This window comes from Streptomyces sp. NPDC102437 (assembly GCF_044765565.1).
Lineage (GTDB): Bacteria > Actinomycetota > Actinomycetes > Streptomycetales > Streptomycetaceae > Streptomyces.
This window is the reverse complement of the sequence record NZ_JBIWKI010000023.1, coordinates 57,107-113,903: the sequence shown is the minus strand read 5'-3', so window position 1 is coordinate 113,903 and position 56,797 is coordinate 57,107. Positions and strand designations below refer to the sequence as shown.

Below are 56,797 nucleotides of genomic sequence, written 5' to 3'. Positions count from 1 at the left end.
TGGTCCGCAGCAGGGAACGCGAGGAGCCGCGCACCGCGCGCCGTTCCAGCAGACGGGCGGCGATCCGGTCCCGCTCGCGCGGCGGGAAGAACGCGAAGGCCTGGCGCAGCGCGGGCAGTCCGGACAGGAACTCGTCGTCGGACAACGCACCGACCAGGCCGTCCAGCACATCGATCAGCGACTCGGCCCCACCGCCGGGTCCGTCGTCGTCGCCCACCACGCCCGTCACCTCGTCGCGGGCGAGTGCGAACAGTCCGGCCAGCCAGTCGCCGAGCGCATCCGCACCGGTCCTCGCCACCGCACGCACCGCCTCGGCCGGATCCCCGGACACGCCCGGGGCCCCCGGGGCCCGCCCGAGGGACCGGGCCAGCCCGAACGAGGCCCCGCGCAGATCGATCGGCGCCTGCGGATCCTCGGAGATCCGCCGCGCGACCCCGGTCGCGACCTCCCGGGAGACGGAGAGCAACTCCGGTGCGTGCAGCACGGCGTCACGCACCGCGACCACGGCCCGGAGGCGGGGGAAGTCCACCCCCGACGAGCCGCGCGCACCCTCCAGCAGCCACAGCAGCCGCTCCGTCGCCCCGTCGATCACTGCCGCGAGCAGCGGACCGCGCGCCATGCCGAACACCCGGTCGTGCCGCCACAGACCGAGAGCCGTGGCGAGTATCTCCCCGAGCGGGCCACTGACCTGCAACTCGCGTACACAGGAGGAAAGTTCGCCGAGCAGCTGCTCCGAGAAACCGCCCATCCCGCACAGCACGGCGTCGAACAGCGCCCCCGCCAGCCCGTCGGCCTCCGCCGCATCGCCCCGCGTCCGCCCGGTGAGGGCGACGGCCGCCGCCTCGGCCAGAGTCGCCCCGTACGCCCCGGCTTCCACCAGCGCGGCCTCGCGCCCCAGGACGGGCCGCGCCTCCCAGCGTTCGGTGAACACCGGGTCGACACCGTGCGTGGGACCGGCGGTCCGCTCCAGACCGGGGATCCCCAGCACCCGCAGCCGGTGCAGCACCCGGCTCCGTTCCAGATCGGCGGCGTCCGTCAGATCGAGGCGGTACGTCGCCTCCGGGCCGCCGTCCAGCGCAAGCGCGGCCAGCTGCTCCGCCACGTCGTGCACCAGGGGCGGCGCCGGGGTATCGGGGTGGAGCCGCCCGATGCGGTCGCCGCCGCAGGCCGCGACCATCTCGACGACCGCGGGATGCGCCCCCGCCGTCAGCGTGCCCCGGCCCGTCCATGGCAGCGGCTGGTCCAGGTCGTCCGTGATCAGGGCGCCCGCCAGACCGTCCAGCACATCGATCCGGGCGGGGCTCGGATGGCCGCGCAGGGCCGTGAGCCCTTCGGACAGGCTCCGGGCGGCGATCAGATCGGCGGTGGACACCGGGTACTTCCGTGCCCGCAGCCGCTCGACGACCACCCGGAACAGGCCGTCCGCCGCGGCCTCGGGGCCCGCCTCCCACACCTGCTGGTAGTAGCCGGGCGACGGCATTCCCGACTGGTACCCGGCGAACGCGTCCAGTTTCCGGAAGGAGTACGGCACCAGGAAGCTCCCGGCCATGGCGTCGTCCGGCGGGGCGGGCACCACCGGCCACCCGTCCGCGCCGCGCTCCCAGCCGTCGCCGTCCGCCACGTCCCGCGCACCGGACCCGGTCAGCGCACGGAGTGCCGGCTGGTGGAAGCCGCCGGTGACCACCAGGACCGGCCGGTCACCGGCCGCCTCCACCGCCGCCCGCACCCACGCGGCCATGTATGTCTCCCGCGCCCGGTCGCCCGCGTCGGCCTCCGCGTCACCGCGCACCAGCGCGAAGTACGCGTCGAGCCGTTCGGTCAGACCGCCGTCCGGCTCGACCTCGAACAGGCGGTCCCACAGGGCGTCCGAGGAATCCACCGCGAACTGCCGGCACAGCCGCTCCGTCGCCTCCGCGTAACGGGCCTCCGCGTCGGCGTAGCGGTTGGTGCGCTCGGCGAACGCCGGATGCCAGGCCGGCAGATCGACGAACCGGACCTGCGCCCCGGCCGCCCGCCCCGCCCGCAGCGCGACCCACTCCGGCGAGTAGTCGCAGAGCGGGGCCCAGGACGTCGCGGCCCGGTGCCCGTCGCGGTAGTGGCTGAACACCGCGACCGGGAGCTCGTGCCCGAGCAGCAGCTCGTCCAGCCGGCCGTTCATCTCCGCGGGCCCCTCGATCAGCACCTGGGCGGGCCGGAGCTCCGCGACGGTCCGCTCGACGAGCCGTGCGCAGGCGGGGGAGTGGTGGCGCACCCCCAGGAACACCGCGGACATCAGTCGGCCAGCAGATGGCGTGCGTCGTGCAGGGCCTTCCACTGCGGTCCGCGACGGCGCGGCACCTGCTGCTCCAGATAGCGGCGCAGCCGGGCCAGGTCCTCCGGGCTGTCCTTCGCCGCGGTACCCGCCAGGCACGCCACAACATCGGCGGCACTGCCCGGCTCGCCGCGCAGGAACCAGCCACGCACCCCCACGGCGTGGGCGACGGACACGGCCTCCGCCGTGCTCATCACCGCCGACGGGCGGTCCGAACCGGCACCGCCCTTCTCACCGGCCCCCGCACGCAGCTCCCGGAACGTCCCGACCAGGACCTCCAGCACATCCCGGTCCGGCGGCGGCTCCACTCCCGAGCGCCGCAGCAGGGTCGTCACCTCCGCCTCGACCAGGGCCAGTTCGGTGTCCAGGTCGGGGATCGGGAAGACCGTCTCGAAGTTGAACCGCCGCTTGAGCGCCGCACTCATCTCGTTGACGCCCCGGTCCCGGGTGTTGGCGGTGGCGATCACATTGAAGCCCTGCCGGGCGAAGACCATGCCGTCCGGCCCGGTCAGCTCGGGGATGGCCACCACCCGCTCGGAGAGCAGCGACAGCAGCGAGTCCTGCACCTCCAGCGGACAGCGGGTGATCTCCTCGAACCGGACGAGCCTGCCCTCCGCCATGCCGCGCAGCATCGGGGCCGGAACGAGCGACCGGGGAGAAGGACCCTCGGCGACCAGCAGTGCGTAGTTCCAGCCGTACTTGATCTGGTCCTCGGTGGTGGCCGCGCCGCCCTGCACCGTCAGCGTCGAGTCGCCGCTGACCGCGGCCGCGATCAGTTCGGAGAGCAGCGACTTGGCGGTGCCCGGCTCGCCGACCAGCATCAGCCCACGACTCGTCGCCAGCGTCACCAGGGCCCGGTCCACCAGCGAGGGGTTGCCGACGAACTTCCGGCCGATACCTGTGTCCGCGTCACCGATGATGAACCGGCGGGCCGCACGCAGGCTCAGCTCCCAGCCCGGCGGACGCGGATCGCGGTCGTCCGCCCGCAGCGCCGCCAGCTCCTCGGCGTACCGCACCTCGGCCGGAGGCCGCTGCACCGGCTCCGCCCGGCCGCCCGGCGCACCGGCAAGGGTTTCTTCCCTCATGGTCACGGCGCGACGCCCTCGGTGAGTTCGGCCAGGTCACTCAGGAACTCGGACACGGCCACCGCGTCCAGCCCGGTGAAGCGGAGCCGGTATTCGCCGCGGTTCCAGTGATCGCCGGGCCGGCTGTCGAGCCAGACGGTCTCCAGGGTCTGGTCAGGGAACATGTCGACCACGCCGACTGCGATGCCCGGGTCCAACGCGATCACGAGATGGCAGTCGTCGCTCAGGCGCTTGGAGATCCAGCGCTCCACCCCGGCGTCCTGCGGCACCCCGCGCTCCCAGCCGCGCCGCTGCAGTCCGAGAACCTTCCCGACCGGCACCTTGAGTCCCTCGAACCTGGTGAGCCGATACCCGTCGGTCTCCTCCCCGGAGAGCGCGAGCACGTTCCGCCCGAGCTGCGGGAACGGCTGCAGGATCTCGTAGTCGGCGAACAGCTCGGACCAGGCGGCCAGTCCGTCGCCGAGGTGCAACGGGTGCGCGAGCCGCACCGTCGCGTCATCGGCCAGGACGAAGACGTCGTCCTCCGCGTCGGCGAACGTACGGTCCTCCGCCACCCGGAACGCGGTGACCGTCCCGTGCTCCGTGTTGCTCAGCCACACCAGTCGGCGCACCAGGTGCCACAGCAGCGGATGACCGACGAACAACTCCTGGAACTCCTGCGCCGTCCAGGAACGCCCGGTCACCATCGCGGCCTCCAGGCGCCGCACCTGCTCGGAGGAGATCGTCCGGACATCCTTCTTGAGCGCCATGAACCGCTTGCGCTCCGCCGGTGCGAGCTCCTCGTCGTCGCGGGCACCCGGCTTCGGGAGGTCCTTGCGGCGCTTGCCGTCACCGTCCAGCACGTACGGCCGCAACTGCTCGTCGAAACCGACCGTGAACGAACGGGTGCCGTAGTCGATGACCGTCGATCCGTCCGCGTCCAGCCCGAGGTCGGGCACGAGACGGTCGGAGAGCTGTTCCCCGGTCAGCCCCAGCCCTGCGGCCACCTCTGCGATCTTCTCCCCGGCCCGTACCTTGAGCCCCTTGAACTTCACCCGCTGAGAGATGCCGTGGAGATGCAGCAGAGCCACGTCGGTGCCGATGGCGGCCAGCACGTCGAGCCCTTCGACGGCCCGGTGGTGCGCCGACTCACCGGGCCAGGACCGGACGACCGGAGTGAGACGGCGGACCGTCTCGTCGTCGCCCAGCAGCCCCAGCGCGTGCAGCGCCCACGACTCCTTCGCGGGCATGTTCGCCAGCCGCCACTGCTCGAAGACGGCCCAGGCGAACTCGGCGAGCGAAGCGGGTTCGGCCGATTCGGTCAGCGACGCGATTCCCGGATACACCTCACCGGGCTTCGACAGGGCCAGCATCATCAGGACGTGGCGCACCGCCGCCGCCGGCAGCGCACCGCCCGACCGGACCATGATCTGCGGCAGCACCGAAGGCTCCGCCCAGCCCGGCAGCACTGGCATCCTGGCGGGCAGCGCCCGCTCCAGCGGATCGGCGGCCAGCAACTCGTCCACCGCTGCCGCGGCCTCGGCACCGTACCCCCGGGCGGCCTCGCGCACCACGTCGTCGCCGTGCGTCGCGGCGATCGACATCAGCGCCTGCTCGGCGGCGCTCCGCGCGGCGCCCGCCTTGCCCACGGCGGCCGGCACCAGGAGCGGGGCGGCCGCCACACCGTGCCGGGCGAACCAGGCACGAGCGGTCGCCGAGGTGGACTTGAGCCGGACCGACCAGTCCGCCATGTGCCGGGCGACATCCGCATCGACGAACGGGAGCAGCAGCGGGGCGAGCGAGCTCGGCTGCCTGGGCACGACGCGCAGCAGCAGCGGCAGCGCGGTCAGACCGAAACGCGCGGCGATCGGCTTGAGGGTGTCCTCGGCGTCCCAGAGATCGGTCGGGTTCCAGTTGGCGAGCAGGGGGGTGACCACTTCCTCGTCGCCGTGGACGAACACCCACGCCGGTCGCAGATCATCCGCGGCCGTGCCGTGACGCAGGACGTCGATGTACTCGTGCATGTCGCCCTGGTTGCGATCGCGGGTGTACCAGGAGGAGGCGGCCGCCCAGGCCGCCTGCTCCTCGGGCAGCCACTTCAGCGTGGGCTCGGACACCGGGACCAGCCCGGTCAGGGGCTTGGCCCTGACCGTGGTGCGGGGCCGGGACCACGGCGGAGCCGTCAGCACGGCCGGCAGCGCGTCCACCGGTGCGTCGGCGACCAGATCCACCGGATCGAGCAACGGTTGGACGATCTCCACGACCTCGGGGCCGAGCTCGCCGAGCGCCAGTGACACCACCTCGCGGTGGGCACCGACATGACCTCGGAGCAGTTGCAGGGAGAGGGAAGCCGCTGCCGAACCGCCGCCGGCCCCGGTGGCCAGCAGCCGCACCGCCCGCACCGGATAGCGGCGCATGGCTTCGAGGAGCGAGGGGCGGACGTGCTTGGAGTCCGCATGCGCCAGCAGGCCGAGGAAGGCCTCGTCCGTGGGCAGCTCCACCAGGGCTTCGGCGGCGAGCTTCAGGCTGTCCGAGTAGTAGTGGTTGGCGTCGAGCGCCTCGGCCAGTGACGGGGCGATGGCCGGGCCGACGCCCTCGGCGACAGTGGCGATGGTCGCCACACCGAGGGTGTGATCCGGGCCGTAGGGCAGCAGCGGCAGCTGGTCGGGCGAGTACAGCGAGCTGAACACCATGGCACGCAGCGTGCGGTCCTGCTCCGCGTGTACCGCCGGGTCGGCGACGAGGTCGTCGACCCAGTCGGTCTCGCTCGGGACCAGATAGGAGACGATGATCCTGCGCAGGGTGTCGGTGCGGCACTTCGCCAGCGCCTCAACCGCCGCCCGGTAGGTGGCTTCGTCGGCCGCGGCGAGCAGCGCGCGGACCCGGTCGATCGGCGATCGGTGGTGAGAGGCCCAGTACGAGTGGCGCGGGCCCGGGAGCGCCATCAGCCGGGGCGCGCCCCGCTTGAGGCCGCTCTGCTGCCAGTTGGCGTCGACCGAGAACACCTCGGTCGCGGCCCGTGCGGCGAACACGAGGCCGTAGCGCTCCGACCAGAAGTCCGCCCACCCCGGAATGTCGGCGATCGCGGTCAGCGCGGCCGCGCCGGCCGGTGTGGGGGCCCCGTCGAGGTGGGCGCGCAGCGCCTCGGCCGTCACCGTGTCCGAATCCGGCGAGTCCGCGAACTCCTCGATCCAGGCCGCGTCCTCGGCGAGCTTGGTCTCGATCGCGGCGATCGCCTCCCGCCGCAGCTTGGACGGCCCGCGGCGCACTCCGCCCCGCCGCGGGTGGAGCACCCGCTTCCAGTTGTCGGGCAGGGTGAAGGTGTCCTCGTCGGGGAGAACGGGCGCGCCCGCGTCCGTGACCACGTCAGCGGAGGCCGCAGCGGCCGGGGCAGCAGGTGCCGAGGCGGATACCTCGACCTCGCGGTACCCCTTCCTCTCCTTCTCCGCGATCGTCTTCACGACCTGGGCGGCGGCGGACTCGGCCGACGCGTACTCCTTGGTCTGCGTGCGCCCTTCGCTTCCGCACCGCCCGTAGCGCACCGTTACCACGGCGCCTTCGGCCTCGGTCTCCCAGAACTTAGACGCAGTGCCCTCGACATACTCCCAGCGGCGCACAGCTCCGCCCCCTTCCCACCCACAGCCCGCTCCGCCGCAGGCTTTTCGATCAGTGGTGCCACAGTAGAACGGAGCACTGACAACGCAGCGTGACCGGGGCGTCCTGACGGTAAATCCGCAGGTCAACAGCTGGGTTGCAGGCTTGCGCAGGCCACGCGGCTCCGGACGGTGACGAGTGGCGCGTCATACCGGGCTGTACCGGAGAGCCCAACCCGTAATCGCGCCCGGCCGTGTCAGGGAGCGGAGACGGCGCGCTCGCCACCGGACGGTGCCCAGGACGGCGCCACACCGGTGACCTGGCACACCATCAGGAAGAGCGGGATGGGCGGGGTGTAGGGCGTGCGGTTGTCGGGCTGGTGGATCAACCGGGGCCGGACCGCAGGGACGTACGCCCCCTGCGCGTAGAAGGCCTGCGCGGGCCAGTCCAGATCCAGGTCGGAGCCCGCGGGCACGATCCACCACCAGCGCTCGGCGTCCGCGAAGACGCAGCCGGTGCGCGGCAGGTGGGACATCAGCCGGAAACCGTACCGGGCCGGCACCCCCACCGCGTCGCAGCCCAGGCTCGCCGACAGCGCGGGCGGCAGCGGCAACGGCACCGTGACCGCCGCACCGGAGACGGGCCGCAGCTCACGGGGGCGGCGCGGGCCGAGCAGGTGGGACATCGCGTTCTTCAACATGAGCGCTCCGAGCCGTGCGGCAGTTCCGCCCAGACGATGCGGCCCGAGCCGTTGCACGCGTCGCGGGAACCCCACGAACTGGACATCGCGTCGACGAGCAACAGGCCGCGTCCGTGCTCGTCGTCACCGGTAGGGCACAGCTGCGGTCCGCCCGGCTGGTGTCCCTGGTCCTGCACGGCTATCCGCAGCCGTCTGTCGAGGCAGCGCAGCTCGCACACGACGCGAGTGCTCATGGTGTGCACGACCGCGTTGGTGACCAGCTCGGAAACGATCAGGATCGCCGATTCGTGGGCGTCCGCGTCGAGCTGCCACAGGTCGAGCCGGGCCCGGGTCAGCCGCCGTGCGCCGGCCACCGATTCGGGGTGCGCGGGCAGGGCGAAGCAGTACCGGAGCGCCTCCGTCCCGGGACTGAGATCCATGAGCCGGGGGATGAGCGCACTGCCAGGTGCCACAACCGATTCCTCACAGTGGGGGCTGCGTCACGCTCCGCGCACTCATCTGAATGAGGGCGGTCGCGACATCGTGAACTGGTTCACTCACCAACTCTCCCCCTGTCGTGAACACTTGGCAAGGGGCACTCTGAAAATTTCAGAGTGGCTGTGTTCTGGTCGGCCCGCGCATGGCACACTGCTCAAAAACAGCGCATGGGGAGGTCTGAAGTGAGCGAACCGCGGTCCGCCCCGACCGTGGGTCAGGTCGTTCTCGGCAAGCGCCTGCAGGATCTGCGGGAGCGCGTCGGCCTGAGCCGTGACCAGGCTGCAAAGGTGCTGCGGGTGGCTCCTGCGACCATACGCAGGATGGAGACCGCCGAGGTCGCTCTCAAGATCCCCTATGTACAGATGCTGCTGAAGGCATATGGGGTCTCCGACGACGAGGCCGAGGCCTTCGTGGAGCTCGCCGAGGAGGCCAACAAGCCCGGCTGGTGGCAGCGGTTCCACGATGTGCTGCCCGACTGGTTCAGCATGTACGTCAGCCTTGAGGGGGCCGCGAGCCTGCTGCGCATGTACGAACCGCATTTCGTCCCCGGACTGCTGCAGACCGAGGACTACGCGCGCTCGGTGATGCGCACCGGAGCCGTGGGCCAGACCAGACCCGAGGACATAGAGCGTCATGTGGCGCTGCGGATGGAGCGTCAGTCCCTGCTGACGCGGCCGGACGCCCCGAAGCTGTGGGTGGTGATGGACGAGACGGTGCTGCGCCGTCCCGTCGGCAGCGTCGACGCCATGCGGGAGCAGATCGACCGGCTGCTCGAAGCGACCGAGATGCCGCATGTGACACTGCAGATCGCGGAATTCTCGACAGGACACCACCCGGGCACCTACGGCCCGTTCGTACTCTTCCGCTTCGGTGTCCCCGAACTCCCCGACATGGTCTACAGCGAGTACCTGACCGGTGCCGTCTATTTCGACACACGCCCGGAGGTGGCCTCCTACCTCGAAGTCATGGACCGCATGGCGGCTCAGGCCGCGACTGCACAACGCACGAAGGAAATCCTCCGGGACTTCCGCAAGGAGCTGTGATGGATCCCATATACAACGGCATGCCGGCCGCCGAACTCGGCTCCGAGGGCTGGCACAAGCCGTGGAGTGGTGGGAACGGGGGCAATTGCGTCGAAGCGATGAAGCTGTCCGACGGCAGGGTCGCCGTACGCCAGTCCGCCGACCCGGACGGCCCGGCCCTGATCTACACTCCGCGCGAGATCGCCGCGTTCATCCAGGGTGCCAAGTCCGGTAAGGCGGACTTTCTGCTCACCTGATCCGCGGCCTTCGGCCCGGCCCCGCACCCGGACCGGCCTTCTTGCCCGAAACACCGGCGCCGGAGCCGTCCCGGCCGCACACTCTTGTTGTTCGCCGACCTCTGGACCCATGGAGCGCGCTATGACCGGGCACGACCCCCGAGCCATCGAGATCGACACGACCAAGCCTCATCCCGCCCGGATGTACGACTGGTTCCTCGGCGGCAAGGACAACTACCCGGTCGACGAGGAGATGGCCCGGCAGCTGCTCGCCCTCGACGCGCGGGGGCGCGACATGGCCCGGGTGAACCGAGCCTTCATGCACCGGGCCACCCGATGGCTCGCCGAGAACGGCATCCGCCAGTTCCTCGACATCGGCACCGGCATACCGACCGAGCCGAACCTCCATCAGATCGCCCAGCGGACCGCCCCGGACGCGCGCGTCGTCTACTGCGACAACGACCCGATCGTCCTCGCCCACGCGGCGGCCCTGCTGCGCTCCACCCCGCAGGGCGCCACCGAGTACATCCAGGCCGACGCCCGCAAGCCGGAAGCCATCCTCGAAGAGGCCGGCAGGGTGCTCGACTTCGACAAGCCGATCGCCCTGTCGCTCCTGGCCCTGCTGCACTTCCTGGCCGACGAGGACGGCGCGGCCGAACTCGTCGACCGTCTCGTCGAGCGGCTCGCCCCCGGCAGCTACCTGGTGCTCTCGCACACCACCGGGGACTTCGACCCCGAGCGCGCGGCACAGGCGTCCGAGATGTACCGGGCCCGGGGGATGACGCTGTGCCTGCGCTCGCACGCCGAGGTCTCCACCTTCTTCGACGGACTCGAACTCGTCGAGCCGGGGGTGTCGCTCTCCGCGGACTGGCACCCGGAGCTCGGCGAAGTGGTCGAGGTCCCCGGCGACGAGCCGATCCCGGGCTATGCGGGCGTCGCCCGCAAGCCCTGACCTCGCTCTCCGGGTCCGGCCCGGTCCGGACCAGGAGGCCCCGGCGGCGCCTGAGCCGGACCCGCCGCAGGTCACAGGGACCGGCCCCTGAGCCGATCACGCCGCAGGTCACAATAGACACATGTCACGACGCACGAAACGACCGGGACGACCCGCCCCCGCCGCAGCACGGCCGCCCGCGGTCACCGCGGACTCGCCGTGCCCGTGCGGCCTGCCCGCCACGTACGCGGACTGCTGCGGCCGACTGCACGCCGGGACCGCCGCCGCGCCGACCTGCGAGTCACTGATGCGCTCCCGGTACGCCGCCTTCGTCGTCCGGGACGAGGCGTACCTGCTGCGCACCTGGCACCCCGATACGCGGCCACCCGCAGTCGACTTCGACCCCGGGATGCGATGGGTGCGCCTGGAGGTTCTGGAGACGACGGACGGCAGCCCGTTCCACACCACGGGTACGGTCACCTTCCGCGCGCACTACACGGACAACGGACGGCCGGACTCGCTCCACGAGAAGAGCCGCTTCGTCCGGCACGACGGTGCCTGGGTGTACGCGACCGCGGTCTTCGTCGACTGACACCCCCGGCGCCGCGGCCCGGCCCCTTCAGGCCGTCCTCCCGGCCAGGACCCGCTCCGGCGACAGCTCCTGCGCCAGGTCCTCCGCCAGCAGCCGCTTGGCGATCACGTCCACCGCGGCCCTCAGCTGCCGGTCGTCCGGCCGTGCCCCGTGCTCGTCCAGGCGCTCGTTGAGCCACCGCGCCCACGCGTCGGTGATCGCGGCGGCCTCCCGTCTTCCGGCGGCGGTGTGCGTGAACACACGGCCGTCGCCGGTGAGATAGCCCTCCTCGATCATCCGGTCGAAGACCGGCACCAGTACCTCGGGCGGCAGCCGGTGCCGGGTCGCGACCAGCCGCAGACCCGCGTGGCCCACCATGCGGGTGAACAGCTCGACCTGCATCACCGCCCAGGCGCCCGCAATGTCCAGCCGGGTGTCCGAGTCCGCGACGATCCGCCGGGCCGTGTCCGGACCCACCCCGTGCAGGATCTTGGCCACGGCGAATTCGAGGAGCTTGGCCGAGTCGCCGGCGCCCGGCTGCGCGAAGCCCTCGCCCATGTCCGTGGAGCCGACCCGGGCCGTGTCCCGCAGCTTCACCTGCTTCAGGAAGAGAGCGACGAAGAACCCCAGTACCGCGACCGGCACCGTCCACAGGAACACCGTGTGCAGCGTGTCCGCGTACGCCTGGGCCAGCGGCGCGGACTGCGCGGGGGGCAGGCCGTGCAGTCCCGCCGGGCTCTGCGCGGCCTTCGCCAGAGTCGCTGGGTCGCCGCCGGCTCGCGCCGCCGTGGCGACACCTTCGGTCAGATTGGGCTTCAGCGCGTTGGCGTAGATCGTGCCGAAGACCGCCGTACCGAAAGAGCTGCCGAGCGTACGGAAGAACGTCACGCCCGATGTCGCCGTACCCAGGTCCGCGTAGTCGACCGTGTTCTGCACGGCGATCGTCAGCACCTGCATGGCCAGACCGATGCCGACGCCGAGCACCAGCATGTACAGCGACTCCAGCCACACCCCGGTGCCCGGGCCCATCCGGGAGAGCAGATACAGCCCCACCGCCATGACCAGCGAGCCGATGACGGGGAAGATCCGGTACTGGCCCGTCTTGGAGACCACGTTGCCGCTGAAGATCGAGGCGACGAGCAGTCCGAGGACCATCGGCAGCGTCCGTACGCCCGACAGGGTCGCCGAGTCCCCGTCCACGTACTGCAGATAGGTCGGCAGGAAGATCATCGCACCGAGCATCGCGAAGCCCACGGTGAAGCTCAGGACCGAGCAGACGGTGAACACCGGATTCCGGAAGAGCCGCATCGGCAGCATCGGCTCCTGTGCCCGGAACTCCACGAGGCAGAAGAGCCCCAGTGCGACCAGGCCGCCGGCGAAGAGACCGAGGATGACGGGGGAGCCCCACGCGTACTCGTTCCCGCCCCAGCTCGTAGCCAGGATCAGCGCGCTCGCGCCGACCGTGACCATCGCGATGCCCAGGTAGTCGATGACGGGCCGGCCGGCGGCCTTGACCGAAGGGATCGTCCGGGCTGCGGCGATGACCACCACGATCGCGATCGGCACATTGACGTAGAACGCCCAGCGCCAGCTCAGATGGTCGGTGAAGAGTCCGCCGAGCAGCGGCCCGATCACCGTCGAAACCCCGAATACCGCGCCGATCGCGCCCTGGTACTTGCCGCGTTCGCGCAACGGGATCACATCGGCGATCAGCGCCATCGAGGTGACCATCAGTCCGCCGGCCCCGATGCCCTGCAGCCCGCGCCAGACGATCAGCAGCGTCATGTTGGTCGCGAGGCCGCAGAGGAACGAGCCGGTGATGAAGATGACCGCCGACAGCTGGAAGATGATCTTCCGGCCGAACAGGTCGCCGAACTTGCCCACCAGGACCGTGGCCACCGTCTCCGCCAGTAGATACGCGGTCACCACCCAGGACATATGGGCGGCGCCGCCGAGGTCCGAGACGATCGTCGGCAGCGCGGTGCCGACGATCGTCTGGTCCAGGGCCGCCAGCAGAATTCCCAGCACGATCGTCGCGAAGACGATGTTCCGGCGGCGTGGGTCGAGTACGGGCGGCGCGGCGGCACTCTGCACGACGGGGGCGGTCTCGCTGGCAGTGGTCACGCTTGCACCATCACACCGGCCCGCGCTTCGTGCATGTGGGGGACGGCCGGACGGGTCGTCAGGCCGGCAGATCCCGCAGGGAAGCCTTCAGCCGGGTCACGAACGCCTCCCGTACGGGCCCCGCCACCCGGTCCAGCGAGAGATACGGATTGAGGTCCTCCAGCTCGACGAGCAGCAGCTCGCCCCGCGCGGTCCGGCAGGCGTCGACCCTCTGGATGCCGTGGTCGAGGGTGTTCCACTCCACGAAGCCGCGGGCGAACGCCAGGTCCGCAGCGTCCGGCGCGTACGGCTCCAGCACCCACCGCCGTTCCGGGTCCGGTGCGTACAGCGCGTACTGGAAGTCGTGGTCGATGAAGTAGAAGGACACCTCGTAGCGGAAGTCGATCCGGGGCTGGACGAGCATCGTGCCGTCCTCGCCCGCCGGCAGCGCGGCCTCCCGCACGAACCGCAGCCCGGCCGAGTCCGCCCCCAGCTTCGGCTTGATCACGTACTCGGGCGCCTCGGGCAGCGCTCCCAGGTCGGCCGCCCGGTCCACGGTGGGGATGACCGGGTGCCCGGCCCGGCTCAGATCGACCAGGTACTGCTTGCCCGCCATGTCCCCGCGGCCGTGCAACGGGTTGTAGACCCGCGTGCCCAGCTCCCGTGCCCGTGCGCGGAACGCGTCGTACGCCTCCTGGTAGTGCAGCACCGGACCGCTGTTGCGTATGACGACCGTGTCGAAGCCGTCCAGCAGCGCGGCGGCGTCCCGGGGGTGACAGAGCGCGACGTCGAACTCCTCCCGCAGCCGTGCGGTCAGGTGGATGTCCTCGTCGCAGTAGCGGCGGCCACGCGCCTGGTAGGCGAGGTCGGTGACGAACAGGACGGACGGTCGCGGGCCGGCTGGCATGGCGTTCTCCCAGGGGGTGCGTCGGCGGGCGGCTGATCAATGACCTTCACGGCGTTGCCCGTTCACGACCCTGGAGCGCCATGACGTCTGCCCCGCACGAGCCGGCCGCATCGCAATCGCCGTCGCTGCCCGACATTCTCTCGCCCGCCTTCGCGGCCGATCCCTACGGGGCGTACCGGATCACGCGCGAGAGCGCGCCGCTGATCCGGCACGAGGCCACGAACAGTGACATCGTCTCCCGGTACGAGCACGTGGAGCGGGTCTTCAAGGACCGGACGGGGGAGTTCACCGCCGACAACCCATACCGGCAGACCGAACCCGTCCACGACCCTCCAGCTCAGCGGCCGCGAGCACGCCGTCCGCCGGGCCCTGGTCGCCCCCACCTTCCGGGGCGCGGACCTCCAGGGGAAGCCCGACCTGCGGCTCGCGGACGGCTTCACCCCCACCGAGCACGGCGTCTTCACCCGGGGCAGCGCTCGCTGCCGGTGCGGTTCACCCCGGTCACCGGCTGAGACCGGGGCGGCCGGGTACCAGGGCCGTGAGCCGCCCCGTCGCCCCGCTTCGAGACGGATGTGGCGAAGGTGTCACCAGGAGCTGCCGGGGCGCACCGCGAGCCGGGGGTGGTGGGCAGCGAGGACCTTGTTGGCGCGGGCCAGTTCCGAGAGTGCCTGCTCGCGGTCGGCCCGGTCCTCGTCGCAGAGCCGCGGACCGCGGAACCTGCGCACCTCGCGCGCGGCGCAGTCGGCGTCGAATTCCGCCTGGAGGATGTGCGGCGGGATGCATGACCCGATCAGCGCGGCAACCCGGTCCGGGATCGGCACGGGGACGAGGAGGTGTGAGGCGGTCATGAGGGTCCCTCTCGCAATGGTCGGCCAGGAGGCTGGTTCTCGGCTCGGCCGCCGGGTTGCGGCGGCCGATATCTCCATGTGTACGGGACGCGGTTCCCGGTTTCTCGTTGAGAACGTCTCCGTGTGGCAACCGTTTGAGAGTGACCGTCTATTTCGCCTTACCCGTAAGTAAGTTGACTCATGGTGAGGACCGTGATCCGGCTGAAGGCCGGCTCAGAGCGCTGCTTCGTCGCCACGGGCCCGTAACTGGAGTGCCCGCAGCACGGCCTCGGTGGAGAACCGGCTCTCGGGATCGGTCAGTTGCTCGCCGAAGATGGACTCCAGGTTGCGCATCCGGTAGCGGACGGTCTGCGGGTGGACGTCCAGCAGCTCGCCCATGTGGGCCGCGGTGCCACGGGTGTCCAGCCAGATCCGCAGGGTCTCGACCAGCCGCTCCCGGCGGGTGGCGCTGATCCCGGAGATCGGGGCAAGTTCGCGCTGGGCGAGCTGGTCGACCAGCACCGGGTCGGAGAGCAGCCACAGGGTGATGAGGTGGTCCTCGCAGAGGATGACGGGCGCGTCGTCGAGGATTTTCGTGTCGACGAGTTCGAGCACGCGCCGGGCCCAGCGGATCGAGTCCGAGGCCAGGGCGGTGGGCACGGTCAGGCCGATCGCGGCGTGGGTGCCGAGGAGTGCCTCGTCCAGCATGCGTCTTCGGGCTTCGTCAAAGGCTCCGGGGATCAGTAAGTGAGGTTGGGGGGCGCTGAGATCGGCCAGGACGTCGCGGCCCGCCACGGCCCGGTCCAGCGTCGCGGGGGAGCGGACGGCGACCAGGGTGACTTCCTCGGGAAGCGCCCAGCCGGTCTGTTCGCAGAGCTCGGCGATGGCGGTACGGGGGGCGGGGCGGCCGGCCAGGATCAGGTGCAGCAGCCGGCGGCGCATGGCCTCGGTCTGTTCGCCGGTCTGCGACTGCACCTCCAGGAAACCTTCCCGGGACAGGGATTCGAGCTCGTCGATGTAGGCGAAGAGCGCGTCGGCGAAGCTGAGCATGAGGGTCGGCGAGAAGTTGTAGCTGCGGCCGACCTTCTTCGCCCGGCGCAGCGCGACCCGGGCCCCGAGCCGGTAGGCGCCCTGGAGCGTCTCCATCGTGCGCCCCTCGTACGCCTCGAAGCGGCCGAACCGGCGGCACATGTCGTCGCGCAGCGAGGTCGAGGCGGACGGCTCGGCGACCAGGTCCACGAACGAGGAGAGGCTCTGCTCGACACCGACGCGGATGGCTTGTCCGTTGGGGCCGCTGAGCAGCCGGGCGTACTCCGGATAGGTTCGGGTGACCTCGACGCCGATCTCCTTGATCAGACTCGGCAGTTCGGGCCGCATGATGGCGGCGAATTCCTGGGGGAGCGGCCCGAGTGGATCCCCCGTGTCCCACGGCTGAATGAGTTCTGGCATGACTGTCCCCTTGCTCTCCGGCGCCCGGTGGGGGGTCAGGCGGTGGGGAAAGCGCTCCCACGGACCGACAGGTGCGTACCAAGTCCGCGATGAAGATAGACCAAGTGAGCTGCACTGCCCACTACTTCTGCAAGGTCGACGTGCAGGGGACACTCATTATCGGCCGCATTGTGGACGTCGGCGCAGGTGGGCGGCAGTGCTCACTTTCGGACAATGTATTTTGGCCGCTTGTTGCCCGACGACAAAGGCCGACGCCGCCCAACTCGGGTCGGTGGGTGGCGGGCAGCGGGTGCAGGAATCGGTGGTCGGCAAAAGCGGCGGCGACGGTGTCCACTGGGTGCTGGGACCGCCTCGGGCCGGACTCCCCGGTTCCCCGCGACCGGGCATCGCCGCCGGTCGGGCTTCCTGCCGCAGGACGGTGTCCATGGCCGGCGAGCACGCTCTCCGCACCTCGGCATACGCATCCGTTGACAAGCTCCAGGCGTGCTTCTGCTCATTTCTGGATCAAAAAGCGGTTATCGCAAAAGATCTTATCCGGCAGGATTGTGTCGTCGTGTTTCCCGCAAGTAACATCACGGCTCGACCAATTGAGGCATGTAATTCGTCGGTAAATCACCGCTCGACCTTCCGGCTCCGGATCCACCCGCGCAGTAACTCCGAGACGGTGCCGTCAGTGTTCCATCGGCGCAGCTGAGCTCCGGAAAGTCTCGTCCACAACACACGCAGTCACTCCTGGCGTCGATGCCGCCTGCGTTGAAACCGGCCAACTCCATGTATGACGCCGCCCAACTCCATGCATGACGCCGCCCAATGGGGTGGCAGCCAAGAGGGGATGACATGAGAATCGCTTCGACCGGAGCGCGTGCGGGGCTGCTGGCAGCCTGTACCGCGTTCGTCGCCGTGCTCTCCACCGGAACGGCCACCGCTGCCGCTCAACTGAACGGACACTGGGGGCCGTTCAGTCGGTGCCCGGTGGACGCGCCCGCCATGCTGGCGGCCGACGGCGTGACGGACATCGCGACCTGTATCTCCTCGCATTCGGCCGGCGGGTCGATCAAACTCGGCAATACGCAGGTGGTGACCGGCAACACCGACCTTCAACTCGGTGTGATCCAGCACAGCGACGGCACCACGTCACTGATCGCTCCCACGGAGGGCGCGCTCGTCGCCGATTCCGCGGACCTGCCGGGTGGCCTGCTCGGTCTCATGTGCCCGAGCGGTATCCCCGTCGTCTCGGGAATCTGCAACCAGATCACCAACAGCACTCTCAACAAGGTGACCGCCACGATCGAACCGGCTGGAGCCCCGAGCGACTTCAATATGGCCGCGAGTTTCGGCACCGGCCAGCCGATCCTGTCGATTCCGGTCCGCATACATCTGCGGAACCCGTTCCTCGGCGACAAGTGTTACATCGGGACCACCTCGAAACCCATCGTGCTGAAGCCGCAGAACACGACGGCCCCCTCCCTCTCGCTCCAGCAGTTCGCCGGGGACGGGACGCCCAGTGACACCGGCGAGATGGGGCGTTACGTCTTCGAAGGCGCAGACCAGGGCGACTTCGGCTATGCGGTTCCGGGCGCGAGCGGCTGTGGTGCGGGCCTGCTGGACTGGGCGGTCAACCTGAAGACCAGCCTGCCTTCGGCGGCGGGCAAGAACAACGTCGTGCTGAACAGCGCCGAGACGTACTTCGCGAGCCCGTACGACCCGGCGTCCCTGGCCCCGGACGAGGGCAAGGCGCTCTCGCGGTACTGGCACTCCGCAGCGCGGTAGATCCCGTATTCCTCGGCCACACCGTGCGCCGTACTGCCGGAATGCAGAGCGAAAGAAAGAAATAGTCGTATCCCTTCTCAACTCCGAATAGGTGGAGTAACGTACTGCCGGGTAGTCGGGAAGAAATCGCACATCGAGCAATGGTATCGCCTGAATCCGCGCAAAGTGATCCGGCGGAATATCGGCTACTCCGGAGTCAGTCGCACGCGTGATGCGGCCGAAGAGTTTCCGGTGAATCAGCAACCCGCCTGCCAAATCGGCGGGAGCACCTCCCCAAGAAAATTCCACGGTGGGTCGTGACTGTCCTTTCCTTCTGTGTCGCACCCCACTGATTCAGCAACGGGACAGGAAAAGGGAGAAGTTCTATGCGCAAGAAGACAAGCATCCTGGCAGCGGCCGCGGCGGCTGCCGCCGCGGTCGCCCTGACCGCTCCTTCGGCGATGGCCGGGCCCACCGCGGCCTGGAACATCACGCCGACGGGCAACTTCACCGGTGCCGCCGGCCAGACCATCCTCACCGACAACGTCGGCAACCAGATCAAGTGCGCCACCGCCACGGCCAACGGCACCGCCCCGGCCTCGCCCGTCGCCGGGCCCGTGCTGGCCCAGATCACCACGGCCACGTTCAACGCGCCGTGCACCGGTCCGTTCAGCAGTACGTGGACCGTCACCAGCGAGACCTCCGGCACCAACGGTCCGTGGCGGATCAACGGCAACACGCCGGGCGGCTACACGGCGGGCGCCGGTACCAACGCGACCGGTCTGACCACGGGCTACATCGACAACATCAAGGCCACGGTCACGGGTTCCAGCGTCCTCGGCCCCTGCACCTTCACGGTGACGGGCTCGGTGGACGGCCAGTACAACAACCCGACCGCCGGGGGAGCCAACGGCACCCTCGCCGTCGCGCCCGCCGCGACCAGCCCGCGCACACTGACCATCAGCAACAAGGTGGGCGGCGGCTGCGGGATCGTCGGTGCGACGGCGACCTTCAAGGGCACCTACACCGTCAAGAGCGCTTCCGGCCCCTCGCCCGTCATCACCTACAGCTGACGGACCACTCGCTCGGAGCGGATGGCCCGGCCATGGCAGTGATGGCCGGGCCATCCGGTGTGGCGCCGGCGCTCCGGGACGCATGCGGGACACTCAAGAACTGACAATTTCCCGTTCGTCGATTGTCACGGATCGTCAAGAAGAACAGCGGTCGTCGAGCCTCATGAACCGTTCAAGATTCACTGCTTCCCCTCTGTTGCCACGGCGCGTACCGTACCGATCGGTAAGTCTGGCGGTGCTGCCGGTGGATCAATAGTCCACACGTTGTTCTGAACGCGAGTCCCCGGAGGTATCGAGACATGGCAAGCAACGTGCGCTGGACGACTCGCCAGCCCGCGCGAATTGCCGCCGGTGGCCTCCTGGTCGTCGCGGCCACCTTTCTTCCGGGCGCCGATTCGGTGGCCGATGCGCCGCGGGCGGAGATATCCCTCGACTACAACTGCCGGTCTCCCCAGGGTTCGTATGCGATATCGGCGGTCGTCGCGGGGCGATTCCCGGCAGGCGGTGCGGTGGGCCGGCCGGTGGAGTCCCGCGATGTGACGGTGCGGGTCGATCTGCCGAAGGCCGCGCTGGACGAGCTGGCGGGGCTCGACGCCACCGCCGTGTCGGCCGTCGTGCAACTGAAGGTCCTGCACGCCATGTCGAAGAAGTCGGTCATCGCCGACTGGTCCGGGCTCCAGGCTCCCGCGCAGGACATCGCCGGGCAGGACAGTCTCGGGCTCGAAGCCGCGGGCGCGGTCCCGACGGCCACGTTCGGCTCGCCCGGTACCGCCACGCTGTCCGCCTCGGACCTGACGCTGGCCCTGAGCCCGTTGAAAGAGGACGGCTCGGCCACCGTACCGGACGTCATCGAAGTTGCGTGCCGGCCCGTGGACGGAGCGGACAGCAGACTCGCTTCCTTCACCATCGACGGCCCGGTGTCGGAGAAACCCGTCGAGCCCACCCCCGACCTGCCCGACCTGCCCGACCTCGCCGGGAAGCTCCCGCCCAGCCAGCGGGAGAAGCTGAACGACGCCCGCCGCGCGGCCAGGGCGGAGGGCGACCCCGATCCCGAACCGTGCCCCTTTCCGCCGATTTCCATTCCCACACCGGCCGAGACATACGTGGCAGGGTTCACGAACGTCAAGAAGCTCAAATCGGCGGCGCTGCTCGGGCCCGCGCATCTGAACGTCATTCTGATGAAGACGTACACCGCAGATCCGTGCACGGACACCTTCACGGTGCTCAGCGAGGCAGAATTCGACTATGAAGGGCGTCGGCAAATGCCTCCGGCCCAAGGAACATTCCTCACCTACGGATTCATGCCGACGACCGCGACCATGGTGATGACCCAGGTGGGTCCGCCCGCCCTCATCAAGTCCGTCAGCCACAACTCCGACCCCAGGATCCCGGAGGACACGACCGTCACCGCCGAATTCCAACTCACCGTCAGCAACGTCCGCATCAACGGCGAACCCCTCGACGTGGGCTCCAACTGCCGGACGGTAAAGCCGATCAAGCAGACGCTCTACGCATTCGGTACGGGCAACCCGCCCTCGGGATACACGGTCAACCGCGGCGGCACGATGAGTGGGGAAACCGATATCCCGGCATTCACGGGGTGCGGCGTCGACGAGGACGTGTCACCAGTGCTGACGGCATCCATCTCCGGTAGCGGAAACTACATCAAGATGACGCAGTCCCCCCTGTGCGTGGGCAGCAACCCCGACAGCCCGGACTGTCCCCCGAAGAAGCCCGTTCCGGAACGCTGAGCCCGTCCGACGCCGGCCGCCGGCCCCGACCCCGCCAAGGGTCGGGGCCGGCGGCCGTGCCGTTGCCGCGGCAGGGTGTGCGCTTCTTCGTGGACGTCGAACGTGCGGCAGGTGCCAATCCCCGGGTGGGCGATCTACCGCGTCATTCGGAATTCATCACTCACGGACAGATTTTTCCTGTCGATCACTCACTCGTTTATAAGTGATCGCTGCCCCTCGGGCATCGTGGAGAAAGTTCGGCTTTCGGTATTGCGGAGTCAGGTTACTCAGTCGTAGCGTCCCGTATGGCCAGCACGGGAATGCGTCGGCATCCGCTTGCCGGGGCCGTGCGGCTCCGGCTCGTCGGGCCGTGGGCCCCACCTCTCCATCGAGTGCTTGCGCATGTTTCAACAAAGCTGGGCGGCTGATTTGTCAACGAGTGACAAGTGATCCACTCCCGGCACCTGGTTCGTCGATTTCCGCTGCTCAACGGCTTGCCCTGACGGTTTCGGCGGACATAGCGTGCGCCTCCTGGTGCATGTGTGACGAGCCGCCATTGCATTTATCGGAGCCGGAGCGCTGACAGATGACTTCGTTCACAACAACTTCGAAGGAGGGCCGATGGGAATCGAAGTAGTAGTCGAAGGCCTCACGAAGTCCTTCGGCAAGCAGAACATCTGGCAGGACGTCACCCTCACACTGCCCGCCGGTGAAGTGAGCGTGATGCTCGGGCCTTCCGGAACCGGAAAGACTGTCTTCCTGAAATCCATCATCGGTCTGCTGAAGCCGGAACAGGGTCGCGTCCTCATCAATGGCGTCGATATGGTGAACAGCCCGGAACGCGAGATCATGGAGACCCGGAAGCTCTTCGGGCTCATGTTCCAGGACGGCGCCCTCTTCGGTTCGATGTCGCTCTTCGACAACATCGCCTTCCCCTTGCGTGAACACACCCACAAGAAGGAATCCGAGATCCGGCGAATCGTCATGGAGCGGATCGACATCGTCGGCCTGCTCGGCGCCGAGGACAAACTTCCGGGCGAGATCTCCGGCGGAATGCGCAAGAGGGCCGGCCTGGCCCGCGCCCTCGTCCTGGACCCGCAGATCATCCTCTGCGACGAACCGGACTCCGGGCTCGACCCGGTCCGCACCGCGTACATCTCCCAGCTGCTCATCGATCTCAACGCGCAGATCGACGCGACGATGCTGATCGTCACCCACAACCTCGACATCGCGGCCACCGTCCCGGACAACATGGGGATGCTCTTCTGCCGCAATCTCGTCACCTTCGGGCCGCGCGAGGTGCTGCTCACCAGCGACATGCCCGTCGTCTCCCAGTTCCTCGCGGGACGCCGCGAAGGACCCATCGGGATGGCGGAGGAGAAGGATGCCGCCACCCTCGCCGAGGAGGAGATGCACGGCTACGGCGTAGGCATCAGCTCCGCCAACGCGCCCCGCACCGTCGTACCCCAGCTGGAACCCTCACCCGGCATGCCCGTCCGGCAGGCCGCGCTGCGCCGCCGGGAACGGGTCCTGTCGATGATGGGCCAGCTGCCCGAGGCCGCGCGCACGGCCATCATGAAGAGCTACACCCCGGCCGTCGGCGGTGAACGCCTGTGACGGCCCCGATGCCGGTGCGGCCCCCCGAGCCGCCCCCGGCCGAGGCGGCCGGCGCGACGGCGTCCCGGCGGCCGGAGCGGAAGGCCCCGAACCGGCTGCTCTCCCCGCTGCGCGAGACCGGGAAGCTTTTCTCGCTCGCCGCGACGGTGAGCCGGGAGGTCTTCCGGCGGCCCTTCCAGGTACGGGAGTTCATCGAGCAGTTCTGGTTCGTCGCCAGCGTCACCATCCTGCCCGCCGCACTCGTATCGATCCCGTTCGGCGCGGTCATCGCCCTCCAGGTCGGCTCGCTGACCCAGCAGCTCGGTGCCCAGTCGTTCACCGGCGGTGCCAGCGTCCTCGCCGTCATCCAGCAGGCCAGTCCCATCATCGTGGCCCTGCTGATCTCCGGCGCCGCGGGCTCCGCCATCTGCGCGGACCTCGGATCGCGGAAGATCCGCGAGGAACTCGACGCGATGGAGGTCATGGGCGTCTCGCCCATCCAGCGCCTCGTCGTCCCCCGCGTCCTCGCCACCATGCTGGTCGCCGTACTGCTGAACGGGCTCGTCTCCGTGGTCGGCACGCTCGGCGGCTACTTCTTCAACGTCATCCTCCAGCACGGCACCCCCGGCGCCTACCTGGCCAGCTTCTCCGCCCTCGCCCAGCTCCCCGACCTCTACATCAGCGAGGTCAAGGCGCTGATCTTCGGCTTCATCGCGGGCATCGTCGCCGCCTACCGGGGACTCAACCCGCGCGGCGGCCCTAAAGGTGTCGGGGACGCGGTGAACCAGTCCGTCGTCATCACCTTCATGCTGCTGTTCTTCGTGAACACGGTCCTCACGGCGATCTACCTCCAGATCGTCCCCGCGAAGGGGAGCTGACCGATGTCGATGCTCAGCTGGCTCGACCGATCTGGTGAACAACTCACCTTCTATGTACGGGCGTTGATATGGGTGCCGCGGACGCTGCGCCGATATCTGCGCGAGGTCCAGCGGCTGCTGGCCGAAGTGGCCTTCGGCAGCGGCGGCCTCGGTGTCATCGGCGGCACCATCGGCGTGATGGTCGCGATGACGCTCTTCACCGGCACCGTCGTCGGTCTCCAGGGGTACGCGGCCCTCAACCAGATCGGCACCTCAGCCTTCACCGGCTTCATCTCCGCCTACTTCAACACCCGCGAGATCGCCCCGCTCGTCGCCGGACTCGCGCTCTCCGCGACCGTCGGCGCGGGCTTCACCGCCCAGCTCGGCGCGATGCGGATCAACGAGGAGGTCGACGCCCTGGAGGCGATGGGGGTGCGGTCCATGCCGTACCTCGTCTCCACCCGGATCATCGCCGGGGTCGTCGCGATCATCCCGCTGTACGCGATCGGGCTGCTCTCCTCGTACCTGGCGTCCCGGTACATCACGGTCCTGTTCAACGGCCAGTCCGAGGGCACGTACGACCACTACTTCAATCTCTTCCTCTCCCCGGACGACGTGCTGCTGTCGGTGCTCAAGGTGCTGATCTTCAGCGTGATGGTGATCCTCGCCCACTGCTACTACGGCTTCCACGCCACCGGCGGGCCCGCCGGAGTGGGCGTCGCGGTCGGGCGGTCGGTGCGCAACGCCATCGTGCTCATCAGCGTCACCGACTTCTTCCTCTCGCTCGCCATCTGGGGCGCGACCACGACGGTGAAGGTGGCCGGCTGATGAACTCCCACCGGACGCAGACCGTCCGCCGCAGACTCGTCGGAGTCACCTTCCTCCTCGTACCGGCCGTACTCGTCTGGGTCTCGGTCTCGGTGTACCGGAAGGACTTCACCGACGACGCCACCGTGACCGTACGCACCTCCAGCGTCGGCAACGAGATGCACGACAACGCCGATGTGAAGCTGCGCGGCGTCGTCGTCGGCCAGGTCCGCGACATCGCCGCGGACGGGAAAGGCGCCCGGCTCACCCTGGCCATCGACCCCGACAAGCTCGACCGGATCCCGGCCGACGTGAGTGCCCAGATGCTGCCCACCACGCTCTTCGGGGAACGGTTCGTCGCCCTCGTACCGCCCGAGCTGCCCTCCACGCAGCCACTGCGGGCCGGCTCCGTCATCCCGCAGGACCGCTCCAGCAACGCCATCGAGCTGGAAGAAGTCCTCGACAACGTCCTGCCGCTGCTGACCGCGGTCAAGCCGGAGAAGCTCGCCGCCACCCTGGGCGCGGTCTCCCAGGCCCTCCAGGGGCGCGGCGAGAAGCTCGGCGACACCCTCGCCACGCTCGACGCCCACCTGGCGAAGTTCAACCCCCAGCTGCCCACGCTCAACGCCGATATCAAGGAACTGGTCAAGGTGAGCAAGGTGTACGGGGACGCCGCCCCCGACATCCTCGACGCACTCACCGACTTCACCACCACCAGCGGCACCATCGCCGAACAGCAGGCACAACTCGCCGGGCTGTACGGGTCCACGACCGCTTCCGCCCAGGACCTCACCTCGTTCCTGCGGGAGAACAGGGACAACCTGATCCGGCTCTCCGCCGAGAGCAGGCCGACGCTGGAACTGCTGGCGAAGTACTCCGCCGAATTCCCCTGCACCCTGCGGACCCTGGCCGGTTTCGTCCCGGCCATGGACAAGGCGCTCGGGAAGGGCACCGACCGGCCCGGACTCCACGTCACCATCAAGTCCGTGAAGTCCAAGGGCAAGTACGTGCCCGGCAAGGACACCCCGGTCTACGACGCGACCGGCGGACCGCACTGCTACTCCGTGCCGTACGTGGGCAAGGCCGTACCGACCGCGGACACCCGCGCGGCGGTGCCGTTCACCGCATCCGGCACCGCTCCCGCCGAGGAACCGGCCGACACCGCGCCGTCGGACCCCAAGTCCGGTCTCGGCATGCCCAATTCCCCGCAGGAGAGCCAACTCGTCAACGAGCTGGTCGCTCCCTCACTGAAGGTCCAGCCGCAGACCCTGCCCGACTGGAGCAGCGTGCTCATCGGTCCGGCCTTCCGCGGTGCGGAGGTGAAGCTCAAGTGAAGCGCCGCTCTCTCGCCGCTCCGCTCGCGAAGTCCATCGTCTTCATCCTGGTGACCGTGCTGGCCACCAGTGTGCTGGCGCTGTCCATCGCCAATACGGGCGTCGGCGACACCACCACGTACAAGGCCAGGTTCACCGACGCCACCGGACTGGTCGTCGGCGACAGCGTGAGGATCGCCGGGGTCAAGGTCGGGCAAGTCGAGTCCATCCGGGTGGCCGACAAGAGGCTCGCCGAGGTCGGCTTCGGCGTCCGCAAGGGGCGCAAGCTCCCCGCGTCGGTGACCGCCTCGATCAAGTACCTCAACATGGTCGGCCAGCGCTATGTCGACCTCGACCAGGGGGCCGGGCCGGTAGGCCGGAGCTTCGCCGCCGGAGCGACCATCCCGGTCTCCCGCACCACCCCGGCGCTCGACCTCACCCAGCTCTTCAACGGCTTCCAGCCGCTCTTCGAAGGGCTCTCCCCGCCCGACGTCAACCAGCTGGCCGGCTCCATCGTCCAGGTTCTCCAGGGCGAGGGCGGCACCGTGGACAGCATCCTCTCGCACGTCGGCTCGCTGACCGGCACGGTCGCCGCCAAGGACAAGGTGATCGGCGAGGTGATCAAGAACCTCAACACGGTCCTGAAGACCGTCAACGACCGCGAGGCCGGCTTCGACGACCTCGTCGTCACCCTGCAGAAGCTCGTCACCGGATTCGCCGGCGACCGCAAACCGCTCGGCAAGGCGGTCACCGCCATGGGCGCGCTCACCACCGTCACAGCGGACCTCCTCGAGGACGGCCGGGCACCGCTCAAGAGTGACATCAAGCAACTCGGGCGCCTCTCCGGCCAGCTGGGCAAGGGCACCCCGCAGATCGAGAACTTCCTGCAGAAGACCCCGGCCAAGATGGCGGCGATCAGCAGGCTCACCTCGTACGGCTCCTGGCTCAACCTCTATCTCTGCGAGGCCAGGGTCAGCGGAGTGACGACCGAGGACGGCAGCACCCCGCCCACCGGCATCGAGGTCAGGAAGCCGAGGTGCCAGTCATGAGGATCAAACCCGTACGGGAACGCAACCCCGTCGCCGTGGCCGTCGTCGGACTGGTCGTCCTCGCCCTCATTGGCCTGGGCGCCTACCGCGTCGACTCGCTGCCCTTCATCGGCGGCGGCACGACCTACAGCGCCGACTTCACCGAGTCCGCCGGACTGACCGAGGGCGACGAGGTACGTGTCGCCGGAGTGAAGGTCGGCGAGGTCACCAGCGTCTCGCTCGACGGCCCCAAGGTGAAGGTCGGCTTCAAGGTCAAGGACGTCTGGATCGGCAACTCCTCCACCGTGGGCATCGCCATCAAGACCCTGCTCGGCGAGAAGTACCTCGCCGTCGACCCGCTGGGCGACTCCCCGCAGGACCCGGACGAGCGCATCGGGGCGAGCCGCACCACCTCCCCGTACGACGTCACCCAGGCGTTCAACGGACTCGGCGAGACCATCGGCGAGATCGACACCGCACAGCTCGCCAAGAGCTTCGAGACGATCTCCGTCACCTTCAAGGACTCCCCGCCGGACGTGAAGAGCGCGGCCGAAGGGCTGTCCGCCCTCTCGAAGACCGTCTCCGAACGGGACGCCCAGCTCGCCACCCTCCTCAAGGGCAGCAAGCAACTCACCAAGACCCTGGCCGACAAGAAGAGCAGCTTCGAAACCCTGCTGGAGGACGGCAACCTGCTCCTCGGCGAGATCCAGGCCCGCCGCGACTCCATCCACCAGCTGCTCACCGGCACCAAGAACCTGGGCACCCAGCTCACCGGCCTGGTGAAGGACAACAACAAACAGCTGAAGCCCACCCTGGACTCGCTAGGCCGGGTCACCGCCGTACTGGTGAAGAACCGCAAGAGCCTCGACAAGGTGCTCTCGCTCGCCGGCTCGTACAGCCGGCTCGTCGGCAACACCCTCGGCAGCGGCCGCTGGTTCGACAACTACGTCTGCGGAGTCGTCCCGAAGGAGTACGTGCCCGCGGGCACCCCCGCCGGGGCCGAGTGCAAGCCACCCAAGCAGCAAGGCGGCCGCTGACATGAGAATGAAGCGCATCGTCGGCATCGGCGCCGGACTCGCCGTGGTGGCCGTCGCGGCCACCACCGGCGTGATGGCCATGGACGACGAGGGAACGACGACCGTCACCGCCTACTTCGACCAGGCCACCGGCGTCTACGCCGGATCGGACCTGCGGATCCTCGGCGTCAGGGTCGGCCGGGTCGAATCGGTCACGCCCCGGGGCAAGGAGGTCGAGGTGACCCTCCGCGTGGACAAGGGCGTCAAGGTGCCCAAGGAGGCGCACGCCGTGGTCGTCGCCCCCAGCCTCGTCGCCGACCGCTACATCCAGCTCGCCCCCGCCTACGACGGCGGACCGGAGCTCGCGGCCGGCGCCGTACTGCCGGCCGCGAACAACGCCACCCCCGTCGAGGTGGACCAGCTGTACGACTCCATCACGGAGCTTTCCAAGGCGCTCGGCCCGGAAGGGGCCAACGCCGACGGCGCCCTGTCCGGACTCCTCGACACCGGCGCCAAGAACCTCGACGGCAACGGCAAGGCCATCGGGGACTCCATCGAGCAGTTCGGCAAGGCCAGCAGGACGCTCGACAGCAGCAGCGGGAACCTCTTCGACACGCTGTCCTACCTCCAGACCTTCACCACCATGCTGAAGGACAACGACGGCAACGTGCGGGCCGCCGAACAGCAGCTCAACTCCGTCACCGGCTTCCTCGCCGAGGACAAGGAGAACCTCGGCGCGGCGCTGAAGGAACTCGGCACCGCACTCGCCCAGGTCAAGGGCTTCATCCAGAAGAACCGCGGCGCCCTGAAGGCGAACGTGGACGCCTTGGTGCCGCTCACCCAGACGCTGGTCGACCAGCGGGCATCGCTCGCCGAGTCGATGGACACCCTGCCGCTCGCCGCGGGCAACGTCGTCAACGCCTACGACCCGGTCAACCGCACTCTCAACGGCCGCACCAACCTCAACGAGCTCTCCATGGGGCCGCTCACCGGCGCCACCGGACTCGCCGGCCTCACCCCGGTGGACAGCGCACGGCGCAAGACGCTGCCCACCCTGCCGCTCCCGGCCGTCGGCACCGTCTACGGCACCCCGGCGAAGACCGCCACGCAGAAGAAGGGGGCGAACCGATGAGCCGCACGCTGCACAGACCCGGACCCCGCACGACCGGCATCGCCGCGGTGCTGGCCGTGGGCCTCGGCCTGGCCCTCGTCGTCACCTCATCCGGCCCGCCCTCGTTCACCGGGATCGACCAGGTGCCGCTGCCCGGCGGCGCCGACCTCGGCGACCACCCGTACGAGATCACCGCGGAATTCGCCGACGTGCTCAGCCTCGCCCCGCAGGCATCGGTCAAGGTCAACGATGTCGCCGTCGGCCGGGTCACCAACGTCGCCCTGGGCTCGGGCAGCTGGAACGCCAAGGTCACCATGAGGGTCAACGGCAAGGTCGAACTGCCCGCCAACGCCTACGCCCACCTGGAACAGTCCAGCCTCCTCGGCGAGAAGTACATCCAGCTCGCTGCCCCGGCACGCGGCACCGCGCAGGGCAGACTCGCCGACGGGGACCGGATCCCGCTGACCCGGACCAACCGGAATCCCGAGGTCGAAGAGGTTTTCGGCGCCCTGTCGATGCTGCTCAACGGCGGTGGCGTCAACCAGCTCAAGACCATCACCACCGAGCTCGACAAGGCGCTCGCCGGACGCGAACCCCAGATGCGCTCCATGCTCGGCCGGGTCAACACCCTCGTGACCAACCTGGACGGCCACAAGAAGGACATCACCGACGCCCTCGACGGGGTGAACCGGCTCTCCGCCACCCTCGCCACCCGCAAACAGGACGTCGGCACGGTCCTCACCGGGCTCAGTCCCGGCCTGAAGGTCCTGGAGAAGCAGCGCGGCTCGCTCCTCACCATGCTGCGTTCGCTCGACACCCTCTCCACCGTGGCAGTCGACACGGTCAACAAGAGCAAGGCCGACATGATCGCCGACCTCAAGGCCCTCGCCCCCAGCCTCAAGGCGCTCGCCGACTCCGGACGCGACCTGCCCGACTCCCTCCAGGTGCTGCTCACCTACCCGTTCACCGACGAGGTGCTGCGCGGGGTGAAGGGCGACTACCTCAACGTCTACCTGGATCTGGCGGCCGTGCCCGGCACCCGGATCATCCCGCCGATCGTCCCGGCGGAATCTCCGGAGGCCGGCGCCGCTTCGAGCCGGTCCGGGCAGACACTGCCGCTGCCCCTTCCCCAGGTCCCGACGGCGGGCACGAACGGGAGCAGCCGATGATCACCCTCGCCATCCGGCTCAAGAACATCTCCTTCCTGATCATCGCGGTGCTCGTGCTCGGCTTTCTCGGAGTGCGCTACGCCGACCTCGGCCACTACATCGGGCTGCGCGGCTACTACACCGTCACGGTCCAACTCCCGCGCACCGGAGGGCTGTACACCCACTCCAACGTCACCTATCGCGGTGTCTCGGTGGGCCGGGTCGGGCCGATCGAGCTGACCGACGACGGGGTCGAGGCCGAACTGCGTATCGAGAAGGACGCCCCGAAGATCCCGGACGGGCTCAAGGCCGTCGTCGCCAGCCTCTCCTCGGTCGGCGAGCAGTACGTCGACCTGCAGCCGACCCGCACCGAGGGCCCGTACCTGGCGAACGGCTCCGTCATCGACCAGGCCGACACCACCGTCCCCGCGCCCGTCACCGACGTCCTCACCAGCGTCAACGACCTGGCGGGTTCGGTCGACCTGGAGTCCCTGCGCACGGTCGTCGACGAGTTCGGCACCGCGTTCGAGGGGCGCGGCGACGACCTCCAGGTGCTGCTGGACACCGGGAGCGAATTCGTCCGGGCGGCCGACGACGCACTGCCCGTCAACACCCGGCTGATTGCCGACGGCCGGACCGTATTGCGCACCCAGACCGAACAGGGCGAAGCGCTCAAGGGCTTCGCCTCCGGGGCCGAGGAACTGGCCGCCCAGCTCAAGAGCTCCGACACCGATCTGCGCAAGCTGATCGCGGTCGCACCCGACGCGACCGGACAGATCAGCGCACTGCTGCGGGACCTCGACCCGAGCTTCGGTGTCGTCGTCGCCAACCTCCTCACCACCTCCGAGGTCGCCGTCACCCGGCAGCGCGGCATCGAGGAACTCCTGGTGAAACTGCCCGCGGTGGCGGCCGCCGGGGCCAGTGCGATCGACGAGAACGGCGCCCGGTTCGGAATGTCGGTCACCTTCTTCGAACCCCTGCCCTGCACCGCCGGATACGGCGGCACCGTCTACCGCAGCGGCCTGGACACCTCGGCCGGGCCGCCGGTCAACACCAAGGCCCGCTGCAGCTCGTCGCCCGGCACCGGCATCAACGTCCGGGGCAGTGCCAACGCCCCGAAGGGCGGCGCCTTGCCCGAGCCCGCCAAGCCCGGCTCGATGCTGCTGGGCGGCGACGCGGACCGGCTCCCGGGCGCGCTCGGTGTCACCGGCCGCAGCCCGGCGGCCGGGGACGGCATGGCCGGACTACTGGGCCTCGGAAAGGAAGGCGGCCGATGACGGCCCGGACCAGGACCCTGACCGGCTGGGCGGTGCTGCTCGTCGCGGCGCTCGTCTGCGCACTCGGCGGCTGGTCGTACGCGCGGGCGCGCGGCGACGACAGCCTGGCGTACGCGAAGAGCCGCGATGCCGCCCTGGCCGAAGGGAAGCACCACCTCGCCCGGCTGAACAGCCTCGACGCCAAGGACGCCAGGAGCGTGGACGCCGGCCTCGGCGCCTGGCTCGAAGCCTCGACCGGGCCGCTCCACGACCAGCTGGGACGGACCCGGAGCAAGGACGCGAAGGAACTGACCAAGTCCGGTGCCACCGCACGCGGGAAGGTCACCGATGCGGCGCTCACCGCGCTCGACGAGCGGACCGGGACGGCGGAGCTGATCGCGACCGTCGACGTCGAGGTCACCCCGCGCACCGGAAAGGGCGGCACCGAGCGCAAGCGCTTCGAGGCCACGCTGTCCCGGACCGCGGACGGCTGGAAGGTCAAGGCGCTCACGGCGATCCCGGTCGGGAGCGGCGCATGAAACAGCGGGGAGGGACGGCGGTCGTGAGCACGAACGCGGACGCGCGGGACGTCGAGGAACGCGAAGAGGCCGCGGAGGGACCCGACGCGGCCACCGACGAGGGGCAGCCGGACCTGCCCGCCCCGGTCCGTGGGTGGCCGCGCGTCGTGGCGGCGGCCCTGACCGTCGTACTGCTCGCGGCAGGCGGAGTGCTCTGCGCCCAGGGCAGGGCGCTGCGCGACACCCCCGCCACCTCGAACCGCGCGCTGACCGACAGCGAGGCGACCACCCGGGTCGCGGGCGATGTCAGCAACGCACTCGGCAAGGTCTTCTCCTACAGCCCCCAGGCCACCGCCGTCACCAAGGAGTCGGCGAAGCAGCTCCTGGCCGGCAAGGCGCTCCAGCAGTACGCCGCCCTGTTCGGCCAGGTCGAGAAGCAGGCCGCCGACCAGAAGCTGACCCTCACCACCCACGTCGTACGGGCCGGAGTGACCCGGCTGTCGGAGAACAGCGCCCACTTGCTGGTCTTCCTCGACCAGGTCTACGAGCGGGAGGGCAGGCCGGCCACCACGGCGGCCGCGCAGCTCTCCGTCACCGCCCGACTCCGGGACGGCCGCTGGGCCGTGGTCGAGATCACCTCCAGATAGCAGTGCCCACACTCGCGCAAATCGGTACGGATCGGCCGGCAGGGGAGAGACAGAAATGGCACGGGTACGGATCACGAGGAACCCGCTGATGGCGGCGGCGGTCGTGCTGACGGTCGTGGCGGCCGGTGCGGCGGCCTGGGGCGGCATCTCCCGCTACGAGGCCGCGCACGACGAGTCGGCGGCGTACGCGCAGGCGCGCGACGAGGCGCTGGCCGCGGGCGAGCAGGCCGTGCAGAACATGAACACGCTGGACCACCGGAAGCTGGCGAAGGGCCTCGACGGCTGGGAGGACTCCACCACCGGCGATCTGCACCAGCAACTCGTGGACGGTCGGGACGCGTTCGTGAAGCAGATCCAGGAGGCGAAGACGGTCAGCACGGCCCAGATCCTGTCCGGGGCGGTGACCGAACTCGACGACCGGGCCGGGAAGGCCGGAGTGATGGTGGCGCTGCGAGTCACCGTGACCGCGCCGAAGGGCAAGCCCGCGGTGAAGGAGAGCCGGATGCTCGGCCGGCTCAGCCGTACCTCCGAGGGGTGGAAGCTCAGCGCCCTCGGCCAGGCACCCGTCGGCAACACGGCCGGCTGAGAGGCGGCCGGGTGACCTCTGGCCGGGCGGCCACGCTTGGCACGCACGCTTCCCAGGTTGTCGTCGGTCGACGATGCTCCGCGTCGCCTCCTTCCTCGGCCTCGGAATCCCATGCACCAGGGCGCGCCCGTTTTCCGATCCGAGGTCACCCGACCGACGTTGAGCCACCGGCTCCCATCCCGCCCCGCCACCGAGAGGACCCCGGACATGTCGACGACCCGTCACCTCGTCAACCGTCAGCGCCGCCTGGCCACCGTCGCCGCGGAACGCGCCGCCGCCCCGGCGCGCGGGCCGGCGGCCCCGGCCCTCGACGAGCCGGTACCGGACCCGTCCGCGAAGGACACCGTCACTGACGACGAGGCCCCGGTCGATGCCGACCCGGCAGAGGGCGATGAGAAGGAGGAGGTCAAGGAGAAGACGGAACCGGTAGGCACGGCGCCCTTCCGCCTCCGCGTTCGGCTGCCCGCCGTCCTCTGCGCCCTCACCGTGCTGCTCGGGGCCTTCGCCGCCTGGGCGTTCACCTCGGCCGGCAGTCTGCGCGACGATCCCTCCCGGCAGAACACCGCCCTCACCGACATCGGCCGCACCAGCGAGGTGAAGGGCCAGATCGCCGACGCCGTCGGCGCGGTCTTCTCGTACAACTACGCCTCGCCCGCCAACTCCGAGGAGGCGGCCAGGACCCACCTGGTCGGCAAGGCGGTGCAGCAGCACAAGGACATGCTCGCCCAGGTCCGGGCCCAGGGGCAGAAGCAGAAGCTCGTGCTCACCACCACCGTCACCGACAGCGGCGTGGAGCTCCTGGACGGCGACCGGGCCCGGCTGCTGATCTTCGCCGACCAGAGCAACACCCGTACCGGCAAGTCGGACGAGACGACCTACGCGGCGGCCATGTTCGCCGTGGACGCCGTTCGCCGCGGCGGCACCTGGCGGATCTCCGCCATCGATACGTTCACCCGGTGACCGGGGGGAGAGGGGAGCACGCATGAGGTTCAACGGCACGATGCGCCGCGGACTCGGCGGCACGGCGGCCGCGGTCGTCGCGATGGCCGCGCTCACCGCGTCCCAGGCACCGGGAATCGCCGCTCACGAAGCTCCGCGGAAGGAGCGCCCCAAGACCGACGAGGTCAAGTGGTCGCACGTACCCAACGACGACTCGTACCACACCGAACTGCCGCCGCTGCAGTCGCCGAAGCCGCCGAAGGCCGGAAAGAAGCAGAGCCCGGCCGCCGCCCGATCGTGGGCCGAGGCGGGCATCCCGGCCACGGTTCTCGCCGCGTACCGCAAGGCGGAGAGCGCACTCGGGAAGACCGACCCCGGCTGCCGGCTGCCGTGGCAGTTGCTCGCGGCGATCGGCAAGGTCGAGTCCGGCCAGGCGGGCGGAGGACGGGTCGACGCACGGGGCACGACGCTCACGCCGATCCTCGGACCGGTCCTCGACGGTGCGGGGTTCGCCAACATCCCGGACACCGACGGCGGCGCGTACGACGGCGACCGGACCTACGACCGGGCGGTCGGCCCGATGCAGTTCATCCCCTCGACCTGGGCCCACTGGGGGCAGGACGGGAACGGTGACGGGCGCCGTGACCCGAACAACATCTACGACGCCGCACTCGCCGCCGGGCACTACCTCTGTGCCGGACCGCGCGATCTGTCGGTGAAGGCCGATCTGGACCGGGCGATCCTCAGCTACAACCACTCGGACACCTATCTGCGCACCGTGCTGTCCTGGCTGGAGTTCTACCGCAAGGGCATCCACCCGGTGGCCGACGGCAAGGGCACCGTCCCGAAGAGCCCCGGCGCGGGCGGACCGAACAAGCCGAAGCATCCGGTCGGCGGCCCCGGCGCCCCGGACGGCGACATCATCGTGGGCCCGCAGCCCGGCGGCTCGCACCAGCCCTCGCCGTCCGCCACTCCGAAGCCCTCCGGATCGCCCACCGGTTCCCCGGACCCCACCCTCTCCCCGGACCCCACCGACCCGGGCACCGGCTCACCCGATCCCACCGACAGCGGATCGGCCACTCCGGACCCCGGCACGAGCCCCGACCCCAGCCCCAGCACCTCCGAGCCGGGCCCCGGCTGCCCGACGGACTCGGCGTCACCCGATCCGTCCGGCACGGCCGGAACCACCGAGTCCCCCGAACCCGACCCGACGACGAGCGAAGACCCCTGCGCCACGCCGGCCGGCTCAGCGTCCACCGGCTGACAGCACCTCGGACAGGTCGTACCGCACCACCTCCTCCAGCTGCGCGTAGGTGCAGCCGGCCGGGGTGCGGTCCGGCCGCCAGCGGCGGAAGCGGGCGGTGTGCCGGAAGCGGTCGCCCTCCATGTGGTCGTACGCCACCTCGCAGACCCGCTCCGGGCGCAGCGCCACCCACGACTGGTCCTTCTTCCCGGACCAGCGGCTCTGCGTCCCCGGCAGCCGGGCCCGCTCGTGCGCCTCGGCATCGGCCCAGGCCGCCCACGGGTGGCCGGCGAAATCGACGCGCAGCGGCTCCAGCTCCGTGACCAGCTCCTCGCGGCGCTTCATCGAGAAGGCCGCGCAGACACCGACGTGCTGGAGCACGCCGTCGGAGTCGTACAGGCCCAGCAGCAGCGAGCCGACGACCGGGCCGCTCTTGTGGAAGCGGTACCCCGCCACCACGCAGTCCGCGGTCCGCTCGTGCTTGATCTTGTACATCACCCGGGTGTCCGGGCGGTAGGGCAGGTCGAGCGGTTTGGCCACCACACCGTCAAGACCCGCGCCCTCGTAGTGCTCGAACCACTCCTGCGCGAGGTCCGGGTCCGTGGTCGCCGGGGCGAGGTGGACGGGGGGCGACGCACCGGACAGCGCCGCCTCCAGCACGGCGCGGCGGTCGGACTGCCGGGTGGAGAGCAGCGAATCGTCCCCCACCGCCAGGATGTCGAAGGCGATCAGGCTGGCCGGGGTCTGCTCGGAGAGCAGCCGCACCCGCGAATCGGCGGGGTGGATGCGCTCGCTGAGCCGGTCGAAGTCGAGCCGCCCGTCGTGCACGATCACGATCTCGCCGTCGATCACACAGCGCGGCGGCAGATTGTCCCGGACGGCGGTGACCAGCTCGGGGAAGTAGCGGGTGAGCGGCTTCCCGGTGCGGCTGCCGAGCACCACCTCCTCGCCGTCGCGGTGCACGATCGCCCGGAAGCCGTCCCATTTGGCCTCGTACTGCATGCCCGGCGGGATCCTGGACACGGCCTTGGCGAGCATCGGCTTCACAGGAGGCATCACCGGCAGATCCATGGCCCGATTCTCACCCACCAGCGGCCGCAAGTCTCCCGATATGCGGCATATGTGAGCCCGGCCTACCGTGACCGTCATGGGTGCAGCGGTGAAAGCAGTGGAGCTCGAAGCCGACGGACGAGCCGTACGGCTGTCCAGTCCGGACAAGGTCTACTTCCCGGAGAAGGGCTACACCAAGAGGGACGTGGCCGAGTACTTCCTGGCCGTGGGGCCCGGCATCACCCGCGCGCTGCGCGACCGGCCCACCACCCTCCAGCGCTTCGTGGACGGGGTCGAGGGCGATTACTTCTACCAGAAGCGGGCCCCGAAGAACCTCCCCGACTGGATCCCCACTGCCAAGATCGCCTTCCCGAGCGGCCGGCCCGCCGACGAGATCTGCCCCACCGAGCTCGCCGCCGTCATCTGGGCCGCCAACCTCGGCACCCTCACCTTCCACCCCTGGCCGGTCCGCAGCGCCGACACCGACCACCCCGACGAACTGCGCATCGACCTCGACCCGCAGCCCGGCACCGACTACGCCGACGCGGTGCGCGCCGCCCACGAACTGCGGTCCGTGCTCGACGGCCACGGGCTGCGCGGCTGGCCCAAGACCTCCGGCGGCCGGGGCATCCACGTCTTCGTCCCGATCGTCCCGGAGTGGACGTTCACCGAGGTCAGATGGGCCACCATCGCCGCCGGACGGGAACTGGAACGCCGCATGCCGGACCGGGTGACCACGGCTTGGTGGAAGGAGGAACGCGGCGAGCGGATCTTCGTCGACTTCAACCAGACCGCCCGCGACCGCACGATCGCCTCCGCCTACTCCGTACGCCCGCGCCCGCACGCCCCGGTCTCCGCCCCGCTGCGCTGGGGGGAGATCGACGACGCCGAACCGGACGACTTCGACATCAGGACCATGCCCAAGCGCTACGCCGACGTGGGCGATGTGCACGCGGACATGGACGACCACGCCTTCCGGCTCGACGCGCTGCTGGAGCTGGCGGACCGGGACGAGCGGGATCGCGGCCTCGGCGACATGCCCTACCCGCCGGAGTACCCGAAGATGCCGGGCGAGCCGAAACGGGTCCAGCCGAGCCGGGCCCGGCACGACGAGGAAACCGAGGGATGAGCGCACCCGACCCGGAGCCCGCCGCCCCGCACGGGGCACACGGCAGGCCGCTGACCCGCGCCGAGAAGTGGGCCGTGTACAAGAAGTCGCCGTACTTCCCCGCGACCGTCCTGGTGTTCATCCTCGCCGCGGCCGCCGGGCTCTTCGCCGGTTCCTACACCTATGCGATGGCCAATCCGACCCCGCACCGGATCCCGGTCGCCGTGGTCAGCCGGCCGGCGCCCGAGGGCGCTGAGGCGTTCGTCGCCGGCATGGACAAGGCGCTCGACGCCTCGCTCGTCATCCATGTGTTCGCGACCCGGGCACAGGCGCGTGAAGCACTGGATGCACAGGAGGTCTTCGCGATCATGCGGGCCACCGACCGCGGTGTGTCGCTGGACGTCGCAGGCGCCTCCGGCGCCGCCGTGGCCCAGCTGCTCGCGGAGTCAGCGGTGAAGGTGGGGGCCGAGCTCAAGGAGCCGGTCGCCGTGCGCGACATCAAGCCCCTGCAACGCGGCGACCCGCGCGGCCTCGCCCTGTTCTACATCTCGCTCGCCGCCGTGATCGTCGGCTTCGTCGGTGCGATCCAGCTGAGCGTGCACGCCCGCGCCCTGATCCCGCTGGAACGGATCGCCTTCACCATCGGCTACTCACTGCTCGGCGGTTTCGTCATCGCCGCGGTGGTGGACTGGTGGCTGGGCGCGGTGGACCTGCCGTTCTTCGAGTCCTGGATGATCCTGGCGTTCACGATGTTCACCACGGGCATGGTCTTCACCATGTTCAACACCCTGATGGGGCGCTGGGCGATGATCCCGACCTGGGGAGTCATGGTGCTCCTGGGCAACCCGTCGTCCGGTGGGGCGGTCTCCTGGCCCCTCCTGCCGTCCGCGCTCGGGCACATCGGACGCTGGCTGCCGCCGGGCGCGTCCGTCAACGCCCAGCACACCGCGGTCTACTACCAGGGCCACCAGCGGATCTTCCCGTATCTGGTGCTCGGGGCCTGGGCGGTGGTCTCCTGCACGGTGTTCTGGGTGTGGCGCCACCGGCACCCGGGAGGCCGTGACCGCATGCCTCAGCATGCGGCCACGGCCACCTGATCCGGGTCCCGGCTACAGCTCCTTGATACGGATGTCGCGGTACGAGACCACGTCCGTGGTGCTGTGGACCTGGAGTCCGATGTAGCCGGAGGCGTACCGCCGGCCGTCGGTGCCCGGGTCGTCGCCGCGCGGCGGCTCGAAGACCTGACCGCCGTTGTTGTCGAACTCGTTCAGCAGGACACCGTTGCGGTAGACCGAGTAGTGCTGGTCCACCACCCGGATCTCGTAGTCGTTCCAGGTGCCCTTGGGAGTGACCCCGGCGCCGGCCAGACCGACCCGGTCGAAGCCGTAGACCGAGCCGGTCTTGTACATGTCGCCGTCCGGCCGGTCGAGGATCTGCACCTCATGGCCGTACTTGATGGCGACCCACTCCGGATTGGGCTCCTCCGGGTTGTCGTGGACGTTCGGGAAGCGGACGAACACACCGCTGTTGGCGTTGCCGGCGCCCGGGGCGTCGTCGCGCCACTGGAGCTTGAGCGAGAAGTCGCCGTACTGCCGGCCCGGGAACCAGAGCATGCCCATGCCGTCGACGGCGGTGGAGCTGGTGATCGTGCCGTCCGGGTTCAGCCCGAACTTCCCGCCGCCGACCTGCTGCCACTTGGCGAAGGACTCCGCCGTGCCGTCGAAGAGCTTCTTGTAGCCCTCGTCCTGTCCCGGCATGCCGATCCCCGACTGCTTGGCCGCCCGGTAGATCTTCTTGTGCTCACGGGCGTCGATCACACCGGCGGCGAGCAGCTTGTCGAGGACACCGTCGACGTGCTTGAGGAACAGCGCGTGCGACGACCAGTCCTTCTCGTCCTCGATCAGCTCGTTGATGGTGCAGCGGTTGCCCGTGATGCGGTTGGGGACCCCGGTGTCGACCGTGCCGACGATGACGGTCAGCCGCTCGTCGAACTCCGGGCAGTTCGGCGCCGGTACGCCGCCGCTCTCCGCGACGGTGAACGACACCTGCTTCGCCGCGGAGGTGTTGCCGGCCTTGTCCGTGGCCCGGTGGGCGACGGTGTGATAGCCGACGCGGTCGACGATGACGGTGGTGGTGTACGCGAGGTACGGGCCGCCGTCGAGCGAGTACTCGACCTTGTCCACGCCCGATTCGGCGTCGGTCGCGGTGATGGTCACCTTGGCGCTGGTGATGTAGGCGTTGTCGGAGTTCTTGGCGCCCTCGACCTTCGCGGAGGTCTCCGGCGGGGTCTTGTCCTGCGTCGGTGGTGCGACGACGGTGAAGTCGGCCGACTTCTCGGCCGCCGTGTTGCCCGCCCGGTCGGTGGCCCGGTAGCGGACCGTGTGCGTACCGGTCTCGTGCACCATCACGGGCGCGGTGTACGGCTGCCAGGCGCCGTCCGCCCCGAGGGCGTACTCGATGGTGTTGACGCCGGACCCGGTGTCGGAGGCGGCCACGGTGACCGTCGCCATGCCCAGGTAGCGCCCCTGGTCGTCCTTCTCGCCGGACACGGTCGCCGAGGTCTCCGGCGGCGTGCTGTCGTCCGTCGGCGGTGCGGCGACCGCGAAGTCGACCGATTTCGCCGCTGCCGTGTTGCCCGCCTTGTCGGTGGCCCGGTAGCGGATGGTGTGCGTACCGACCTCGGTCACCACGACCGGCGCGGTGTACGGCTGCCAGGCGCCGTCCGCCCCGACCGCGTACTCGACGGTGTCCACGCCGGAGCCGTCGTCGGTCGCCGAGACGGTGACCGTCGCCTGACCGATGTACGCGCCGTCGGCGTTCTTGTCGCCGTCCACCTTCGCCGAGGTCCCGGGCGCGGTGGTGTCCTCGCCGCCACCGCCGTCGGTCACGGTGAGGATGCCCTGCATCGACTCGTGCCCCGGCATGGTGCAGTGGTAGAAGTACCGGCCGGGCGTGAGCGTGACCTCGGCGGTGTGCCTGCCGCCCTGGTCGTCGCCCGGGTTGGCCAGGATGTTCAGAGTGACGTCGTTGTTGAACTCCGGGTCCGACACGCTGAACGTGAGGGTGTGCGGCATCCCGGTGGTGTTGCCGGTCGCCGCGCTGTTCTCGAAGACGATGGTCGCCTTGCCGGCCACCGCGGTCTTCGGGGCGGACAGATAGTGGTCGATGGGGTCGCCCGCGGTCCAGGTGAGGACCTGGTCGGCCGCCGCGTCGGCGGAAGCAGTCGTACGGCCGTACGCCGCTGTCGAGGTCAGTCCCAGCACCATCAGGAACGAACCCAGCAGCGCGAGCCACAACCGGGCCGGGCGGTACCGCCTTCGTGAGAGGACCGGACGATGTCTCACTGAGTTGCCGCCTTCCTGGCCAGATCACCGGCGGCCGGGGTCGGACCGCCGCCCTTGTACCTCACACGCCACAGCGCGGACTTGGAGTCGGAGGTGAAGAAGCCGCGCCCGTAGTCCAGGACGTACAGCGAACCGTCCGGGGCGAACTTCCAGTCCATCAGGTTGCGGACGCCGTCCGCCCCGACCGGGATGATCTTCCGCAGGGACTCGGCGTGGGTGGGAAGACCGCCCTTGCCGACCGTCTTCGGGTCGGTGAGCACGGCGTGCCGGGGCTGGGTGTCGTCGTAGAAGTCACCGACGAACCACTTGCCGTCCCAGTACGAGGGCCACTTGTCGGCGCTGGTGCTCGCCGCGTCGTACCGGTAGACCGGGCCGTTCATCGTGGCCTGGCCGCCGCCCTTGAGCCACGGCAGCAGCTGCTTCTGCTCCTCGGCCTTGTAGCTCGGGATGCCGTTGGCGTCGCGCGGGTAGTCCACGCCACCGCCCTGCGGCGAGTACCAGATGGTGTTGGAGGTGACCGGCGGCAGGTTGACCAGGCCGTCGTTGTTCGGCGACTCGTTCTTCGGGTGGTCGCAGTCGTACCAGCCGAGCGGCTTGGTGGGGTCGGGCAGATTGCGGTCCCGGTAGGGCTGCTTGTTGCCCATGCAGTACGGCCAGCCGTGGTTGCCCGCCTTGGTGATCGCGGCGAACGTGTCGTACTTGGCCGGGCCCCAGGTGGTGGAGGGCGAGCCCGCGTCGGGGCCGACCCAGCCCGCGTACAGGGTGTCCGTCGACTTGTCGACGGAGATCCGGGCCGGGTTGCGTACGCCCATCACATAGATCTCGCCGCGGGTCTTGCCACCGCCCTCGTCGGGCTCCTTGCCGGTGAAGAGATTGCCCTCGGGCAGCGTGTAGGTGCCGTCGTCCTCCGGGTGGATCCGCAGGATCTTCCCGTTGAGGTTGTTCGTGTTGCCCGCGGTGCGGCGGGCGTCGGCGAACGACACGCCCTTGTAGTTCGGCTGCGGGTTGTTCCCGGAGTAACCGTCGGTGAAGCCGGAGGAGTTGTTGTCACCGGTCGCGATGTACAGATTGCCCTTGGAGTCCCAGGCCATCCCACCGCCCGCGTGGCAGCAGCTGTGGACCTGGACGGGCCAGTTCAGCAGCACCTTCTCCGAGGACAGGTCCAGCTTGTTCGTGGCCGGGTCCATGGTGAAGCGGGAGACCTGACGTACCGCCATCTGCTTGTCGCGGTCCAGCTTCGAGTGCGGGGTGTAGTGCAGATACACCCAGCCGTTCTTCGCGAAGTCCGGGTCCAGCTCGATGCCGAGCAGCCCCTCCTCGACCTTGATCAGCTCGTCGCCGCCGCCCTTGTTGCCGAAGATCGTCAACTCACCGGCGAGGGTGACCTTCTTGGTCTTCGGGTCGTAGACGTGGATCTGCCCGAGGCCCTTGCCGACGTCGGGGTCGTTCCAGTCGGTGACGACCGGCCTGCTGCTGTCGGCGCCGCCGCGCCCGATGTACAGCACGCGTCCGTCGGGGGCGGTGACCAGGCCGTGCGGCTCGCCGATCTGGTCGTTCCGCCCCGGCTGGTTGGGCTGGGTGACGCGCTCGGCCTTGTAGTTGGAGTCGATTGTCGCCTTGCAGTCGGCCTGCGAGATCCGGGTCGTCCAGTCCAGCGCGCCGCGCAGGTGGTCGCGGAAGTCGGTCTCCGCGAAGCTGTCGGCCGTCCCGCCCATCGCCGTGTAGAAGGACCGGCCGCCGTCGTAGTCGCGGCACCAGGAGACCGGGTGGTCCCAGCCGTTGGCACTCGCGCCCGGCTTGTACGTGATCTCGCGGACCCGGGCCACCGTGTGCACCGAGCCGGACGGGTTCTTCGTCCAGTTCAGCCACTTGTCGGGACGCTTCCACTCAAGCGGGAGGTTCTTGGTCGCCGGATGCTGCCGGTCGCCGATCTCGACCGTGGCGCGCTGCACGGCGGCCGGGCTGTCCGCCGCCGGGCGGGCACCGACCAGTCCGGTGAACCAGTCCGAGTACGGTTCGGTGCGTGCGGCGTCGTGGATGCCGAGGAAGCCGCCGCCGGCCTCCATGTACGCCTCCAGGCCGGCCTCCTGCTCCGGGTCGAGAACGTCGCCGCCGCCGGTCAGGAAGACCACGGCGTTGAACTTGCCGAGCCTCTTGCCGTTGGTGAAGACCGCGGCGTCGTCCGTGGCGACGGTCTTGAACCGGCCGGATTCCGGTCCGCTCAGGCCGATCTTCTCGATCGCCGCGATCCCTGCGTCGACCGTCGGGGACTCCTCGGTGGCCGAGGCGTGGAACACCAGCACCTTGACGTCGGCGCCGCCCGGCGGCGACGGCAGGGACAACGTTGTCGCCAGGGAGCCGGGCGGCTCCGGATAGGGCCTGGCCTCGGCCGCGTTGGCGCCGAGCAGGGAAGCGGTCAGTGCGCCGGCCGCGAGGCCCGCCGCGAGTCCGCGTCGCGATCTGGACCTGTGATGTGGTGCGCGCTGCATGTGGTCACCCACCCCTCTTTGGTCACTGCAACAGCGCATGAAGCTAGACCTCTTTTCGCGGTCCGCCAATAGCTATGGCGGCAATTGCACGAACTTTGTCCTGGCTGTGGATAAACGGAGGTCCTCCGGCTACGGTGTGGGCCGTCCGGGGCGAGTCGGCGCTCCAAATTCCTTGGATGGGTGGGGAGTTCGGCATGGACAGAAGGAGCTTCAACCGGCGGATGCTGGTCGGCGGCGGAGTGGCGGCGGCGACCGGCCTGACATCGTTGTCCCTCGGTGCGATCGAGGCCAGCTCGGCGGAACCCGCGGTGGGGACCGCCCCGGCGGGCGGTGTGGTCCGCCATCTCAAGCTGTACGCACAGAAGCTGGCGGACGGTCAGTTGGGGTACGGCCTGGAGAAGGGGAAGGCGTCGGTGCCGGGGCCGCTCATCGAGATCAACGAGGGCGACACCCTGCACATCGAGTTCGAGAACACGACGGATACGGCGGCCAGCCTCCACGCGCACGGGGTCGACTACGACATCGCGAGCGACGGCACCCGGATGAACAGGAGCATCGTCGAACCGGGCGGTACCCGGACCTACACCTGGCGCACCCATGCCCCGGGCCGGCGCAAGGACGGCACCTGGCAGCCGGGCAGCGCGGGCTACTGGCACTACCACGACCATGTCGTGGGCACGGACCACGGCACCGGTGGTATCCGGAAGGGCCTCTACGGTCCGCTGATCGTCCGGCGCCAGGGCGACATCCTGCCGGACAGGACGATCACGATCGTCTTCAACGACATGACGATCAACAACAAGCCCGCCCACGAGAGCCCGAACTTCGAGGCCACGGTGGGGGACCGGCTCGAAGTCGTCATGATCACGCACGGCGAGTACTACCACACGTTCCACATCCACGGTCATCGCTGGGCGGACAACCGGACCGGGCTGCTCACCGGCCCCGACGACCCGAGCCGGGTCATCGACACGAAGATCGTCGGCCCGGCGGACTCCTTCGGCTTCCAGATCATCGCGGGCGAACGCGTGGGCGCGGGCGCCTGGATGTACCACTGCCATGTGCAGAGCCACTCCGACATGGGCATGGCCGGACTGCTGCTGGTCGCCAAGCCGGACGGCACCGTGCCGGGGTACGAACCGCACCACATGACGACCCATGGCGAGGTGGCGCCGGACAAGGCCGGGTCCGGGAGCGCGCAGAAGGACGCGGTAAAAAACCCGCCGAAGAGCACGGCAAAGGAATCGCCGAAGGGCGCGGCCGCGCACGATCCGGCGGCGCACGGCTCCTGACCCGGCCCGGCGGCGCGGGGCTTCTGGCCCGACCCGTCCGCGGGGCCCGGCACCGTCGGGGCGTACCCCCGTCCTGACGGCGTCAGCCCTCCGGCACTTCCCGCGTCGTTCCGTCCGCCTCGGCTGCCACGGCCGTCTTCTCGGCCGCGGCGGTCGCGGGCGGTCCGGCCGATCCGGTCGTTCCCGTCGCAAGGCGCAGTTGCTCCTCCTCGACGATGCGCCGGGCCAGCGCCCCGTCCGACACGTCCACGGCGTCCGGCGTCGTCTCGGCGACGTCGCTGCGCCGTGCGTACAGGTCGAACAGCCGCTCCTTGCGGGCCAGGATGTCCAGCATCCGTTCGTCGACGCTGTCGGCCGCGAGGAGCCGGTGCACCTGGACGGTCCGTATCTGCCCCATCCGGTGGGCGCGGGCCACCGCCTGGTGCTCCATCGTCGGCTTGATCTGCGGTTCGCAGATGATGACGACCGAGGCCGACTGCATGTTCAGTCCGACTCCGCCCGCCTGGATCTGGCTTAGCAGTACGGCATGACCGTCCACGGCGGCGAAGTCGTCGATCAGCCGCTGGCGGCGGTCGGCCGGCAGGCTCCCCGACAACGGGCCGAACACGGGCGCATCCAGGGCCTGTCCGACCGTGTGCAGCACTTCGCGGAAGTAGGAGAACACCACGACCTTCAGGCCGTTGTCCGCGGCCTCGGCCACCAGTTCGCGGAGCCGGTTCAGCTTCGCGGAAGTGGCGGGCCGGGCGTACGCCGCCCGGCGCATCCGCATGAAGTGCCCGGCGCCCACCGCCTCGCGGTAGGCATCGAGATCACCGGGGCTGAACTCCTCCCACTCGTCGACCTGCACCAGCGCCGGGAGTTCGGTCAGCACATCCACCTGGTTGCGCCGCAGATAGGCCGGGGCGACGGCCCTGCGGAAGGCGAGCGAACCGGCGGCTCCATGGGTGGTGTGTATCGAGGGGGCCAGCTCCGGCTGGAGGTGACGGACCAGGCTGCGGAACTCCTCGACGCGGTTCTCCATGGGCGTACCGGTCAGGAACAGCACCCGTTCGGTGTGCCGCGTCCATCCGGAGACGGCCTGGGACCGGCGGGTGGCGGGGTTCTTGACGTAGTGGGCCTCGTCGACCACCAGCATGCCGGGCCGGGTGCCGCAGTCCGTGGCGGCCGGGAGGGTGTGCAGGGCGTCGAACGTGGTGAGGGCGACCCCGCCGCCGCGCCGCCATTCGTCGAAAACGGACTGCCGCTCGGGGCCGTGCACCGGAAGGGTGCGCAGAGTGGAGCGGGCGCGGATCTCGCGCGCCCAGTTGATCAGCACGCTGGCCGGGCAGACCACCAGGAAGTGTGTCTCGCCCCGCGCCGACAGGTGCGCGAGCGCGGCGATGGCCTGCACGGTCTTGCCGAGCCCCATCTCGTCACCGAGGATGACCCGCTTCTGCGCGAGCGCGAACCGCGCGCCGAACGACTGGTAGCCGCGCAGCGAGACCCGCAGATGGGCGTCGTCCAGCCGCAGACCGCGCACCCGGTCCGCCATCCCGGACGGCAGGAACCCCTCGGCCGCGTCCCGGTCCGGCCCGGCGCCGGACATCTCGGCGAGCAGGCTGTAGTACTCGGCGGACCGCAGTTCGAAATCCACCCAGGCCGCCACGTCCGACTCCGCGCCCCGCAGCAGGTCGACGCAGACCTGCCCGAACAGCAGGGGCAGCTCGCGCTCGTCCGCCTCGGCGACGGCGGTCAGCACCTCGGCGACGGCCTCCAGCGCCCGGGAGCGGGCCTGCCGCCCGGCGAACACCATGCGCAGCCGTCCCCGCGCCGGTCCCGCGGCGGCCAGCAGGGGCTCCAGGCGCCCGGCCAGCCGGTCCGCCGCGGCAACCGCCCGCCGGACGTCGGGACCGGCCTCCACCAGCCGGTGCAGTGCGACGACCAGCGCGGTCGTGGCGTCGTCCGGGGCGTCCACGTCTATCCGGACCGCGACCGTGTCCCGCACCGCGTGGGCGATCTGCCCGGCTGCGGCCAGCACCTGATCGGCGGTCTGCGCGCCGACCCCGGGGATCTGGCGCAGCTCGTAGCGGTTGGCCTCGTGGACCTGGCCGACGGTGGTGAAACCGGCCTGCTCGACCGCGCCGAGCCGCAGCCTGCCCTCCGTGACGTCCTTGAGCCTGGCGGCAGGGATGGCGGCGAGCTCCCGGCTGACGAGGGAGTCCAGCAGCGGCTTCAGCGCGGTGTGCACGGCTTCGACGGCGCGGGTGTGATCGGCCAGCACGGTGCGCGCGGACTCCAGCAGCCGCTCGGCCCGGGTCAGCAGCTCCCGGGCGGCCCTTCCCGTGGGCGCCCCGCCCTCCGTCGCTCCGGCCTGTGTCATGTACGTCCCTCTGTCCGCGCAGCCCGGCTGCCGTCCCGCCCGGCACCTGCCCGGACGGTTCCTATCGTGCCACGCGGCACCGACAGCCCAGGCCGGTCAGGGCGTGGGCGGGCGGCGCTCGGCCGGGGAGAGCAGCAGGACCTCCAGGGCCAGTGCGCAGGAGCGGGCCTGCGCCAGGAACCAGTCGGTGCGCTCGTCCGTTATGGCCGACGGGGTGGCCCGGACCGCCAGGGCGAAGCGGGCATGACCGGTGCCGTCCAGGACCGGGACCGCCAGGGTCCGCACCCCGGGGGCCGACTCGCCGTCGTTGAGCGCGTAGGCGTCGGACCGAACCTTCGCCAACTCGGCCTCCAGCGCGGCCGGTTCGACGATCGTCCGGTCGGTGAACGCCGGCAGCGGCGGCAGTGAGGACGGCCCGCCCTCGCCCGGTCGCGCCCAGGCCAGCAGGACCTTGCCGAGCGCCGTGGAGTGCAGCGGTCTGCGAAGCCCCACCTTCGGCGTCACCGAACCGCCCGCCACGATCACCGCATGGGGGCCGCTGCGCAGCGCCAGGTCGGCGGTGGCGCCGGTGCGTTCGGCGAGATCGGTCAGCTCGGGGGCGGCCAGATGCAGACCGCGCTGGTGGTACGAGAGCCTGCCCAGCTCGGTCACGGCGGGGCCCAGCCGGTAGCGGGACGTACGGACGTCCTGTTCCAGGAAGCCCGCGCCGAGCAGGGTGCGGGCCAGGCGGTGCGCCGTGGAGGAGGAGAGCCCGAGGCGGCGGGCGAGGTCGGAGGCGCTGAGGTCGGGGCCGTTGTCGTGGAAGCAGTGCAGTACGTCCAGGGCGCGCTGCACGGCCTGCGCGCCGCCGGGAGCGCGCACTGCCGCGGCCTCGGGCATATCGGTTCACTCTCCGCTCGTGGGGGCTGAGGGGCATGTGGTTGCCACATTACGGGAGTTGGAGGTCCGGAGATCCGGGTGGTGAAACACTGTGTTCACACCGAATCCCACATCATGGGAAGCAAGTTGTGGGACTGCCTCGGCGCGTGGCAGTGTGCGACACGTCATCACCGACGAGCAGGAGGGAGCAGTGCCATGGCCGGTCGCCGAACCGCGACTCCCGCCCACGCCGCTCCGGTCCTCCTCGCCCTGACGCTGCGCCGTCACATCGACCTGGCGCGGGTCGCCAGCGCAGCCTGTCGCTGACCCCTTCCCCTTCGCGTTTCTCCTGCGCGATCCCCTCTCTCCTTTGCCGCGCCCCGGCGCTGCCGGGGCCTTCGGCCGTACCCGGTGTCCGCTTCCCGGCGTACGGGCCATGCCACCCGCCGCTTCGCCGACCCCTCGGGAAGACCCCATGACGCATGCCGTCCCGCCCCGGACGCTCTGGTTCACCCGCTGTCCCGTCCCCACCGCGACCGGCATCGCCGCCGACCGCCGGTGGCTCACCGAAGAGTTCGCCCCCGACGGCATCAGGGTGCGGTCCCTCCAGGACGCCGCGCCCGGTGCCGACCCGGCCGCCCACTTCACCCACGCCCTGCCGGGCCTGTTCCGCGAAGGCGGCAACGTGCCCGCACTGTGGGCCCGTTCCCGCGGGGAGCGGACCCGGCTGATCGGCCTCACCTGGATCGAGGAGCGGCAGACCGTACTGGTCCGTCCCGGCTCCGGGATCCGGGGCGTCGAGGCGCTGCGCGGACTGCGGCTCGCCGTACCCGTGCACGACATCGCGATCGACTTCTGGCGGGCCATGGCCCTGCGCGGCTTCGAGGGCGCGCTCGCGGCGGCCGGACTCGGCCCGGACGACGCCACGTTCGCCGACGTACCCGCCGCCGCACACCGGGGCCAGTGGGCCGCCGAGCTGGCGGCGCTGCGGCGCGGCGACGTCGACGCCGTGTACGTGAAGGGCGCGCTGGCCGTCGAGGCTGCCCGGCGGGAGGGCGCGGAGGTCGCCGTCGAACTCGACGAGCTGGCCGACCGCCGGTTCCGGACCAACAACGGCACCCCGCGCCCCATCACGGTCCACCAGCAGCTCCTCGACGAACACCCCGGCCTCGTCGACCGCTTCCTCGCCGTCCTGCTCAGGGCCGCCGACTGGGCCACCGAACAGCCCGCCGAGGTCGCCCGGATCCTCGGCGCCGAGACCGGCGCGGGCGCCGAGGGCGTCGCCGGGGCCTACCGGCCGGGCACCCATCTCACCCTCCACCCCGACCTCTTCCCGGACCGCCTGACCCTGCTCGCCGAGCAGGAGGCCGGACTGCGCGCCCACGGCTTCCTGCCCGAACCCGTCGACATCACGGCCTGGGCCGACCCCGAGCCGCTGCGCCGCGCCGCCGAACTGGCCGCCTCCCGCCCCGCCCGTCCCTGAGTTGTGAGGACCCCCGACATCATGAACCTCCCCCGACCACTGCGCACCGCCGTCGCCCCCGCGCTCCTCACGGCCACCGCCCTGACCGCCCTCACCGCCTGCGGCTCGTCCGCGGCCGACAGCGGCGGCTCCGGCACCGAGGGCACGGTGGGCATCCGCATCCCCGATCCCGGCAACTCCGGTGTGCTCGCCCTCGGCAAGAAGGACGGCAGCCTCGACAAGGCGCTCGCCGAGGCCGGCGCCGAGGTGCGCTGGACCGGCAGCGCCGGCCCCTTCGCCCCGGCCGCCCAGGCGATGAACGCCGACCAGCTCGACGTCGCCACCGGTTCCATCACCTCCGGCATCACCTCGCTCGCCCGGCGCCCGGGCTTCAAGTTCTTCACCGCGATGGACCCCGACGCCGCCGGTGAGGGCATCCTCGTCAAGAACGGTTCCGGTATCGGCTCGGTCGCCGACCTGGTCGGCAAGAAGGTCGCCGTCAACCAGGGCGGCACCGGCGAGTACCTGCTGCTGAAGGCCCTCGCCAAGGCCGGTATCCCCGCCGGCAAGGTCAAGCGCGTCTATCTGCGCCCCGACCAGACGGCCGCCGTCTTCAACGCAGGCAAGGTCGACGCCTGGGCGGTCTGGGCGACCTACGCCGTGGCCGAGATCGGCAGCGGCAAGGCGCACTTCGTCGCCGACGGCGCCGCGATCGGCTCCGACAACTACAGCCTCGACGCCGTGCGCACCGGCTTCGCCGAGCAGCACCCCGAGATCGTCAAGGCGCTCTACCGGTACCTCCACGACGCCAGCGCCAAGGAGAAGCAGAACCCGGCCGCTTACCTCAACGTCTTCACCGACGTCGGACCGACCGCCGTCACCGGCAAGGCGAAGGAGGTCCAGAACGGATTCACCCGCGAGGGCGGCACCGTCGACCCCATCGGACCCGAGGACATCGAGCGCTTCGAGGACGTCGCCGGCTTCTACGCCGAGCAGAAGGTCACCACGGAGAAGGTCGACGTCGCCGCCCACCTCCTCGACATCGAGAAGCTGAAATGAGCGGCACCGGCCTGCGCCCGGGCCTCGTCCGGCCCCGCCCCCAGCGGCGCAGGGCCCGCAGCCGCACCTACTCCGCCACCGTCCGGACACTCGGCCCCATAGCCCTCCTCGCCCTGTGGTGGGCGGCATCCGCCACCGGCGTGCTCACCCCCGACGTGCTCGCCTCGCCCGCCGAAGTAATCAGTGCTGTGGGGGAGTTGTGGGGGAACGGGCAGCTGCCCGACGCGCTCACCACCTCCCTCACGCGCTCCGGCCTCGGCCTCCTCATCGGGCTCGCCGCCGGGCTGGTGCTCGGCATCACCACCGGATTCACCCGCCTCGGCGACGAACTCCTCGACTCCTCCATCCAGACCCTGCGCACCATCCCGTTCCTCTCCCTGGTGCCCCTGTTCATGGTCTGGTTCGGGATCAACGAGACGGCGAAGATCCTCCTCATCGCCGTCGCCACCACCTTCCCGATGTACGTGTCGACATCGAGCGGGGTGCGCAACACCGACCCCAGACTCATCGAGGCGATGCGCAGCTTCGGCATGGGCAGCATCGCCCTCGTCCGCGAAGTCGTCCTCCCCGGAGCCCTGCCGTCGCTGCTCGCCGGGCTGCGGCTCTCCATGACCCTCAGCGTCATCGCGCTGATCGCCGCCGAGGAGATCAACGCCACGGAAGGCATCGGCTATCTGATGTCCCAGGCGCAGAGCTACGCCCGTACCGACATCCTCGCCGTCTGCATCCTCGTCTACGGGCTGCTCGGACTCACCGCCGACATCGTCGTACGGCTGCTGGAACGCGTACTGATGCCCTGGCGCACCCCACAGGGAGCCACCCGATGACCGACCGCACTCCTCAGTCGGCCGTACGGGTACGGGAACTGCGGCGCGTCTTCTGCGACCGCGCGGTGCTCGACGGACTCGAACTCGACATCGCACGGGGCGAGTTCGTCGCTCTGCTCGGTGCGAGCGGCAGCGGCAAGACGACCCTGCTGCGTATCCTCGGCGCACTCGACGGAGCTGACGGGGGAGAGGTCCTCGTCCCCGAGGCCCGCACCGTCGTCTTCCAGGAACCCCGCCTCGTACCGTCGAAGAAGGTTCTCGCCAATGTGACGGTGGCCCTGCCCCGCGGCAGCTTTGGACACGGTCTGCGGGCCCTGGCCGAGGTCGGGCTCGAACGGCACGCCGACGCCTGGCCCGCCACCCTTTCCGGCGGCGAGGCACAGCGCGTCGCGCTCGCCCGCGCCCTGGTCCGCGAACCCGAACTGCTCCTGCTCGACGAGCCGTTCGCCGCACTCGACGCCCTGACCCGGCTCAGGATGCAGGACCTGGTGGGGGAGCTGTGCCGCAAGCACCGGCCCGCCGTCCTCCTCGTCACCCACGACGTGGACGAAGCGGTACGGCTCGCCGACCGGGTCGCCGTACTGCGCGACGGCCGGCTGATCACCGACGAGCCGGTCACCGTCGGCCGGCCGCGCGACCCCGGCGACCCCGCCTTCGCGGCCCTGCGCCGACGGCTCCTCGACGACCTCGGCGTCGAGACGGCCACGCAGTCCTCAACCACCGAACGTACCGAAGCCGGAGTGATCTGAATGACCATCACCATCGGTGTGCACAGCAGCAACCCGTCCCTCTACCACCTGTACCACCTCTCCCGGCTGGGCCTCGCCCAGGAGGAGCTCGCCCCGCTCGGCGAGAGCGTCGTCTTCCACCCGTACACCAACGGCGTCCGCACCGGCGAACTCCTCAGCCGGGGCGTCATCGACTTCGGCGGCACCGGCTCCACTCCGCCGGTCACCGGCCAGGCCGCCGGCCACGACCTCGTCTACATCGCCGTCTCCGCCCCGCGCCCCGAGCACGGTGCGCTCCTCGTCCCCGAGGACAGCCCCGTGCGCACGGTCGCCGACCTCAAGGGCACCACCGGCCACCTCGCTATCGGCTCCTGGCAGACCCACCTCCTCGCCAAGGCGCTTGACGACGCCGGGCTCTCCTACGCCGACGACATCACCGCCGTCCGCAGCACCGACGACAGCGAGGAACTGCTGCGCACCGGCGCCATCGCCGCCTGGGTGGCCCAGGGCGCCCAGCTCGCCGCAGCCCGCCGCACCGGCGGGCTGCGCACCCTGATCCGCACCGGCGACGTCATCACCGGCCGTTCCGTCTTCTTCGCCCGCCGGGACCTGGCCGAGAGCCGCCCCGAGGTCATCGAGGCGCTCACCCGCGCTCTCCAGCGGGCCGACGACTGGGCGGCGGCGCACCCCCGCGCGGCGGCCGAGATCGCCGCCGCGGACCTCGGCGGATCCGCCGACGACTGGGAGACCGCGCTGCGCGCCCTGCCGTGGAAGATCGAGCCCGTCACCGACGCCTTCCTCGCCGAGCAGCAGGAAGCGGCCGACATCTTCCACCGCACCGGATTCATCGACCGCCCGGTCACCGTCGCCCACGCCCTCGCCGGAGCGGGCTCCGGCACCGGCGCGGACCGGGCGGTGTGACGACATGGCGAGCGAAGTCCTCTGGTACGTCATCCCGCGCGAAGGCGCCTACCCCTGGGAGCCCGAAGGCCGGCGCCCGGTCGACCTCGGCTACCTCGCCCAGCTCGCCGGCACGGTCGAACGCCTCGGCTACAGCGGTGCGCTGCTCGCCACCGACCTGTACGACGTCTGGCCGCTCGGCAGCGCACTCGCCGCCTCCACGAGCACCGCGTTCAAGCCCCTGCTGGCCGTCCACCCCGGCCTCATCTCGCCCACCCTGCTGGCCAAGATGGCCCTCAGCTTCGACAACCTCTTCGGCGCCCGGCTCCGCTTCAACGTGGTCAACGGCTCGACGAAGTCGCTCAAGGAGTACGGGCTCCACGTGGAGCACGACGAACGGTACGAACTGAGCGCCGAGTACTGGTCGATCGTGAAGCGGCTCACCGCCGGTGAGGTCTTCGACCACAAGGGCCGCTTCTACGACCTGAAGAACGCGGGCGCGTCGTTCCGGGAGCTGAGACCGGTCCAGGAATCACACATCCCCCTCTGGTTCGGCGGCTCGTCCGCCCCGGGGATCGAGATGGCGGCCGAGCACGTCGACGTCTTCCTCACCTGGGGCGAACCCCCGCACCTGCTCAAGGAGAAGCTGGCGAAGGTCAGGGCGCGGGCCGCCGCGTACGGCCGCACGCTCAGGATCGGGCTCCGCCTCCACCTCATCGTCCGGGACACGGAGGACGAGGCATGGGCCGCGGCCGACCGGCTCCTCGACGTGACGAGCGAGGCGACGTACGCCCGGCAGCTCGGCGACCGGGCGGGGGAGGACAGCGTGGGCTGGCAGCGCCAGTTCCGCCAACACGGCGGCAAGGTCCCGGCGCACGCCCGGGAGCTGGAGACGCACCCCAACATGTGGCCGGGCATGAGCCTGTTCCGCCCGGGGCCGGGCACGGCGGTCGTCGGTTCGACGGCGCAGGTCGTCGAGCGCCTCAAGGAATTCGAGGAGCTGGGTGTCGACACCTTCATCCTCTCCGGCAACCCGTTGCTGGAGGAGGCCTACCGGGTGGCGGAGACGGTGCTTCCGGCACTGGGCATCCCCCGCTGACCGGCCGGGGGCGGGAGCACCGGAACGTGCCCCGTCCCTCCCGCCTCCCGTTCCCGACGACACGTCTCACCCATCGCCGCGCGCCATGTCGAACACCGACCAGTTGGTCCTGCCGCGCTCACGGACATGGATGCGCGGACCACGACAGACCATGTTCCGACGGCGCGCCAGGGCGCGCCCGTCGGGCCGGACCAGCTGCGCGGCCCCCGGTTCCGGCTCGACCGTGTGCTCCGATATCCGGCCGTACGTCAGCACGCCGTCGAAGTCCACGAAGGCCACGCGCCCGCCGTCCACGGCCACGCCCCCGACGCGGCTCACCCGCGTGGTGCGGAGCCGCACGGAGCCGTCGGCCCGGACTTCGATCAGCGGGTGGTGCATGTACGGGCAGGCCCAGGCCGTCGTCCCATGGACGTTGAGGGCGAGGCAGTCCGACATGTCCAGCGGGCCCGGCCCGGGGCTGAACGACCACAGCGGTTCGCCCGCGCTGCTCCACCGCCGCAGACCGGGGTGGCTCAGCGGGTCGTCGCCGTACACCCCCTCGTCGAAGTGGCCGACCCAGAGGGCGCCCGACGTGTCGGTCAGCAGATGCTCGATCGCGTCGCCCACCCGGAACGTCCACGACGGACGCCCGAGCGCGTCGAATACCTGCACATGGTCGGCGTCCACCTTGCTGCGGGCCTCCGCGAGCACGAAACCGCCGTCGGGCAGGGCGTCGAGCCAGGGACTGTACAGCGTGACGGCGCTGAGATGCGTCTCGTCCACCTGGCCCCGGTCCGCGGTGACGACCAGGGCCTCGTACGGATCGACCGGTCCCGGTCCGGGGTCGCGTTCGGTGAGCAGCCAGTGCACGCGGCCGTACACGTCGACGGTGCTGTGCAGCAGGTGCAGCCGGCCGTATGCGCGCGGCAGGCGGGCGTACTCGGTCAGGCGGACGGACTCCATGGTGCTCCTCGGCGGGGTGCGCGAACGGTCGGGGCTGCGGGCATGCGCAGGACCGGCGGCGCGTTCGCCGGGTGCCGGAGCGGGGGGCGCTTACGCGGCATGGGCCTTTCTGGTGGTCATGCAGGAGATCATCCACGAGGGCGGTTCAGGTGCGCAATGCCCGGCCGTCCGCGGGCTGCGGTCGCCGGTGCCCGGTGCGAGACTCGGAACGTCGGAGAGGACCCCCGTGCCGCACGGCACGGGCACCGCCGAAGGAGCCGGCCATGCTCACCACCCGTTATGTCGACGGAGCGCCCGACTGGATCGACCTGGGCACACCCGACCTCGACGGGGCTGTTGACTTCTACACCGGTCTCTTCGGCTGGGAGTACGTGGCCGGCGGCCCGGAGACCGGTGGCTACGGCATGTTCACGCTGGACGGGAAGACGGTCGCCGGCGCGATGACGGTCACCGAGGAGCAGGCGGCGCCGGCCTGGTCGGTGTATTTCCGGTCGTCGGACGCCGACGCCACGGCGCGGGCGGTCGAGCAGGCCGGCGGCACCGTACCGTTCGCCCCGATGGATGTCCTGGACTTCGGCAGAATGGCCGGATTCAAGGACCGGGCCGGCGCCTACTTCGCCATCTGGCAGCCGGGCGGGAACCCTGGCCTGGGCGCCGTGGGCGTCCCCGGCAGTCTGTGCTGGGCGGAGCTGTACACCCCGGACGTGCCCGCGGCCGCCGCGTTCTACGGCGCGGTCTTCGGTTGGGAGAGCGCGCGGGCGCCGTTCCCCGGGGGCGGCGGGTCCTACACGGTGATCCGGACCGGCGGCGGTGGCGAGGAGGCGGCCTTCGGCGGCTTCGTACCGCTGAACACGGTGCCGACACGGGCGGTGGCCGGATCGCACTGGCTTCCCTACTTCGAGGTCGCCGACTGCGACGAGGCGGTCGCGGACGTGGAACGGCTGGGCGGCAGACCGACCCTGGAGCCCACGGAGATGGAAGGTGTGGGAAAGTTCGCCAACGCGGCCGATCCGGACGGCGCCGAATTCGCTCTGATCAAGAGCGCGTCCACGCCACAGAGCTGACCGGAAGTCATCGGCGCGCCGCATTGATGAGGCGTTGATCGGTCGTTTATCGCGACCGGGCACTGTGGACCGCATGCTGATCAACACCGCGGCCGACCCCGCACTCGCCTGGCAGGAGACAGCGCTGTGCGCCCAGGCGGGGCCCGAGTTCTTCTTTCCCGCCCCCGGCAGCTCCACCCGTGAGGCCAAGCAGCTCTGCAACGCCTGCGAGGGGCGCGAGGCATGCCTGGAGTACGCCCTCGCCAACGACGAGCGCTTCGGAGTATGGGGCGGGCTGTCCGAGAAGGAGCGGGACCGGCTGCGCAGAACCGGCCGCGACTGAGGGGCCGTGGCCGGACCGCCTCGTGGGCCTGGGACGATGCCGGTATGAATGATCACGACCGGGACAGTTCGCTCGCGGCGGCCGTACGGCTGCGCACCGAGGGCCACCAGGAGGAGGCCAGGCAGCGCCTGCTGGCCCTGTCCGCCGAGTTCCCCGCGGACGCGGAGATCGCCTATCAGACCGCCTGGGCCCACGACGTGCTCGGGCTGGAGGCGGAGGCGGTGCCGTTCTACGAACGCGGCCTCGGCGGCACCGGGCTGTCGGATGAGGACCGCAGGGGCGCGCTCCTCGGCCTCGGGAGCACGCACCGGGTGCTCGGGCAGTACGAGAAGGCCGTCGAGGTGCTGCGCGGCGGTGTCGAGCAGTTTCCCGACGACGGGGCGCTGCGGACGTTTCTCGCCATGGCCCTGTTCAACACCGGCGAGCACCACGAAGCCATGCGGTTGCTGCTGGAACTCCTCGCGACCAGCAGCGAGGACCCGTATGTGCGCCGGTACCGGGCAGCGATCGAGCACTACGCGCGGGACCTGCACGAAACCGTGTGAGCACCGGCACGGGCGTCGACCCGCCGGCCACCGGACGGCGGCGGGCAGGTCGACGGGCCGGGCCCGGAACGGTCAGGCGCCGGCGCGCGCGGCCATCCGCGCCTTGCGGGCCGCCAGCTTCTCGTCGAACTTCGCCGCCTCGCTGTCCAGGCCGCCCATGTACAGGCCCAGCTCCTCCTGCGCCTTCAGGCCGTCGGGGCCCAGGCCGTCGATGGAGAGCACCTTCAGGTAACGCAGCACGGGCTGGATCACGTCGTCGTGGTGGATGCGCATGTTGTAGATCTCGCCGATCGCCATCTGCGCGGCGGCCCGCTCGAAGCCCGGCATGCCGTGACCGGGCATCCGGAAGTTGACGACGACGTCGCGCACGGCCTGCATCGTCAGATCGGGGGCGAGCTCGAAGGCCGCACCGAGGAGGTTGCGGTAGAAGACCATGTGCAGGTTCTCGTCGGTCGCGATCCGCGCGAGCATCCGGTCGCAGACCGGGTCGCCCGACTGGTGGCCGGTGTTGCGGTGCGAGACGCGGGTGGCGAGCTCCTG

Annotated in this window: 50 protein-coding genes and 1 pseudogene (2 of these 51 cut by a window edge); 35 read left to right on the top strand and 16 right to left on the bottom strand. The window is 70.3% G+C overall.

The window, feature by feature from the left end; genetic code table 11:
• The 5 genes from ACIRJP_RS27155 to ACIRJP_RS27135 form a co-directional block, all read right to left on the bottom strand.
• Positions 1-2,272 carry the 5' portion of a DUF5682 family protein gene (locus tag ACIRJP_RS27155; protein WP_404179259.1) on the bottom strand. The gene continues 92 nt to the left of window position 1, outside the view, so the window shows 2,272 of its 2,364 coding nt (coding positions 1-2,272); its start codon is at positions 2,270-2,272; its stop codon lies beyond the left edge, outside the window.
• Complete coding sequence (locus ACIRJP_RS27150) at positions 2,272-3,402, bottom strand: AAA family ATPase (RefSeq protein ID WP_404179256.1); 1,131 nt, start codon at positions 3,400-3,402, stop codon at positions 2,272-2,274. Before ACIRJP_RS27150 ends, ACIRJP_RS27155 begins: the two co-directional genes overlap by 1 nt.
• A complete protein-coding gene (locus ACIRJP_RS27145; protein WP_404179253.1) occupies positions 3,399-6,992 on the bottom strand; it encodes a DUF4132 domain-containing protein in 3,594 nt (1,197 codons plus the stop codon). The genes ACIRJP_RS27150 and ACIRJP_RS27145 overlap by 4 nt, the downstream gene beginning before the upstream one ends.
• A 233-nt stretch (positions 6,993-7,225) precedes the next feature.
• Positions 7,226-7,669: a hypothetical protein gene (locus ACIRJP_RS27140; protein ID WP_404179251.1), complete on the bottom strand. Its 444-nt coding sequence runs from the start codon at positions 7,667-7,669 to the stop codon at positions 7,226-7,228.
• A complete protein-coding gene (locus ACIRJP_RS27135; RefSeq protein ID WP_404179248.1) occupies positions 7,663-8,121 on the bottom strand; it encodes an ATP-binding protein in 459 nt (152 codons plus the stop codon). Before ACIRJP_RS27135 ends, ACIRJP_RS27140 begins: the two co-directional genes overlap by 7 nt.
• 207 nt (positions 8,122-8,328) lie before the next feature.
• Here ACIRJP_RS27135 and ACIRJP_RS27130 point away from each other — a divergent pair, with 207 nt between their 5' ends.
• The 4 genes from ACIRJP_RS27130 to ACIRJP_RS27115 all read left to right on the top strand — a co-directional run bounded on the left by ACIRJP_RS27130 (position 8,329) and on the right by ACIRJP_RS27115 (position 10,927).
• Positions 8,329-9,189: a helix-turn-helix domain-containing protein gene (locus ACIRJP_RS27130; protein ID WP_404179245.1), complete on the top strand. Its 861-nt coding sequence runs from the start codon at positions 8,329-8,331 to the stop codon at positions 9,187-9,189.
• Positions 9,189-9,425, top strand: a complete 237-nt coding sequence (locus tag ACIRJP_RS27125; protein ID WP_266728102.1) for a DUF397 domain-containing protein — start codon at positions 9,189-9,191, stop codon at positions 9,423-9,425. The genes ACIRJP_RS27130 and ACIRJP_RS27125 overlap by 1 nt, the downstream gene beginning before the upstream one ends.
• Positions 9,426-9,546: 121 nt before the next feature.
• Positions 9,547-10,356, top strand: a complete 810-nt coding sequence (locus ACIRJP_RS27120) for an SAM-dependent methyltransferase (protein WP_404179242.1) — start codon at positions 9,547-9,549, stop codon at positions 10,354-10,356.
• Positions 10,357-10,477: 121 nt separating this feature from the next.
• Positions 10,478-10,927 carry a YchJ family protein gene (locus ACIRJP_RS27115; RefSeq protein ID WP_404179239.1) on the top strand — a complete coding sequence of 150 codons (450 nt, stop codon included), beginning with the start codon at positions 10,478-10,480 and terminating at the stop codon, positions 10,925-10,927.
• Between the two features lie 27 nt (positions 10,928-10,954).
• Here the strand turns inward: ACIRJP_RS27115 and ACIRJP_RS27110 are convergent, their stop codons facing one another.
• Positions 10,955-13,030, bottom strand: a complete 2,076-nt coding sequence (locus ACIRJP_RS27110; protein ID WP_404179236.1) for an MDR family MFS transporter — start codon at positions 13,028-13,030, stop codon at positions 10,955-10,957.
• Positions 13,031-13,088: 58 nt separating this feature from the next.
• On the bottom strand, positions 13,089-13,916 hold the full coding sequence (locus ACIRJP_RS27105) for a hypothetical protein (RefSeq protein WP_404179233.1): 828 nt from the start codon (positions 13,914-13,916) through the stop codon (positions 13,089-13,091).
• 80 nt (positions 13,917-13,996) lie between these two features.
• Here ACIRJP_RS27105 and ACIRJP_RS27100 point away from each other — a divergent pair.
• Positions 13,997-14,327: pseudogene (locus ACIRJP_RS27100) on the top strand (cytochrome P450); the annotation flags it as partial.
• Between the two features lie 173 nt (positions 14,328-14,500).
• On the opposite strand, the gene ACIRJP_RS27095 reads toward ACIRJP_RS27100, so the two are convergent.
• Positions 14,501-14,764, bottom strand: coding sequence for a hypothetical protein (locus tag ACIRJP_RS27095; protein ID WP_266728090.1), 264 nt, complete (start codon positions 14,762-14,764; stop codon positions 14,501-14,503).
• A gap of 213 nt (positions 14,765-14,977) precedes the next feature.
• Positions 14,978-16,192 carry a helix-turn-helix domain-containing protein gene (locus tag ACIRJP_RS27090; protein WP_404179230.1) on the bottom strand — a complete coding sequence of 405 codons (1,215 nt, stop codon included), beginning with the start codon at positions 16,190-16,192 and terminating at the stop codon, positions 14,978-14,980.
• Positions 16,193-17,029: 837 nt separating this feature from the next.
• Between ACIRJP_RS27090 and ACIRJP_RS27085 the strand changes: the two genes are divergently transcribed.
• From ACIRJP_RS27085 to ACIRJP_RS27005, 17 genes are all read left to right on the top strand, one after another.
• A complete protein-coding gene (locus tag ACIRJP_RS27085) occupies positions 17,030-17,962 on the top strand; it encodes a hypothetical protein (RefSeq protein WP_404179227.1) in 933 nt (310 codons plus the stop codon).
• Between the two features lie 365 nt (positions 17,963-18,327).
• Entirely contained in the window at positions 18,328-19,014 is a 687-nt protein-coding gene (locus ACIRJP_RS27080; RefSeq protein ID WP_404179221.1) for a hypothetical protein, read from the top strand.
• Between the two features lie 299 nt (positions 19,015-19,313).
• Positions 19,314-20,765, top strand: coding sequence for a DUF6801 domain-containing protein (locus ACIRJP_RS27075; RefSeq protein WP_404179218.1), 1,452 nt, complete (start codon positions 19,314-19,316; stop codon positions 20,763-20,765).
• A gap of 600 nt (positions 20,766-21,365) precedes the next feature.
• A complete protein-coding gene (locus ACIRJP_RS27070) occupies positions 21,366-22,361 on the top strand; it encodes an ABC transporter ATP-binding protein (protein WP_404179215.1) in 996 nt (331 codons plus the stop codon).
• A complete protein-coding gene (locus tag ACIRJP_RS27065; RefSeq protein WP_404179212.1) occupies positions 22,358-23,218 on the top strand; it encodes an MlaE family ABC transporter permease in 861 nt (286 codons plus the stop codon). The genes ACIRJP_RS27070 and ACIRJP_RS27065 overlap by 4 nt, the downstream gene beginning before the upstream one ends.
• A gap of 3 nt (positions 23,219-23,221) precedes the next feature.
• Complete coding sequence (locus tag ACIRJP_RS27060; protein ID WP_266728076.1) at positions 23,222-24,025, top strand: ABC transporter permease; 804 nt, start codon at positions 23,222-23,224, stop codon at positions 24,023-24,025.
• Positions 24,025-25,338 carry an MCE family protein gene (locus tag ACIRJP_RS27055; protein ID WP_404179209.1) on the top strand — a complete coding sequence of 438 codons (1,314 nt, stop codon included), beginning with the start codon at positions 24,025-24,027 and terminating at the stop codon, positions 25,336-25,338. Before ACIRJP_RS27060 ends, ACIRJP_RS27055 begins: the two co-directional genes overlap by 1 nt.
• Complete coding sequence (locus ACIRJP_RS27050) at positions 25,335-26,366, top strand: MCE family protein (protein ID WP_404179206.1); 1,032 nt, start codon at positions 25,335-25,337, stop codon at positions 26,364-26,366. Before ACIRJP_RS27055 ends, ACIRJP_RS27050 begins: the two co-directional genes overlap by 4 nt.
• A complete protein-coding gene (locus tag ACIRJP_RS27045; RefSeq protein ID WP_404179203.1) occupies positions 26,363-27,382 on the top strand; it encodes an MCE family protein in 1,020 nt (339 codons plus the stop codon). Before ACIRJP_RS27050 ends, ACIRJP_RS27045 begins: the two co-directional genes overlap by 4 nt.
• A 1-nt stretch (position 27,383) precedes the next feature.
• Positions 27,384-28,493 carry an MCE family protein gene (locus ACIRJP_RS27040; RefSeq protein ID WP_404179200.1) on the top strand — a complete coding sequence of 370 codons (1,110 nt, stop codon included), beginning with the start codon at positions 27,384-27,386 and terminating at the stop codon, positions 28,491-28,493.
• Complete coding sequence (locus ACIRJP_RS27035) at positions 28,490-29,641, top strand: MCE family protein (protein ID WP_404179197.1); 1,152 nt, start codon at positions 28,490-28,492, stop codon at positions 29,639-29,641. The genes ACIRJP_RS27040 and ACIRJP_RS27035 overlap by 4 nt, the downstream gene beginning before the upstream one ends.
• The gene (locus ACIRJP_RS27030) at positions 29,638-30,897 is read left to right on the top strand and encodes an MCE family protein (RefSeq protein ID WP_404179194.1); all 1,260 of its coding nucleotides are present in this window, start codon (positions 29,638-29,640) and stop codon (positions 30,895-30,897) included. Before ACIRJP_RS27035 ends, ACIRJP_RS27030 begins: the two co-directional genes overlap by 4 nt.
• The gene (locus ACIRJP_RS27025) at positions 30,894-31,415 is read left to right on the top strand and encodes a hypothetical protein (protein WP_404179191.1); all 522 of its coding nucleotides are present in this window, start codon (positions 30,894-30,896) and stop codon (positions 31,413-31,415) included. The genes ACIRJP_RS27030 and ACIRJP_RS27025 overlap by 4 nt, the downstream gene beginning before the upstream one ends.
• The gene (locus ACIRJP_RS27020; protein ID WP_404179188.1) at positions 31,412-32,041 is read left to right on the top strand and encodes a hypothetical protein; all 630 of its coding nucleotides are present in this window, start codon (positions 31,412-31,414) and stop codon (positions 32,039-32,041) included. Before ACIRJP_RS27025 ends, ACIRJP_RS27020 begins: the two co-directional genes overlap by 4 nt.
• Before the next feature lie 88 nt (positions 32,042-32,129).
• On the top strand, positions 32,130-32,627 hold the full coding sequence (locus tag ACIRJP_RS27015) for a hypothetical protein (RefSeq protein ID WP_404179295.1): 498 nt from the start codon (positions 32,130-32,132) through the stop codon (positions 32,625-32,627).
• A gap of 207 nt (positions 32,628-32,834) precedes the next feature.
• Positions 32,835-33,587, top strand: coding sequence for a hypothetical protein (locus ACIRJP_RS27010; RefSeq protein ID WP_404179186.1), 753 nt, complete (start codon positions 32,835-32,837; stop codon positions 33,585-33,587).
• Between the two features lie 22 nt (positions 33,588-33,609).
• Positions 33,610-34,830, top strand: coding sequence for a lytic murein transglycosylase (locus tag ACIRJP_RS27005; RefSeq protein ID WP_404179183.1), 1,221 nt, complete (start codon positions 33,610-33,612; stop codon positions 34,828-34,830).
• Here ACIRJP_RS27005 and ACIRJP_RS27000 read toward each other — a convergent pair.
• Positions 34,813-35,880, bottom strand: a complete 1,068-nt coding sequence (locus ACIRJP_RS27000; protein ID WP_404179180.1) for an ATP-dependent DNA ligase — start codon at positions 35,878-35,880, stop codon at positions 34,813-34,815. The two genes, ACIRJP_RS27005 and ACIRJP_RS27000, sit on opposite strands and share 18 nt — an antisense overlap.
• Before the next feature lie 76 nt (positions 35,881-35,956).
• On the opposite strand from ACIRJP_RS27000, the gene ligD reads away from it, so the two are divergent.
• Positions 35,957-36,988, top strand: a complete 1,032-nt coding sequence (gene ligD, locus ACIRJP_RS26995; protein WP_404179177.1) for a non-homologous end-joining DNA ligase — start codon at positions 35,957-35,959, stop codon at positions 36,986-36,988.
• On the top strand, positions 36,985-38,064 hold the full coding sequence (locus ACIRJP_RS26990; RefSeq protein ID WP_404179174.1) for an ABC transporter permease: 1,080 nt from the start codon (positions 36,985-36,987) through the stop codon (positions 38,062-38,064). The genes ligD and ACIRJP_RS26990 overlap by 4 nt, the downstream gene beginning before the upstream one ends.
• A 12-nt stretch (positions 38,065-38,076) precedes the next feature.
• Here the strand turns inward: ACIRJP_RS26990 and ACIRJP_RS26985 are convergent, their stop codons facing one another.
• Positions 38,077-40,311, bottom strand: a complete 2,235-nt coding sequence (locus tag ACIRJP_RS26985) for an OmpL47-type beta-barrel domain-containing protein (protein WP_404179172.1) — start codon at positions 40,309-40,311, stop codon at positions 38,077-38,079.
• Entirely contained in the window at positions 40,308-42,800 is a 2,493-nt protein-coding gene (locus tag ACIRJP_RS26980; protein ID WP_404179169.1) for a ThuA domain-containing protein, read from the bottom strand. The genes ACIRJP_RS26985 and ACIRJP_RS26980 overlap by 4 nt, the downstream gene beginning before the upstream one ends.
• 194 nt (positions 42,801-42,994) lie before the next feature.
• Between ACIRJP_RS26980 and ACIRJP_RS26975 the strand changes: the two genes are divergently transcribed.
• Entirely contained in the window at positions 42,995-44,092 is a 1,098-nt protein-coding gene (locus ACIRJP_RS26975; RefSeq protein WP_404179166.1) for a multicopper oxidase domain-containing protein, read from the top strand.
• A gap of 82 nt (positions 44,093-44,174) precedes the next feature.
• Here ACIRJP_RS26975 and ACIRJP_RS26970 read toward each other — a convergent pair whose 3' ends face one another.
• Together ACIRJP_RS26970 and ACIRJP_RS26965 are read right to left on the bottom strand one after the other, a co-directional pair.
• Positions 44,175-46,451 carry a DEAD/DEAH box helicase gene (locus ACIRJP_RS26970; RefSeq protein WP_404179163.1) on the bottom strand — a complete coding sequence of 759 codons (2,277 nt, stop codon included), beginning with the start codon at positions 46,449-46,451 and terminating at the stop codon, positions 44,175-44,177.
• A 96-nt stretch (positions 46,452-46,547) separates the two neighbouring features.
• Positions 46,548-47,330, bottom strand: coding sequence for an IclR family transcriptional regulator (locus ACIRJP_RS26965; protein WP_404179160.1), 783 nt, complete (start codon positions 47,328-47,330; stop codon positions 46,548-46,550).
• Positions 47,331-47,525: 195 nt separating this feature from the next.
• On the opposite strand from ACIRJP_RS26965, the gene ACIRJP_RS26960 reads away from it, so the two are divergent.
• The 7 genes from ACIRJP_RS26960 (at position 47,526) to ACIRJP_RS26930 (ending at position 53,384) form a co-directional block, all read left to right on the top strand.
• A complete protein-coding gene (locus ACIRJP_RS26960) occupies positions 47,526-47,636 on the top strand; it encodes a putative leader peptide (RefSeq protein WP_323185704.1) in 111 nt (36 codons plus the stop codon).
• Positions 47,637-47,784: 148 nt separating this feature from the next.
• On the top strand, positions 47,785-48,792 hold the full coding sequence (locus tag ACIRJP_RS26955; RefSeq protein ID WP_404179157.1) for an ABC transporter substrate-binding protein: 1,008 nt from the start codon (positions 47,785-47,787) through the stop codon (positions 48,790-48,792).
• A gap of 21 nt (positions 48,793-48,813) precedes the next feature.
• A complete protein-coding gene (locus ACIRJP_RS26950; RefSeq protein ID WP_404179154.1) occupies positions 48,814-49,830 on the top strand; it encodes an ABC transporter substrate-binding protein in 1,017 nt (338 codons plus the stop codon).
• Positions 49,827-50,657 (top strand): ABC transporter permease, encoded by an 831-nt coding sequence (locus ACIRJP_RS26945; protein WP_404179151.1) that lies wholly within the window; start codon positions 49,827-49,829, stop codon positions 50,655-50,657. Before ACIRJP_RS26950 ends, ACIRJP_RS26945 begins: the two co-directional genes overlap by 4 nt.
• The gene (locus tag ACIRJP_RS26940; RefSeq protein ID WP_404179148.1) at positions 50,654-51,406 is read left to right on the top strand and encodes an ABC transporter ATP-binding protein; all 753 of its coding nucleotides are present in this window, start codon (positions 50,654-50,656) and stop codon (positions 51,404-51,406) included. Before ACIRJP_RS26945 ends, ACIRJP_RS26940 begins: the two co-directional genes overlap by 4 nt.
• Positions 51,407-52,306 carry an ABC transporter substrate-binding protein gene (locus ACIRJP_RS26935; protein ID WP_404179146.1) on the top strand — a complete coding sequence of 300 codons (900 nt, stop codon included), beginning with the start codon at positions 51,407-51,409 and terminating at the stop codon, positions 52,304-52,306.
• Between the two features lie 4 nt (positions 52,307-52,310).
• Positions 52,311-53,384, top strand: coding sequence for an LLM class flavin-dependent oxidoreductase (locus ACIRJP_RS26930; RefSeq protein ID WP_404179143.1), 1,074 nt, complete (start codon positions 52,311-52,313; stop codon positions 53,382-53,384).
• A gap of 66 nt (positions 53,385-53,450) precedes the next feature.
• On the opposite strand, the gene ACIRJP_RS26925 is transcribed toward ACIRJP_RS26930, so the two are convergent.
• Positions 53,451-54,326, bottom strand: a complete 876-nt coding sequence (locus tag ACIRJP_RS26925; protein WP_404179140.1) for a hypothetical protein — start codon at positions 54,324-54,326, stop codon at positions 53,451-53,453.
• Between the two features lie 263 nt (positions 54,327-54,589).
• Here ACIRJP_RS26925 and ACIRJP_RS26920 point away from each other — a divergent pair, with 263 nt between their 5' ends.
• The 3 genes from ACIRJP_RS26920 (at position 54,590) to ACIRJP_RS26910 (ending at position 56,257) form a co-directional block, all read left to right on the top strand.
• Positions 54,590-55,390, top strand: a complete 801-nt coding sequence (locus tag ACIRJP_RS26920) for a VOC family protein (protein ID WP_404179137.1) — start codon at positions 54,590-54,592, stop codon at positions 55,388-55,390.
• Positions 55,391-55,463: 73 nt separating this feature from the next.
• Complete coding sequence (locus ACIRJP_RS26915; RefSeq protein ID WP_124720677.1) at positions 55,464-55,712, top strand: WhiB family transcriptional regulator; 249 nt, start codon at positions 55,464-55,466, stop codon at positions 55,710-55,712.
• Positions 55,713-55,756: 44 nt separating this feature from the next.
• Entirely contained in the window at positions 55,757-56,257 is a 501-nt protein-coding gene (locus ACIRJP_RS26910; RefSeq protein ID WP_404179134.1) for a tetratricopeptide repeat protein, read from the top strand.
• A gap of 72 nt (positions 56,258-56,329) precedes the next feature.
• Here the strand turns inward: ACIRJP_RS26910 and ACIRJP_RS26905 are convergent, their stop codons facing one another.
• A protein-coding gene (locus ACIRJP_RS26905) for an acyl-ACP desaturase (protein WP_356087370.1) crosses the window boundary here: on the bottom strand, positions 56,330-56,797 show its 3' end. The gene runs 507 nt beyond the window's last position; 468 of the gene's 975 nt are visible here — the last part of the coding sequence; its start codon lies beyond the right edge, outside the window — the gene reads right to left on this strand; its stop codon occupies positions 56,330-56,332.

Excerpts from the sequence above, each read along its gene's own strand:
- ACIRJP_RS27090 (WP_404179230.1), bottom strand. The coding sequence starts at position 16,192 with ATGCCAGAACTCATTCAGCCGTGGGACACGGGGGATCCACTCGGGCCG.
- ACIRJP_RS26990 (WP_404179174.1), top strand. The coding sequence starts at position 36,985 with ATGAGCGCACCCGACCCGGAGCCCGCCGCCCCGCACGGGGCACACGGC.
- ACIRJP_RS26925 (WP_404179140.1), bottom strand. The coding sequence starts at position 54,326 with ATGGAGTCCGTCCGCCTGACCGAGTACGCCCGCCTGCCGCGCGCATAC.
- ACIRJP_RS26915 (WP_124720677.1), top strand. The coding sequence starts at position 55,464 with ATGCTGATCAACACCGCGGCCGACCCCGCACTCGCCTGGCAGGAGACA.
- ACIRJP_RS26975 (WP_404179166.1), top strand. The coding sequence starts at position 42,995 with ATGGACAGAAGGAGCTTCAACCGGCGGATGCTGGTCGGCGGCGGAGTG.
- ACIRJP_RS26940 (WP_404179148.1), top strand. The coding sequence starts at position 50,654 with ATGACCGACCGCACTCCTCAGTCGGCCGTACGGGTACGGGAACTGCGG.
- ACIRJP_RS27085 (WP_404179227.1), top strand. The coding sequence starts at position 17,030 with ATGAGAATCGCTTCGACCGGAGCGCGTGCGGGGCTGCTGGCAGCCTGT.
- ACIRJP_RS27005 (WP_404179183.1), top strand. The coding sequence starts at position 33,610 with ATGAGGTTCAACGGCACGATGCGCCGCGGACTCGGCGGCACGGCGGCC.
- ACIRJP_RS27115 (WP_404179239.1), top strand. The coding sequence starts at position 10,478 with ATGTCACGACGCACGAAACGACCGGGACGACCCGCCCCCGCCGCAGCA.
- ACIRJP_RS27040 (WP_404179200.1), top strand. The coding sequence starts at position 27,384 with ATGAGAATGAAGCGCATCGTCGGCATCGGCGCCGGACTCGCCGTGGTG.
- ACIRJP_RS26955 (WP_404179157.1), top strand. The coding sequence starts at position 47,785 with ATGACGCATGCCGTCCCGCCCCGGACGCTCTGGTTCACCCGCTGTCCC.
- ACIRJP_RS26930 (WP_404179143.1), top strand. The coding sequence starts at position 52,311 with ATGGCGAGCGAAGTCCTCTGGTACGTCATCCCGCGCGAAGGCGCCTAC.
- ACIRJP_RS26920 (WP_404179137.1), top strand. The coding sequence starts at position 54,590 with ATGCTCACCACCCGTTATGTCGACGGAGCGCCCGACTGGATCGACCTG.
- ACIRJP_RS27080 (WP_404179221.1), top strand. The coding sequence starts at position 18,328 with ATGCGCAAGAAGACAAGCATCCTGGCAGCGGCCGCGGCGGCTGCCGCC.
- ACIRJP_RS27015 (WP_404179295.1), top strand. The coding sequence starts at position 32,130 with ATGGCGGCGGCGGTCGTGCTGACGGTCGTGGCGGCCGGTGCGGCGGCC.
- ACIRJP_RS27030 (WP_404179194.1), top strand. The coding sequence starts at position 29,638 with ATGATCACCCTCGCCATCCGGCTCAAGAACATCTCCTTCCTGATCATC.
- ACIRJP_RS27070 (WP_404179215.1), top strand. The coding sequence starts at position 21,366 with ATGGGAATCGAAGTAGTAGTCGAAGGCCTCACGAAGTCCTTCGGCAAG.
- ACIRJP_RS27095 (WP_266728090.1), bottom strand. The coding sequence starts at position 14,764 with ATGACCGCCTCACACCTCCTCGTCCCCGTGCCGATCCCGGACCGGGTT.
- ACIRJP_RS27140 (WP_404179251.1), bottom strand. The coding sequence starts at position 7,669 with ATGTTGAAGAACGCGATGTCCCACCTGCTCGGCCCGCGCCGCCCCCGT.
- ACIRJP_RS26910 (WP_404179134.1), top strand. The coding sequence starts at position 55,757 with ATGAATGATCACGACCGGGACAGTTCGCTCGCGGCGGCCGTACGGCTG.
- ACIRJP_RS27010 (WP_404179186.1), top strand. The coding sequence starts at position 32,835 with ATGTCGACGACCCGTCACCTCGTCAACCGTCAGCGCCGCCTGGCCACC.
- ACIRJP_RS27020 (WP_404179188.1), top strand. The coding sequence starts at position 31,412 with ATGAAACAGCGGGGAGGGACGGCGGTCGTGAGCACGAACGCGGACGCG.
- ACIRJP_RS27000 (WP_404179180.1), bottom strand. The coding sequence starts at position 35,880 with ATGGATCTGCCGGTGATGCCTCCTGTGAAGCCGATGCTCGCCAAGGCC.
- ACIRJP_RS26965 (WP_404179160.1), bottom strand. The coding sequence starts at position 47,330 with ATGCCCGAGGCCGCGGCAGTGCGCGCTCCCGGCGGCGCGCAGGCCGTG.
- ACIRJP_RS27025 (WP_404179191.1), top strand. The coding sequence starts at position 30,894 with ATGACGGCCCGGACCAGGACCCTGACCGGCTGGGCGGTGCTGCTCGTC.
- ACIRJP_RS27035 (WP_404179197.1), top strand. The coding sequence starts at position 28,490 with ATGAGCCGCACGCTGCACAGACCCGGACCCCGCACGACCGGCATCGCC.
- ACIRJP_RS26950 (WP_404179154.1), top strand. The coding sequence starts at position 48,814 with ATGAACCTCCCCCGACCACTGCGCACCGCCGTCGCCCCCGCGCTCCTC.
- ACIRJP_RS26960 (WP_323185704.1), top strand. The coding sequence starts at position 47,526 with ATGGCCGGTCGCCGAACCGCGACTCCCGCCCACGCCGCTCCGGTCCTC.
- ACIRJP_RS26945 (WP_404179151.1), top strand. The coding sequence starts at position 49,827 with ATGAGCGGCACCGGCCTGCGCCCGGGCCTCGTCCGGCCCCGCCCCCAG.
- ACIRJP_RS27120 (WP_404179242.1), top strand. The coding sequence starts at position 9,547 with ATGACCGGGCACGACCCCCGAGCCATCGAGATCGACACGACCAAGCCT.
- ACIRJP_RS26935 (WP_404179146.1), top strand. The coding sequence starts at position 51,407 with ATGACCATCACCATCGGTGTGCACAGCAGCAACCCGTCCCTCTACCAC.
- ACIRJP_RS27075 (WP_404179218.1), top strand. The coding sequence starts at position 19,314 with ATGGCAAGCAACGTGCGCTGGACGACTCGCCAGCCCGCGCGAATTGCC.
- ACIRJP_RS27055 (WP_404179209.1), top strand. The coding sequence starts at position 24,025 with ATGAACTCCCACCGGACGCAGACCGTCCGCCGCAGACTCGTCGGAGTC.
- ACIRJP_RS26970 (WP_404179163.1), bottom strand. The coding sequence starts at position 46,451 with ATGACACAGGCCGGAGCGACGGAGGGCGGGGCGCCCACGGGAAGGGCC.
- ACIRJP_RS27105 (WP_404179233.1), bottom strand. The coding sequence starts at position 13,916 with ATGCCAGCCGGCCCGCGACCGTCCGTCCTGTTCGTCACCGACCTCGCC.
- ACIRJP_RS27125 (WP_266728102.1), top strand. The coding sequence starts at position 9,189 with ATGGATCCCATATACAACGGCATGCCGGCCGCCGAACTCGGCTCCGAG.
- ACIRJP_RS26980 (WP_404179169.1), bottom strand. The coding sequence starts at position 42,800 with ATGCAGCGCGCACCACATCACAGGTCCAGATCGCGACGCGGACTCGCG.
- ligD (WP_404179177.1), top strand. The coding sequence starts at position 35,957 with ATGGGTGCAGCGGTGAAAGCAGTGGAGCTCGAAGCCGACGGACGAGCC.
- ACIRJP_RS27045 (WP_404179203.1), top strand. The coding sequence starts at position 26,363 with ATGAGGATCAAACCCGTACGGGAACGCAACCCCGTCGCCGTGGCCGTC.
- ACIRJP_RS27060 (WP_266728076.1), top strand. The coding sequence starts at position 23,222 with ATGTCGATGCTCAGCTGGCTCGACCGATCTGGTGAACAACTCACCTTC.